Annotated in this window: 43 protein-coding genes and 1 tRNA gene (1 of these 44 cut by a window edge); 17 read left to right on the forward strand and 27 right to left on the reverse strand. The window is 38.3% G+C overall.

What is annotated here, in order from left to right; genetic code table 11:
* The 6 genes from ACRD69_RS11850 to ACRD69_RS11875 all read right to left on the reverse strand — a co-directional run.
* Positions 1–1,069 carry the start of a beta-galactosidase gene (locus ACRD69_RS11850; RefSeq protein ID WP_430815303.1) on the reverse strand. It extends 1,205 nt beyond the left edge of the window, so only the first 1,069 of its 2,274 coding nucleotides appear in the window; its start codon is at positions 1,067–1,069; its stop codon lies beyond the left edge, outside the window.
* A gap of 73 nt (positions 1,070–1,142) precedes the next feature.
* Positions 1,143–2,444, reverse strand: coding sequence for a DUF3472 domain-containing protein (locus ACRD69_RS11855; RefSeq protein WP_430815304.1), 1,302 nt, complete (start codon positions 2,442–2,444; stop codon positions 1,143–1,145).
* 128 nt (positions 2,445–2,572) lie between these two features.
* On the reverse strand, positions 2,573–4,405 hold the full coding sequence (locus ACRD69_RS11860; RefSeq protein WP_430815305.1) for a RagB/SusD family nutrient uptake outer membrane protein: 1,833 nt from the start codon (positions 4,403–4,405) through the stop codon (positions 2,573–2,575).
* Positions 4,406–4,430: 25 nt separating this feature from the next.
* Entirely contained in the window at positions 4,431–7,832 is a 3,402-nt protein-coding gene (locus ACRD69_RS11865) for a TonB-dependent receptor (RefSeq protein ID WP_430815306.1), read from the reverse strand.
* Positions 7,833–7,925: 93 nt separating this feature from the next.
* Positions 7,926–8,960 carry a FecR family protein gene (locus ACRD69_RS11870; RefSeq protein ID WP_430815307.1) on the reverse strand — a complete coding sequence of 345 codons (1,035 nt, stop codon included), beginning with the start codon at positions 8,958–8,960 and terminating at the stop codon, positions 7,926–7,928.
* 85 nt (positions 8,961–9,045) lie between these two features.
* Entirely contained in the window at positions 9,046–9,627 is a 582-nt protein-coding gene (locus ACRD69_RS11875; RefSeq protein ID WP_430815308.1) for an RNA polymerase sigma factor, read from the reverse strand.
* A gap of 885 nt (positions 9,628–10,512) precedes the next feature.
* Here ACRD69_RS11875 and ACRD69_RS11880 point away from each other — a divergent pair.
* Positions 10,513–12,261 carry a BspA family leucine-rich repeat surface protein gene (locus tag ACRD69_RS11880; protein ID WP_430815309.1) on the forward strand — a complete coding sequence of 583 codons (1,749 nt, stop codon included), beginning with the start codon at positions 10,513–10,515 and terminating at the stop codon, positions 12,259–12,261.
* A 234-nt stretch (positions 12,262–12,495) separates the two neighbouring features.
* Here the strand turns inward: ACRD69_RS11880 and ACRD69_RS11885 are convergent, their stop codons facing one another.
* The 3 genes from ACRD69_RS11885 to ACRD69_RS11895 all read right to left on the reverse strand — a co-directional run bounded on the left by ACRD69_RS11885 (position 12,496) and on the right by ACRD69_RS11895 (position 15,185).
* Entirely contained in the window at positions 12,496–13,113 is a 618-nt protein-coding gene (locus tag ACRD69_RS11885) for a T9SS type A sorting domain-containing protein (RefSeq protein WP_430815310.1), read from the reverse strand.
* Between the two features lie 578 nt (positions 13,114–13,691).
* Positions 13,692–14,405 carry an XRE family transcriptional regulator gene (locus tag ACRD69_RS11890; RefSeq protein WP_430815311.1) on the reverse strand — a complete coding sequence of 238 codons (714 nt, stop codon included), beginning with the start codon at positions 14,403–14,405 and terminating at the stop codon, positions 13,692–13,694.
* 336 nt (positions 14,406–14,741) lie between these two features.
* The gene (locus ACRD69_RS11895; RefSeq protein ID WP_430815312.1) at positions 14,742–15,185 is read right to left on the reverse strand and encodes a transposase; all 444 of its coding nucleotides are present in this window, start codon (positions 15,183–15,185) and stop codon (positions 14,742–14,744) included.
* 436 nt (positions 15,186–15,621) lie between these two features.
* Between ACRD69_RS11895 and dinB the strand changes: the two genes are divergently transcribed.
* The gene (dinB, locus tag ACRD69_RS11900) at positions 15,622–16,854 is read left to right on the forward strand and encodes a DNA polymerase IV (RefSeq protein ID WP_430815313.1); all 1,233 of its coding nucleotides are present in this window, start codon (positions 15,622–15,624) and stop codon (positions 16,852–16,854) included.
* A gap of 148 nt (positions 16,855–17,002) precedes the next feature.
* Positions 17,003–19,969 (forward strand): DNA polymerase III subunit alpha, encoded by a 2,967-nt coding sequence (locus ACRD69_RS11905; RefSeq protein ID WP_430815314.1) that lies wholly within the window; start codon positions 17,003–17,005, stop codon positions 19,967–19,969.
* A 945-nt stretch (positions 19,970–20,914) separates the two neighbouring features.
* Here ACRD69_RS11905 and ACRD69_RS11910 read toward each other — a convergent pair.
* The 5 genes from ACRD69_RS11910 to ACRD69_RS11930 all read right to left on the reverse strand — a co-directional run bounded on the left by ACRD69_RS11910 (position 20,915) and on the right by ACRD69_RS11930 (position 25,887).
* The gene (locus ACRD69_RS11910) at positions 20,915–23,074 is read right to left on the reverse strand and encodes a S46 family peptidase (protein ID WP_430815315.1); all 2,160 of its coding nucleotides are present in this window, start codon (positions 23,072–23,074) and stop codon (positions 20,915–20,917) included.
* A 21-nt stretch (positions 23,075–23,095) separates the two neighbouring features.
* The gene (locus ACRD69_RS11915) at positions 23,096–23,668 is read right to left on the reverse strand and encodes a Maf family nucleotide pyrophosphatase (RefSeq protein WP_430815316.1); all 573 of its coding nucleotides are present in this window, start codon (positions 23,666–23,668) and stop codon (positions 23,096–23,098) included.
* A gap of 181 nt (positions 23,669–23,849) precedes the next feature.
* Entirely contained in the window at positions 23,850–24,791 is a 942-nt protein-coding gene (locus ACRD69_RS11920) for a geranylgeranylglycerol-phosphate geranylgeranyltransferase (protein ID WP_430815317.1), read from the reverse strand.
* A 28-nt stretch (positions 24,792–24,819) separates the two neighbouring features.
* Positions 24,820–25,335, reverse strand: a complete 516-nt coding sequence (locus tag ACRD69_RS11925; protein WP_430815318.1) for a KdsC family phosphatase — start codon at positions 25,333–25,335, stop codon at positions 24,820–24,822.
* A 99-nt stretch (positions 25,336–25,434) separates the two neighbouring features.
* Positions 25,435–25,887: a YybH family protein gene (locus tag ACRD69_RS11930; RefSeq protein WP_430815319.1), complete on the reverse strand. Its 453-nt coding sequence runs from the start codon at positions 25,885–25,887 to the stop codon at positions 25,435–25,437.
* A gap of 244 nt (positions 25,888–26,131) precedes the next feature.
* On the opposite strand from ACRD69_RS11930, the gene ACRD69_RS11935 reads away from it, so the two are divergent.
* From ACRD69_RS11935 to ACRD69_RS11960, 6 genes are all read left to right on the forward strand, one after another.
* Positions 26,132–26,746 carry an IMPACT family protein gene (locus ACRD69_RS11935; protein WP_430815320.1) on the forward strand — a complete coding sequence of 205 codons (615 nt, stop codon included), beginning with the start codon at positions 26,132–26,134 and terminating at the stop codon, positions 26,744–26,746.
* 11 nt (positions 26,747–26,757) lie between these two features.
* Positions 26,758–27,687: a carbohydrate kinase family protein gene (locus ACRD69_RS11940; protein WP_430815321.1), complete on the forward strand. Its 930-nt coding sequence runs from the start codon at positions 26,758–26,760 to the stop codon at positions 27,685–27,687.
* Positions 27,688–28,098: 411 nt separating this feature from the next.
* On the forward strand, positions 28,099–29,244 hold the full coding sequence (locus ACRD69_RS11945) for a porin (protein WP_430815322.1): 1,146 nt from the start codon (positions 28,099–28,101) through the stop codon (positions 29,242–29,244).
* A 313-nt stretch (positions 29,245–29,557) separates the two neighbouring features.
* On the forward strand, positions 29,558–30,244 hold the full coding sequence (gene phoB, locus ACRD69_RS11950; protein ID WP_430815323.1) for a two-component system response regulator PhoB: 687 nt from the start codon (positions 29,558–29,560) through the stop codon (positions 30,242–30,244).
* A gap of 17 nt (positions 30,245–30,261) precedes the next feature.
* Positions 30,262–32,046 carry a sensor histidine kinase gene (gene phoR / locus ACRD69_RS11955; RefSeq protein ID WP_430815324.1) on the forward strand — a complete coding sequence of 595 codons (1,785 nt, stop codon included), beginning with the start codon at positions 30,262–30,264 and terminating at the stop codon, positions 32,044–32,046.
* A 131-nt stretch (positions 32,047–32,177) separates the two neighbouring features.
* Positions 32,178–33,527: a 4Fe-4S dicluster domain-containing protein gene (locus tag ACRD69_RS11960; RefSeq protein WP_430815325.1), complete on the forward strand. Its 1,350-nt coding sequence runs from the start codon at positions 32,178–32,180 to the stop codon at positions 33,525–33,527.
* Here ACRD69_RS11960 and ACRD69_RS11965 read toward each other — a convergent pair.
* The gene (locus ACRD69_RS11965; protein WP_430815326.1) at positions 33,524–34,081 is read right to left on the reverse strand and encodes a WcaF family extracellular polysaccharide biosynthesis acetyltransferase; all 558 of its coding nucleotides are present in this window, start codon (positions 34,079–34,081) and stop codon (positions 33,524–33,526) included. The two genes, ACRD69_RS11960 and ACRD69_RS11965, sit on opposite strands and share 4 nt — an antisense overlap.
* A gap of 183 nt (positions 34,082–34,264) precedes the next feature.
* Between ACRD69_RS11965 and ACRD69_RS11970 the strand changes: the two genes are divergently transcribed.
* The 5 genes from ACRD69_RS11970 to ACRD69_RS11990 all read left to right on the forward strand — a co-directional run bounded on the left by ACRD69_RS11970 (position 34,265) and on the right by ACRD69_RS11990 (position 37,427).
* A complete protein-coding gene (locus tag ACRD69_RS11970; RefSeq protein WP_430815327.1) occupies positions 34,265–34,468 on the forward strand; it encodes a hypothetical protein in 204 nt (67 codons plus the stop codon).
* Positions 34,469–34,837: 369 nt separating this feature from the next.
* Positions 34,838–35,134, forward strand: a complete 297-nt coding sequence (locus tag ACRD69_RS11975) for a hypothetical protein (RefSeq protein ID WP_430815328.1) — start codon at positions 34,838–34,840, stop codon at positions 35,132–35,134.
* An 11-nt stretch (positions 35,135–35,145) separates the two neighbouring features.
* A complete protein-coding gene (locus ACRD69_RS11980) occupies positions 35,146–35,817 on the forward strand; it encodes a hypothetical protein (protein WP_430815329.1) in 672 nt (223 codons plus the stop codon).
* A 241-nt stretch (positions 35,818–36,058) separates the two neighbouring features.
* Complete coding sequence (locus tag ACRD69_RS11985; protein ID WP_430815330.1) at positions 36,059–36,403, forward strand: hypothetical protein; 345 nt, start codon at positions 36,059–36,061, stop codon at positions 36,401–36,403.
* A gap of 94 nt (positions 36,404–36,497) precedes the next feature.
* Complete coding sequence (locus tag ACRD69_RS11990; RefSeq protein WP_430815331.1) at positions 36,498–37,427, forward strand: hypothetical protein; 930 nt, start codon at positions 36,498–36,500, stop codon at positions 37,425–37,427.
* Positions 37,428–37,499: 72 nt separating this feature from the next.
* On the opposite strand, the gene ACRD69_RS11995 is transcribed toward ACRD69_RS11990, so the two are convergent.
* From ACRD69_RS11995 to ACRD69_RS12030, 8 genes are all read right to left on the reverse strand, one after another.
* Positions 37,500–38,879 carry a hypothetical protein gene (locus ACRD69_RS11995; protein ID WP_430815332.1) on the reverse strand — a complete coding sequence of 460 codons (1,380 nt, stop codon included), beginning with the start codon at positions 38,877–38,879 and terminating at the stop codon, positions 37,500–37,502.
* Between the two features lie 120 nt (positions 38,880–38,999).
* On the reverse strand, positions 39,000–40,526 hold the full coding sequence (locus ACRD69_RS12000; protein WP_430815333.1) for an alpha/beta fold hydrolase: 1,527 nt from the start codon (positions 40,524–40,526) through the stop codon (positions 39,000–39,002).
* A gap of 339 nt (positions 40,527–40,865) precedes the next feature.
* On the reverse strand, positions 40,866–41,498 hold the full coding sequence (locus tag ACRD69_RS12005) for a hypothetical protein (protein ID WP_430815334.1): 633 nt from the start codon (positions 41,496–41,498) through the stop codon (positions 40,866–40,868).
* A gap of 168 nt (positions 41,499–41,666) precedes the next feature.
* Positions 41,667–42,182 carry a hypothetical protein gene (locus ACRD69_RS12010; RefSeq protein WP_430815335.1) on the reverse strand — a complete coding sequence of 172 codons (516 nt, stop codon included), beginning with the start codon at positions 42,180–42,182 and terminating at the stop codon, positions 41,667–41,669.
* Between the two features lie 279 nt (positions 42,183–42,461).
* Complete coding sequence (locus tag ACRD69_RS12015; protein ID WP_430815336.1) at positions 42,462–43,595, reverse strand: redoxin domain-containing protein; 1,134 nt, start codon at positions 43,593–43,595, stop codon at positions 42,462–42,464.
* A 192-nt stretch (positions 43,596–43,787) separates the two neighbouring features.
* Positions 43,788–44,342 carry a hypothetical protein gene (locus ACRD69_RS12020; protein ID WP_430815337.1) on the reverse strand — a complete coding sequence of 185 codons (555 nt, stop codon included), beginning with the start codon at positions 44,340–44,342 and terminating at the stop codon, positions 43,788–43,790.
* 204 nt (positions 44,343–44,546) lie between these two features.
* On the reverse strand, positions 44,547–45,587 hold the full coding sequence (locus ACRD69_RS12025) for a hypothetical protein (RefSeq protein WP_430815338.1): 1,041 nt from the start codon (positions 45,585–45,587) through the stop codon (positions 44,547–44,549).
* A gap of 1,023 nt (positions 45,588–46,610) precedes the next feature.
* Positions 46,611–46,695, reverse strand: a tRNA-Ser gene (locus ACRD69_RS12030).
* 249 nt (positions 46,696–46,944) lie between these two features.
* On the opposite strand from ACRD69_RS12030, the gene ACRD69_RS12035 reads away from it, so the two are divergent.
* The 3 genes from ACRD69_RS12035 to ACRD69_RS12045 all read left to right on the forward strand — a co-directional run bounded on the left by ACRD69_RS12035 (position 46,945) and on the right by ACRD69_RS12045 (position 48,793).
* A complete protein-coding gene (locus ACRD69_RS12035; RefSeq protein ID WP_430815339.1) occupies positions 46,945–47,217 on the forward strand; it encodes an HU family DNA-binding protein in 273 nt (90 codons plus the stop codon).
* Between the two features lie 111 nt (positions 47,218–47,328).
* A complete protein-coding gene (locus ACRD69_RS12040; protein ID WP_430815340.1) occupies positions 47,329–48,009 on the forward strand; it encodes a TrmH family RNA methyltransferase in 681 nt (226 codons plus the stop codon).
* Positions 48,010–48,079: 70 nt separating this feature from the next.
* The gene (locus ACRD69_RS12045) at positions 48,080–48,793 is read left to right on the forward strand and encodes a LytR/AlgR family response regulator transcription factor (protein WP_430815341.1); all 714 of its coding nucleotides are present in this window, start codon (positions 48,080–48,082) and stop codon (positions 48,791–48,793) included.
* 42 nt (positions 48,794–48,835) lie between these two features.
* On the opposite strand, the gene ACRD69_RS12050 is transcribed toward ACRD69_RS12045, so the two are convergent.
* The 4 genes from ACRD69_RS12050 to ACRD69_RS12065 form a co-directional block, all read right to left on the reverse strand.
* Positions 48,836–49,489 carry a DUF4956 domain-containing protein gene (locus ACRD69_RS12050; protein WP_430815342.1) on the reverse strand — a complete coding sequence of 218 codons (654 nt, stop codon included), beginning with the start codon at positions 49,487–49,489 and terminating at the stop codon, positions 48,836–48,838.
* Positions 49,490–49,596: 107 nt separating this feature from the next.
* A complete protein-coding gene (locus ACRD69_RS12055) occupies positions 49,597–50,847 on the reverse strand; it encodes a bile acid:sodium symporter family protein (RefSeq protein WP_430815343.1) in 1,251 nt (416 codons plus the stop codon).
* 222 nt (positions 50,848–51,069) lie between these two features.
* Positions 51,070–51,462: a hypothetical protein gene (locus ACRD69_RS12060; RefSeq protein WP_430815344.1), complete on the reverse strand. Its 393-nt coding sequence runs from the start codon at positions 51,460–51,462 to the stop codon at positions 51,070–51,072.
* A gap of 274 nt (positions 51,463–51,736) precedes the next feature.
* Positions 51,737–52,639 (reverse strand): oxidoreductase, encoded by a 903-nt coding sequence (locus ACRD69_RS12065; RefSeq protein ID WP_430815345.1) that lies wholly within the window; start codon positions 52,637–52,639, stop codon positions 51,737–51,739.
* Positions 52,640–53,521 lie beyond the last annotated feature (882 nt).

Genomic DNA, 53,521 nt, shown 5'->3' on the forward strand with positions numbered 1-53,521 from the left:
GCAAAGCAATAACAGAATTGGGTGCCGGAACCTCAGGTAATAATTCATCTTTATATAAATATTTCTGAAGCACTTCGCGGAAAGCAAAAAATTTAGGATAGGCATTGCCGTATTCGCCCAAAGGCGCATCGTAATCGTAGCTTGTTGGCTGAGGTGCGTAACCATAAGCTGCATTTGCTCCATTGGTATAATTAAAATTCGTACCTCCGTGAAACATGTAAATGCTAACAGACACTCCGTTCTCTAGCATCCATTGTAGTTGCTTTGCTGGTTTCTTATAATCGCGATACGAATGCTTATGCCCCCAAACATCGAACCAGGCCGGGTAAAACTCAGCTACAAAATAAGGTCCTCCAGGTGTAAAGCGGTCGACTGCTTTAAACACATCATCGCCCACGGCTCCATTCACAGTTGCCAAGGCACCGTCGACATAACCAGCCTCCATCTGTCCTGCTCCGTCGCATGTCATCAGCGGCACGTTAAAACCGGCATTTATGATCATGTCACGGAGTTTACCCAAGTATACCTTATCATTGCCATAGGAGCCATATTCATTCTCTACCTGCACCATCACAATAGGCCCACCATTTTCAGCTGTTAAATCAGATAATTCTTCACCTAATCGTGTTATATACCGCTCACACGCCTGAAGAAATCGTTCATCGTTACTACGATATACCATGCCTTCTTCCTTGAGTAGCCATGAAGGATAGCCTCCGAAATCCCATTCGGCACATACGTATGGTCCTGGACGAAGTATCACATATAATCCTTCCTGGTGGGCCAACTTAATAAAATGCCGGATATCTGCCTGCCCGTCGAAGTCAAATTCACCTGATTGTCGTTCGTGAAAATTCCAAAACACATAAGCCGAAATGGTATTCAAGCCCATTGCTTTTGCTCGCTTCATCCGATCTTGCCAATATTCTTTTGGAATACGCGGATAATGCATCTCTCCGCATATAAGTTGTACTGGCTTGTTATTGATATGAAACTGACCACTTTGTATCTCAAAATGATTTGCCTTCTTTGATTGACACGAAACAAATACCAACAGTATTGCCCACATAATGAGCAATCTATAGGTGAATTGTTTTAAGAATAGCCTTTCAGTAATGCTTTGAATAAACATCCTTTTCATTCTATTTTAATTGACTAAAGTTAATCTTCACTTTCCGGCCTTGCTTTTCACGCTCAAAAAACTGGTCAAAAGCCACACGCTCACTAAAGAAACCGCAGTTCTTCATAAAAAATTTGCCGTCCTGTACGCCTCCTGCATAATCCAGTCGTGAATCTTTGCGGGCGGTTGCATCGGCAGTAAATTTAGCCCTTGTTAACTCATACCACTTTCCTTCCTTATTACAAACCCATTGATTGGTATAATAGGCCATTCGGCTGGTATTACCCATCTGTGTGTAAAAATTCTCTAAAAAAGAGTGCGGACGTTTGATGTAAGTAGTCGTTTGCGGACGACGAAAACTCGCAATGAGTTGCCATTCGTTTTTATCAGGATCCATAAACCAAGCTGTATAATCCGTGGTGTTATTCACCGATGGGCATGCCTTTAGCAAGAATCCATAGGTGGTTTCTGCTTTCCAATTATACTTAAGATAACTTTGTCCTCCTGAACCTTCGTTCCCAAACTTACCTGTATAAACATCATTCCCCTTTTTAAGGAGTTTAATACGTTGTTCTTCGGGTATCTCATTCGGGTTATCAGTATGATAAGGACTCCACACTGAGAATAATATCCGTCGCTCTGTTGGAGAGTTGACCTGTATCCCAAAGTAACCCTCGCCAAAGCCGTTGGCCATAAAATAAGAACCTAAAACATCCTGACCTTCTGGAACTGTAATCTCATTATAGAAATACTCGATATCACCAGCCTCTTCAGGCACCTGGTAGCCCAGGTGAACAGACGGACCTCGACGCCCCCAATAAAAATCATCTTTCACAAAATAAACAGAATCCTTTGTGGCTTCGCCTCCAATTAGCAAGTCTTTAAAATAGCCATAAGATTCACCTTTCTTTTTCAACCCTTCAAGCTCAACAACTTGATAACCCGGCTTTTCAACACAAAAGACACCAGCGCTAATATTTTGCCAAACAGTATCAGTTATAGAAATACTTTGCTCTTTACCACCGAACGAAAGTTTAATCTTTGAGTTGTCATCTGTTGCTTTGACACGTAGGCCAAGGTTAATTTTGCCGGTTAACTCAGTTCGAAAATAGATGTGTAACTTGTTATCCGCCTCTGTCCAGTTAAGAATGCCTTCCTTATTGAACTTGGTTCTTTCGGCAGGTAATTTATCTCCATTCATCCATGCATTGCCACTAAAAGGAATAGAAACATTTAAAATTTCAGCATCATTATTACTTTGTTCTACAGTACAGGCTATTAAAACCAGAAGAATAGCTAACAAACTGATGTGTAAAGTTTTCATGATTTATGTTTTGTAATTAAATATCACCCTGGTTTCGATATCAAGAACCATTATCCAGCAGATTTCTATTGTTCATAATATTGACAAGGATGGTAAAAAAATGCCCCGAGGGGCATTTTTTATAATCATTAATTATAGCCTGTATTTTGATCCAATAAAGGATTTTTATCTCTTGAAGCCGTAGGAATTGGCATCAATAATAAGCGAGGATCCCATACCTTCAAGGCACTTGGGTTACCCTGCGGATCATATGATTGTCCTTGCATCACCACACTGGCCGCTTGTTGACCTTTATAACCACCATTACGGGCATCATCTTCATACAAACGGATATCAAAATATCGGAAGCCTTCACCAGCTAGCTCAATACGTCTTTCCTTACGAATAAAATCAAGCGCTTGCTCTTTTCCTAAACCTGTTGGCACATCTGGCATACCACATCGCATGCGTAGTTTGTTTAACTCTGTCACAACCGTTCCATCATAACCATCAGTTTGAGTATGTGCCTCCGCATAGATTAATAACATCTCTGCCAAACGAATCACATGAAAATCCGAACCACTCATGTGGTACCAATCACCCCATACTGAAACTAAATCATCACCACCACTCATTTTGCGCCATACAAAACCTGTTTGTCCATAGTTATTAATACTATAGTTGTACTCCTGATAATTACCATCGAAATAGGTATTAACAGATGAGAAAGGGAAAATAATTGAAGCGTATAAACGACTATCACGATTTAAGAATTCAGCCATATACGGGCGTGATGCTAATTGATCAGCGATAGTAGCAACGGCCTCGCTAAAAGTCAAATTGTCATTTGGATCGTTCGGATCTGCACCTTCCTGAATACTTGACACCTCATCTCTTAAACTATTATAGTTTGCAGCACGTGTATCTTTATCCGGTACAATAGCTTCGGTTTGACCATCAGCCAACCAATAATCATCAACCAGATCCTGCAATGGAGCAATCGTATTCCAGGCTTGTTTCTCTGACAAATTAGGAGATAAGAAAGAAGTCACCCTGTTAAAGTCTCCATGATCTTCCGTTGATAAATATTCTTTCGAAATAATCGCTTCAGAGTTATAATCTGTGTGCCACACATTGCGGTAGTTAAAGATTCCAGATATAAAGGCTTCTTCATCAATGCCTAAAGCATCAAAGTCAACTAAACCTCTAAAGTAATCAGCATCTTTTTGCTCAGTATCAGATAATTCTCCTGCATAAAACAGAGAGTAACCACCTCTATCAATTACATAACGAGCTGCCTCTGCTGCTGCCGCATAATCGCCAAAATAATAGGCTGCACGTGCTTTAAGCGCATAAGCCATGGCTTTGTTGAACTTACCTTTATCATTTGATTCAGGTAAAATTTCAGCAGCGTCATCTAACTCTTGTAAAATCCAGGTGCGAACTTCACTTTCAGAATTACGTGCTAATCCATCAGGATATTCTGCGTTTATATCTGTTACAATGGCAACATCTCCATAATATAAAGTCAACTCCATATACAACCAAGCTCTTAACATACGAGACTCAGCGATCAGTTTTTCTGCTAACTCTTCATCAATATCAAATTCTGCCAACTTTTCAACCAACATGTTACAGGTACGAATTCTGGCATAAGTATTCCCTTTATCACCATAGTGGTTCCAATCACCATATCCAAAGTTCTCAGAACCTGAAACGGCATTGGTCTGAACTAAAGCACCATTACTATCCCACCAGTTACGTGAATAACCATTATCTGCATATCCTTCCTGAAAAACTAAATCAGTACCAGATATTTCACGATAAATCGCATTACGCAATTCTTCCACTTTTGTGGCATCAATTTTTGTTGGATCCAAGGCATCGTTTGGCGCTTTTTCCAGGAAATCGTCGGAACAAGCCATCAATGCCACCAATGGCAATAGCCATATTAGCTTATGTATATATGATTTTATTTTCATTGCTTATCTGATTTAAAACGTTTAATTAAAATGTAACTGAAACACCACCGGTATAAGTCTTCATTCCTAATTGTGCACCACGACCTGATGAACGTTCCGGATCAAAGTCTTCCATGCGTTTATCACCTCTAATGGTAAACATGTTATCTCCTGATACAAAAACTCTAACTTTCTCAAGACCAATTGAAGAAACCAGGCTCTTAGGTAAGTCGTAGCCTAAGGTAATGTTCTTGATTCTGAAGTAATCAGCATTAAACAACCAATACGATGATTGTATTGAGTTATATTGATATCTTAAATCATTTTCTTTAAATAGTTTTGGATAACGAGCTTCCTGATTATCCGGAGTCCAATTGTCCAATTGCCATTCGCGAGGTACAGAGCTGTTAAAGAAAGCCTGTGAGGCTTCATTGTCCATATAAACCTTCACACCTGAAATTCCCTGACCAAGAGCTGATAAAGTAAACCCTTTATATGACAGGTCGATATTGATACCATAGGTAAAATCAGGCACATCACTACCAACAATCGTACGGTCATCAGCTGTAATTTCACCATCGCCGTCCTGGTCAACTAACTTAACCATACCCGCTTCAATATCATAACCTCCAAATTCCACTACATCGCCATTGGCAATATCATCAGTTGAGTACAAGCCATCGGCTTCATACATATAGAAGCTACCAATAGCATGACCAACCTGGTTAATCCAATATCCGCTAGGAGGTAATTTATCAATGCCGTCACCAAGATCAGTAATCTCATTTTTAATATAAGCCATGTTAAAGCCAACGTTGTATGAAAAATCACCAAAACTCTTCTGGTGCGTTAAGGCTAACTCAATACCACTGTTATTTACTTTACCTACGTTTTTATACGGAAGGTTAGAAATACCCGTTTCTGGTAGAATATCTGTTTGCTCAACTAAGATATCATCAGTTATACGTGCATAATAATCGAATGTAAGACCGATTAGACCTTTATTGATTGACATATCGAAACCAATATCTGTAGTAGTTGTTTTTTCCCACGTTAATGTAGGGTTAGCAATACGTCCTTCTACGAGAATTGGCAATACTGCTCCTCCATTATACACAGTACCTGCTCCGCTAAAAGTATCATAGGTATCGTAAAGACCTACATTACGAATGTTACCATTCTTACCCCATGAGGCTCTTACCTTCAGGTTATCTAACCAGGTAAAACCACTCATAAAGCTTTCTTCACTCAAGCGCCATCCTGCGGAGAATGAAGGGAAATAACCCCATTTGCCCACATTGGCAAAACGTGAAGAGGCATCTGCTCTAAAGTTGGCCTCAACTAAATAGCGACCTTTGTAGTCATATGTGGCACGACCAAAGTATGACAAACTGGTTTCTTCGTTAAATGAACCATAAGTAGTTAATTGATTATCCGGATCTGTTGAACCCCCATCAATGGCATTCATTTCATTACTCGGGAACATTTTACGTCCAACATCCAGGTGCTTAGAGTGCCATGAATCAGCATGCATACCAGCCATAATACCGATATTATGCACTGAATTGATTACTTTATCGTAATTAATCCATCCATCATAGATCAATTTTTCACTATAGCTCCAGTAGTTTTTCATCTCGTTCACATCAGAACCTGCAATTGGCGTATCATTCGGATTTATATAACTTGGAACACCCTCTAAAGTATTCTGGAAAGAAAACGAACGATAATCGTAATAATTATACGCTAACTGGTTTGTAAACTTAAACCCATCAAACGGTTTTAGAATTGCATTTACATTACCCAAAAAGTGTCTGGTATCATTGTTATTTCTTCCACGTGTATGCAAACGACGTAATGGATTGTATCCAATCTCCTCAGCTGTAGCCTGACGAAAATCTCTAACAGATCCCCAGTTACCATTGGTATGGCGACCAACTTGAGTTGGCGGTACACGTAAAAATTCAGTTAATGATACTCCACCCATGCTATTGTCATACTTTTTATAAATAAAGTTGACATTGGTTGAAACTGTTAACCAATCTTTTAAATCGGCTGATGTTTTAGATAAAAAGTTATAGCGATCCGTTGCTGAACCAGGGGTTAAAGACTCATCGCGCTGATAACCCAAACCAAAAATATATTGCACTTTTTCAGAACCACCTGATAAGTTTAGACTATGCTTTGTGAACATAGCAGAAGGTTCAAGAACCATATCGAACCAATTTGAATTAGGATACAAATCAGGATCAGAACCATCTCTGTACTTCTGAATATCATCCAGGCTATAACGTAAGTTCGCTTCCTCAATACCACTATTCAATTCAGATGTACGGTACATTTCGGCATATTGTGCTGAGTTCAATACCGCAGGAATATAAGTAGCTTTTTGGGCACCATATGAACCATTATATGATACATTTAAAGCTTCACTTACTCCCTGTTTAGTGGTAACTAAAACAACACCATAAGCTGCTTTTGCTCCATAGATAGAAGCTGAAGCGGCATCTTTCAAAAAGGAAATATTCTCTACAATTGTAGGGTCAAGATTATTAAAGAAATCACTACTCACCTCAATTCCATCAACAATGTAGAGCGGAGATGAAGCACCTGCAAATGTTCCACGACCACGAATACTGATTTGAGCACCATCCGGACGGTCAATAATTGTCACACCAGGAACGGTTCCCTGCAATGATTTCAGGATGTTTTCTGTCGGACGGCTTTCTAATGCTTCTCCGTCAATTGTCGCAACCGCACCAGTCAGATTGACCTTTTTCTTGGTTCCATAACCAACTACAACTACCTCGTTAAGATCGGTAAACTCTTCAACCAAAGTAATATTGATACTAGTGCGTCCGGCTGCTTGAATTTCTTGCTTTTCGAATCCAATAAATGAAAATACCAATACCGTTCCTTCTTCAACATTAGGTAGAGAATAAGTCCCGTCAATACCTGTAATTGTACCAGTTGTCGTTCCTTTTATGGCTACAGTTACACCTGGCAAAGGCTCTCCACTTTGATCTGTCACAATACCTGTAACAGTAATAGTTTGCTGAGTATTAGCACTTACCTTGGCATTATTAGGAGCTGTTAAAATCACCTGGTTATCAATAATGCGATAAACCACTCCGCTATTGCCAAAAATCTCTTCCAGAACTGCATTCATATTCTTTTCCTGAATATCAATACTTATTGTTTTTTCAACATCGATACTCTTAGGACTGAAGAAAAATGTGTAATCAGATTGTTTCTCAATCTCAGCAATAACCTCTAATAGGCTCGCTTGTCTGAGTTTCAGGTTTACATGCTTTTCTTGTGAATACGTTGTTGCCGAATAGGCTTGAACGAACGTCATCATTAATAAGACAATCATTGCTTTCATAATACGCAATTCCCTCTTTAGGGTATAGTTATCCCATACCCATGGTTTTTGTTTTTTTTTCATAAATTTGTAATGTTAGTAGAGTTCTAAAAATTAATCACTTTGAACGCTCTGCAATATCAACAGGATAGTGTTCCAGCACTGTCCTGTTTTGCTTTATTTAGTTTTTCGTATCACCACCTTCCTCTTTGTAAAAGTCCCATCTGTCAACTTTTTAGGTTTTTCAATTGTATAAGAAATTGGTAAGATCAGTCTGGCCATCTCTAATACTTCATCCAGCTGTTCATGTTGAATCTTTGCATAAACAAGCATCTCCTCCAGCTCCTTATCTGCAATTTCAATGTCAATGTTATAGAATCGTTCGAGAGCTATTTCCGATTCTTTCAAAGACTTGTTTTTCAACAATAAGATCCCATGTGTCCAGGCCAGGGCTTCTTCTTCCACTCCCTTGCTCACATTAAACCGATCGTTCTCACGGTTATACATATATTCCTCTCCGGGTACCAGTAATGTATGATGCGTGTCATCAACACCAAGCATCTCAACACTTCCCTCTTCCAGGTATACTTTTGATACTGGTAATGATTTATCGGCTAAAACGTTAAAACGGGTTCCGAGCACTTTGACTTTAAAGTCATTGGTACATACAATAAATGGCTGCTCCTCAATTCTTGTAACATCAAAAAAAGCTTCTCCATCCAGCTCAACGGTCCGTTCTCCACCTTTAACCAGGGAATACTGAATAGAGGAATTCGCCTGAAGCCATCCTTTCGTACCGTCGGGTAAGAAAAAGCGGGTTTTTTCATCCTCAGGTGAATGCACAAACACCCCCTCATCATCAACTAATTGAGAATCATTTGGTGCAAAGTAGTTCCAGGCTGTCAATAATAACAAAGGCAAAAACAATACAGCGGCAATGCGTTGAATCCATCCTGTCAAATCGATGCGCTTCGCAGGTATTTGTTTTTCTGACTCCAGCGCACTATGATATATTTTATAATACAGATCATCAGGTGCTTGTAATTCCAGATCACTATTATCACATACCTCATCCCAATGCTTACTTAAAACTTCCTTAAATTCTCTATCATTACCCTCTTCCTCCAGATAATGTAAAAGAATATGGTAATCCTTATCGAGCAATGGTTGATGCCGTTTTAACTTGTCAATTATATCATTTATTTCTTTCATAAACGTCTATATTCATACATACTATCCCTAAGAGAATAATGGGTCCTACTTAGGGGAATAATTTTTTTAAAAAAAATGAATATACTTAATAGAATAAGGTTAAGGCTAGTAACAAAGGCAGGTTGATCTTTAACTGCTCACGAATGGTCTGGTAGGCAGCAGTCATCTGATTTTTAACGGTTTTCTCAGATATATCGAGGTAGCTGGCAACTTCAGAAACAGACAAGCCTTCTTTTTTGCACAGGGTAAAAACCTGTCTGCGTTTGTCCGGCATCTGTTCTACAATCTTATCGATCTGGGAAATAACAGTGGCGTACACATCCTCAGACACCGACTCATCCGTATCATCCAGATACTCTAATGCATAATTTTGTTGTAATACCTGTTCACGCTTTATGGATATAAATCGCTTTTTGATGGCATTGTAGGCAATTGTAAACAGATAGCCTTTTAGAGAATCCAGCGCCTTCAAGTCATTGCGCTTCTTCCATATTTTAACGAAGACTTCCTGTACAATCTCTTCTGCATCATCCTGCGAATTAAAGTAGCGGCTGACAAATACGAGTAACTTACGCCCGTATAAAAGGTAAAGTGATTCAAAGGCCTTCGTTTCACCATTTACCAATGCCTCAATCAGTTCCCTTTCTGTTTCCCCCTTACTTCCCACAATTGCTTTCTTTTTTAGCTCGTTAAAATAAGTTAAAATTAAAGAATTAGCCAAATCATTCGAAACCTACCTGATCAATATTTATCTTTTTCGTAAGGTTTCAAAGCATCTCATAACAACATAGAGTTTCGATTACTTACTATAATAAAATACAACTCACTTAGTTTTCACAGCTCGTTAGTAGAAAGAATTACAATTGCATAAGGAACCAACAATAAAACTTAAGAGGATTTGTTACCAGCGAGTGCTTAGGTCATTAGGTTGTCAGACAGTTAGGTTATTTGGTAATTAATCAATTCGACAGTTTATCCCCTCTGCTCCTTACGATAGAATGGTTTAAATCGAGCCTCCCTTATTTAACATAGGTTAAAATTACTAATTTTCCCCATACAATATGGGAAAAACTACTACCTCACGACTCGCTTCCAGCATCTAACTTTGTTTCTGTGAGTTATTAATAACACCCTTTGTAAAACAGGTACTATTGAAAACAAGTGCCCAACATATAAATAATTTAGTCCTTCAACTTATCGATCGTGTGATAGATTATTTAAACGCACAAGCTGAACATGTGGAACCACATCTAACTAAGTATACAAACAGTCCTAAGTTTAGGTTTATAGTCAGGACACCGCTAATTGAATTCACCGTGAGGCCTTTTTTGTGCAAGTATAACCGGTTAATTACCACAACATGGTATACAGGCATACCACGACATGGTATACGGGCTTATCAAGACATGGTATGCAGGCTTACCACGACATGGTATACAGGCATACCAAGTCGTGGTAATATACTTACCGGGGGGCTCATGCTTATCTGCTGAGTAAAAATCTACCCTGTCATTAACTATTTTCTTACATGACCATTTAGTTCATAATTAATATGCCACGACTTTTCTTTAGTATAACACTCACATTATTTTTAAGCATAAGCGCTTTTGCTCAAAGAGCATTTATTACCACATGGAAAACTACCAAATCCAACGAAACCATAACCATACCAACCTTAGGTACAGGTTACAATTTTGGCATTGATTGGGGCGATGGTTCCATTCAGGCCTTTAGCGACGGTGATGACTTTGAGCACACCTACAGTAATGCAGGTATTTACACCATAAAAATTACTGGTGATTTCCCACGCATTTTCTTTTACGATAGTCCCGACAAAGAGAAAATACTAAGCATTGAACAATGGGGTGATATAGAGTGGGCTAACATGTCACAGGCATTTTATGGCTGTTATAACCTAACAAGTAATGCTACTGATGTGCCTATTCTAAGCAATGTAACTGTTATGCATGGTATGTTTCAGGGAGCCAGAAAATACAACGGATCGTCACACCCCGACGGGCAAATTGGTAACTGGGGTGTAGACAGCGTACAAAATATGAGTCACATGTTTCATGATGCCTATACTTTCAATCAGGATATTAGTAACTGGAATGTAAGCAATGTGCAAAGTATGAGTAATATGTTTTTTTCGGCAAACTCCTTTAACAATGGAGGTCAGCCCCTTAACTGGGATGCCAAAACCGCCAATGTACGAACTATGGAACAAATGTTTAGATCAAATGATGCATTTAATCAAGACATTAGTAACTGGGATGTTCGTTCGGTTAAAAATATGAGCTATATGTTTATGCTGTCTGATGGTTTTAATAATAACAATCAGCCCTTAAACTGGGGAGACAAAACAGCAAAAGTTGAAACAATGCGAAACATGTTTTATAAAGCCAGTATTTTTAACCAGGATATTAGTGAATGGTCCATCAGATCTTTAAAAGATGCTACTAAAATGCTCGATTACTGTGGTATGAGCAGTTCCAACTACGATAAGCTGCTAATAGCCTGGAACAACCAGGTACAAGCAAGTCTTGGCGGTGCTGATGAAATTGTGGAAATCGTTTTTGGTGCAGAAGAAATCACATATTGTGTGGGAGACAATGCCCGCAAACAATTAATTGATGCAGGCTGGGGAAATGGAAAAGCAGGTGACCAAAGTGGTGATTATAAAGATATTACAGATGGTGGCAAAAATCGTCCCGACCATTTATACATTAATGATAGCCGCATAACGGCTTGCCGTAATACTGAGCTTAATTTAACCCACATAATTGATGAAGAAAACTTAACAGCCAGCTGGCAGGCGAAAATTACAGGTGGCTGGCAGGTAAATGGCGAGACCTCTCCCATAAGTGATCCGACCGCTTATAAATTGAGTAATTACAAGAATAACGACTTAATTGTAATAAGCTATAACATAGAGGAAGAGCATTGCGGAGAAACGATTCGCGGGACTGCTGCGCTGTATCTAAGCATTACAGATGAGTTGCACTTAAAGAACAGGAATATAAACATATGCGGTGCCAACCATGCCATTATTAACCTGTATCATCTAATGGGTTTTTACGGCTCAGGCACCTGGGAATATGTAAATGGCAACAATGCCGATGGAGATCCTCTTACCTTAACAACTGATGTTTTTAACTCTGGCAATTACTCACTTGAAATAAGCCAGCTGGCAGCACTTGATGCCATAGGTGGCAGCTCGTTTTTGGTATTTAAATATACCCCGGATAACGATTGCCTTCTCAATACCGGCGACATTACCTTAACCATATATATTCTGTAAACACGAGGCGCAAAGGCACAATTCACCTGCCCCAAGGCATCGCCCGGGGAAATTAAAAAAGAAACGCGTGAGCTATGATACACGCGCATCTGCGAAATGCTGATGACATGATTGACTCTTAACGCAATGGGATAATATTTATAATAGAGCCTAAAGAATTAACATCAGAGAATTAATTGGTAAGGAAGTATTTTCAGGATTATAGAGAACTACTTTTTGAATATGATCAACTTATCATTTTTTCAATATCTTACCTGTGGCAATTGATCCGTTAGTATTCAGCAATCTATAAAAGTAGATAGAAGGGTGCAGATGCCCTATATTGATCTTAAGATCATCATTACCCTCAATCTGTTGTGAATGTACAATTTGTCCATTGATATTAACAAGTTGAATACTGGAGTAGGCTCCAGCCTTATTATCACCAAATTCAATAAACAGATACTCTGTGACTGGTGTTGGATATATTTTAATCTCATCTTTATCTTGACCAATAATTGAAGTGGCTGCATTCACCGTTATCGTACCCTGCATACTTCCTGAATGTGGGTCACATTGATATCTGTATTCACCTGCTATATTAAAAGTAAAACTAAATTCCCAAGGTGAACTCTGAACATCATTTCCAAACGAAGCAGGATTATTAGGAAAAGTAGCCGTCGTTCCATTAACATTATGAGTACCAAGGGTATTATTCCAGATAACGACATCACCTTGGTTAATTGTAAGACTTGCAGGGGCAAAAGAGAAGTTACTGACTGTAACATTCCAATTTGTTTGAGACCTGGCATTTAACAGGAACAACACTGTGATAATTGCGACTGACCAAATTTTATTCGTAGTAGTATTCATGGCTTTTCGTTTCTATTATTCTGAAATGCAAATATCCTTAAGTATCAATCTTTTGTCAATATTCAACGTTAAGCAGTTTCATAGAAGGCAATTGAATTATAATCGAAGCCTCCCTTCAATCCCACCCAATGTCTGAATGGACTATTAATATTATACCCTTTCATAACTACCTCTTTCAAAATTCCTTTAAATACAATTAACAGCTTAGCTCAACTATCTGTGCTTGCATAGACAAACAATCTATCGTGGTGTAGATAGACTGTCTATGCCTGTATGAACAGATCATCTATACAGGCATAGAATAGAAACAACAGGTAACCCACCAGATAAACCAACTCTATGCGATAAGTGAAATGAGATGAGTAACAGAAGTCCGGGGACGGTTGACGGAAGTAGTCAGGCAACCAGACCATTAGATAGTTTTAGAAGTCAGTTTAGTAGTTGAATAGTTTAACAAAACCATCTTGTAAACTATTAAACTTGTCAACTCATCAACTCTCTTATCAGTTCGACAGTTTATCAGTCATCAACCAGACACCTGTATTTAACACTCTTCCACACAATTCATTCTCTACCACTTAGGTAGAGATTTCAAACCCGTTAAAGGTCTCAAACTTCCATATCTCGGCAATATTCTTCACTGCCAGCTCATAGGGCTTATAAATACGATTGGTGGAAACAAGCAATAAAGTCTCATTCTTAACAATCTGGTTATACACCACTTTAAAAACAATACCTTCGTCGCGGGTCACAATCACGCAAGGACTACCATCTTTAATATTTTCCCAGTTTTGAATATACGAACCGGTAACCCAGGCTCCTTCGGGTACAGGCAGCATTGAATCCCCCTGTATTTGAAAAGTACGATAGGTTTTGTCTTGTGGTAAAAATGGTAATGAAAACTTTGGCAAGGATGCGATAAAGCCCGTATCACCATAGTCAGTGGTGTAACCTGCCTGGGCTTTTACCGGAACCATCTCAATATTTTCCTTCCCTTCTTTATCAACCGAAACAGTCAGTAACCTGAGCTTTTGGCCGGTTACATCAATATCAAAGCCTCCCTCAATTTGTGAAAGCTGAAACTCCGATAAAGCATCCAGCTTATAACGCACCAGGGCATCAATGGACACATTAAAATACTCAGCAAACCTGATAAGCGTTTTAAACGGTGGCTGAACACTCTTTTCATAGCCTGCCAGGGTTGTCCGGGTCAACTCCAATACCACAGCCAGATCATTCTGCGACAAGCCTTTTCTTTTTCTTAAAAACTTAATATTCTCTGCAAAATACATGGTTCTAAAATTTCAGTATTACACTATCTTAATGATAATAACCTGAGTTCGATTTAAATTTCACACCTCAGATTGAGCTAAAAAATTGATTAACAAGTTATAATTTTGAAGTAATAGTGTACTATTGCGACAAAATTTAATGAAGTTAATCGGCTTTTTAGACAAAGCGAAGAGCAATACCACTTATAAACAGTAATTTACTTCAAATAAACGATTCGAAATAATCCATTATTACTTCATCCTTAATTTTCGTAAATTACTATCTATAAGCGGTCTGAGGTCGAAATTTAATGTCAAACTCAGGTTAATAATAACTCGTCGATGATTTAAGCTCTATCAAAACAAGTACTTTTCATCAAATTGGACTCCATGCTCACTCAACAATTTAATATACTCATCTCTAAAACTGACTTTTGTATGGTGCTCTTCTTGACTTTTTACATATTCAATTAGAGTACCTTTCATATCTATATGATAAGTGAAAGCTCCATAACCATTTTGCCACCCATTAAATTGAGTAAATACCTTCTCCTCTTTTACAAATTTTGAAGAAGAGAGCTTTATATCCTTTACCAATTGAGCTAAACTTTGCATAGGATGGATACCTGCAATAATATGGATATGGTCATCTACTCCTCCAATCCGATACAAATGACACTTTTTATTATTCAAAACACCCCATATAAACCGATACAAGCGCGCTCTGTCTCCAGATAAGCTCCTCTCTCTTCCATTTGTTGAGAAAATAATTTGATACAATATTTGAGTATAAGTGCTCATAACCTTATTCTGTATGTTTTTTTATCATTAGCTCTGTTTTTCTGTTCAACCCTTTTAGGGTTGCTGTATAACCGTACAAGGCACTCCGGATTCCATCCGAAGCTATTCACATTGAACCCTTAATAGGGTTCAACATCACATGTCAATCACTTAAAACACATCATCATTTGACTTCATAGATTTTATCCCAAAGGGATAATACATGAATAACCATGTATGAAATGCATGGTTAGTGATTAAATAAAAATACAACCCTGAAAAGGGTTGAACACTCCCCTCTTTTAATAAGGAAATCTATATTTTTTAAACCTATTTTTTTCACGCTCTCTTCCAGCAACTTCTGTTTTCCACTTAAAAATAGTCCGTCATTAGACTGTACAAATATACAAACAATGACTATATTATTAACAGATAAATGACGATATAATCGACAATAATGGACAAATCAATATTACATCTGGATTTAGATACATTTTTTGTATCGTGCGAGCGACTGATAAATAAAGAGTTGATAGGTGTACCGGTGCTCATTGGTGGCACTTCAGACAGAGGAGTCGTAGCTGCCTGCAGTTACGAAGCCCGTACTTACGGCATACACTCGGCTATGCCCATGCGCATGGCCCGGCAACTGTGCCCCCATGCCAAGGTTATAAGAGGAAACAGTCAGGCATACAGTGAATTTTCAAATCAAATAACAGACATCATTCGTGAACGTTCTCCTTTGTTCGAAAAATCATCCATTGATGAATTTTATATTGATGTAACCGGTATGGATCGCTATATTCAGTCTACCTATTTATGGGCTAAGGAACTACGCGAAAAAATCATACACGACACCAAACTACCCATATCTTTTGGTCTATCTACCAGCAAAACAGTGGCTAAAGTAGGTACGGGCGAGGCCAAGCCCAACAACCACATTCAAATAGAAACCGGCTACGAAAAGCCTTTTCTGGCTCCCTTGTCAATTAAAAAAATACCAATGGTGGGCAATAAAACCTACCACCTGCTCCGACGCATGGGTATCGAACGTGTGCATACCGTTCAGGAGATGCCTGTTGAACTGATGGAACGCCTGCTGGGTAAGAATGGCATTGTTATCTGGAAAAAGGCACAGGGCATTGATAACACACCGGTGGTAGGTTGGAGCGAACGTAAATCCATTTCGACCGAACGTACTTTTGAGCAAGACACCACTGATGTATATAAGCTCAAAAGCATATTGCTGAGTATGGCCGAAAGCCTGGCTTACCAACTGCGAAACAGCAATAAGCTAACTTCGTGCGTGTCGGTTAAAGTACGTTACTCCGACTTTCAGACTCACACAAAACAAAAGCGCATCCCATATACCTCGCTGGATCATACATTGATTGAAACGGTGAAAGACTTATTTGAAAAAGTCTACGACCGCCGTGTATTGGTGCGACTAATTGGCGTGCGCTTCAGTAACCTGGTGGGCGGCAGCTATCAAATTCGCCTATTCGAAGATTCCTTTAAAATGATAAAACTATACCAGGCCATGGATAACCTGCGGGGACGATATGGTGAAGATGCGGTTAAGCGTGCCCAGGGAATGAGAGCACGGCACGTTAGACAGATGAATCCTTTTAACGGGCAAATGGAGGGTGAAATAATCAGTCCGACGCCCAAACAGCTGCTTAGCCCTTAGTAGCGTTAAAGAGAGATGAGGCCCTGATGGCTATCGGGGGAGAAAGGAGTTGTGAGGGGAAACTAAGCAGCCAGCAATCCGACTCCCGATTATTATCGGGATCATCAACTCCTCAACTTTTAAACTTTTAAACTGATAAACAAAAGAAATGCTAACAAACTGTCATTCATATTATAGCTTTAAATACGGCACCATATCTACTGAAGATTTGATCAAAGTACTGGTTTACCACGACTATAATACTTTTGCCTTAACCGACATCAACAATACCGCAGCCAGCATTGATTTTGCCAGGTTGGCTGCTCAACACAATATCAAACCTGTTGTTGGAGTTGATTTTCGTAATGGGGTACAGCAACAATACGTGGCCATTGCTAAAAACAATAAAGGATTCAGGGAAATCAACGAATACCTGACTCCGCACCTGCACGAAAAGCTTGATTTTGATGCACAGGCTCCTAAGTTCAATAATGTTTATGTGGTTTACCCCTTTTCTCATGCCGATGATGAGCTACGCGACAATGAGTTCATTGGTATTTCTCCTGAAGATCTGAAACAGTTGCCCTTTTCAAAATGGAAAAACCAACAAAACAAGTTGGTGATCAAACATACCTGCACCTTCAGAAATAAACATGACTACAATGCCCATCGTCTGCTACGTGCCATTGATAAAAACACGCTATTAAGCAAACTGCCACAGGAAGAACAGGCCACACTGGCCGATATGATCATGCCGAAGGCTGATCTGCTCGGGCTTTACAAACTATACCCGCAAATAATTGAAAACACAGAACGCATGCTGACATCGTGCAGCATTGATTTTGACTTTGGTACCAATAAAAACAAACAGGTTTTTAAAGGCTCTGAAGAAGCCGATTTTCAACGCTTGAAAAAACGCTGCGAAGAAGGGCTGACCTACCGGTTCCCGGGTAAAGACGAGGCAGTGGTTAAACGCATGAACAAAGAGCTGAAGGTTATTCGTGAACTTGGTTTCTGCGCCTACTTCCTGGTTACCCTTGACATTGTTGATTACGCACGTAGTCAAAACTATTATTACATTGGCCGTGGTAGCGGCGCCAATAGCCTTGTTGCATACCTGTTGCGCATTACCAATGTTGATCCCATTGACCTGGATCTGTATTTCGAACGCTTTATTAATCCTTTCCGCCAGTCGCCACCCGACTTTGACATTGACTTCTCGTGGACCGACCGCGATGACGTGACACGCTACATCTTTGAAACCTATGGATACGATCGTGTGGCCCTGCTGGGTAATTACATTACGTTCAAATACAAATCGGCCATTCGCGAAATTGCCAAGGTATTTGGTGTTCCCGATGATGAGATTGTAGCTTTGCAAAAAAATCCTTCATCGGCCAGTGGTAATAAGTATGGAGAATGGGTAATCAAATACAGTCGGTTTATCGATGGCTTTCCCAGCCATAGCAGCATTCATTCAAGCGGTATTCTTATTTCAGAAGAACCCATTGCCTGCTACTCGTCAACAGAGTTACTCCCCAAAGGCTTTCCTTCAACACAGTTTGATATGTACATAGCCGAAGATGTGGGTTTGCACAAGTTTGATATACTGAGCCAGCGCGGACTCAGCAAGATCAAAGACACACTGGATATCATCAGTAAAAACACCGGCGAAGAAATTGATATTGACAACATTGACATGTTAAAAAAAGACGAGCGCATAAAGGATCTGTTAAAGGTAGGAAAAGCCATTGGCTGCTTTTATGTGGAATCGCCAGCCATGCGCATGCTTCTTACCAAGCTTAAAGCCGACGATTACCTGCGTCTGGTGGCTGCCAGCTCCATTATTCGTCCCGGCGTGGCTAAAAGTGGCATGATGCGTGAATACATCGTTCGCTTTCAAAACCTCCAAAGACGGGAACAGGCCCGTGAGGATTTACCCGAACTGTATAACATACTGAAAGAGACCTACGGCGTAATGGTGTACCAGGAAGATGTAATTAAAGTGGCTCATTACTTTGCCGGTTTATCGCTTGATGAAGCCGATATACTGCGCCGCGGTATGTCGTGGAAGTTCAGGCAGCGTAATGAGTTTTGGAAAGTGCGCGAAAAATTCTTTAGCAACTGCCGTAATAAAGGCTACCGCGAACAAACCATTGCCGATATATGGCGACAGATCGAAAGTTTTGCCAACTATGCTTTTGCCAAAGGACACTCGGCCAGTTATGCAGTAGAAAGCTTCCAGGCACTCTACCTTAAAGCCTACTACCCCCGTGAATACATGGTGGCAACATTAAATAACGGCGGTGGGTTTTACCGGGCCGAACTATACCTGCACGAGGCACGCATGAACGGTGCTATTGTTGAAGCCCCCTGTGTCAATCGCAGCGACTGGCCATGTGTGATATATGGCAAGCACCTGTTTTTAGGTCTGTTTATGCTGTATGGTTTAGAAAAAAAATCAGTAGAGATGCTTCTCAATGAACGTGGTCTATTTGGTGAATTTACCAGCCTGTCCGACTTCGTGAATCGTGTACCCATCTCACTTGAACAACTATTAATATTAATTCGCATTGATGCCTTCCGCTTTACAGGCAAAACAAAAAAGGAACTATTGTGGGATGCTCATCATCTGCTTGGGCACAGCAAAGTAACCAAACCTGAACCAACACTTTTTCAGCCCGAAGTACGTGAGTTTGAGCTCCCCGATCTGTGGGAGCACGAGCTCGAAAATGCTTTTGACGAACTGGAGTTACTGGGTTTCCCGCTCAGCTCACCCTTTCAGCTATTGGCTAAGCAGTTGCCCAGCATGTTAAAGGCTGCCGATCTGCCCAACCTCATCAATAAAACAGTGGCTATTGTGGGCTATTTAATAACCCGTAAGCCCACACGCACCAGCAAGGGTGAAAGCATGTCATTTGGCACCTTTCTCGACCTTGATGGCTTTTGGCTCGACACCGTTCACTTTGCCCATTCATTTAAGCGCTTCCCCTTCAGGGGGCCCGGCTGTTATTTAATACGTGGCAAGGTGGTTGAAGAGTATGGATTTGTCTCTGTTGAAGTCAACCAGATGTATCGCTTAAGTAATATGTCTTTACAGGAAAGTACAAGGCATAGCCTGAATACGGCTATATAAGTTGCGGTTGGAGAAGGATTGTTATTGGCTATTTGTTGATTTGTTTATCAGTTTAAAAGTTGATGAATCGTTTAACTGTCGTACTGTCGAATTGATAGGCTAGCTGTCAATAGCTAGTAATTCCAAGTATACAGTAACCCTTCCCCACTCAAAACGATAGTTTTGACAGCGTGTTGGCCGGTCCAATTGGCGCGAGCCTGCGTTGGTGTGACGCAGATGAATGCGGGGGAAAATGGCTTGTGCGATGGAAAAATTCATCAAGGATGTGGGATGAAGCATTAATTGGACTAGACTTTTTGTTTCTTTTTCGGCAATGGAAAAAGAAAACCCGCCTGGTAAGGCAACTAAAATACACATTCCGTTCCAGGTAAATTCCTGTACAAGGAAATATACAATTGCAGCGGGTTGATGAGGATCATGTAACCCGGGGTGTCGCGAAGCTTTACCCTTGGCTGGAATAAGCTGGGTATTCAGCCCGCTATTGGTAACTTAGCTAGTAATTCCAAGTATACAGTAGCCCTTCCCCACTCAAAACGATAGTTTTGACAGTGTGTTGGCCGGTCCAATTGGCGCGAGCCTGCGTTGGTGTGACGCAGATGAATGCGGGGGAAAATGGCTTGTGCGATGGAAAAATTCATCAAGGATGTGGGATGAAGCATTAATTGGACTAGACTTTTTGTTTCTTTTTCGGCAATGGAAAAAGAAAACCCGCCTGGTAAGGCAACTAAAATACACATTCCGTTCCAGGTAAATTCCTGTACAAGTTAATATTCAATTGCAGCGGGATGGTGAGGATCATGTAACCCAGGGCGTCACTAAGCTTTCCCCTGCGCTACGATGACATCAGGCCTACAGCCCTTGGTTGACAACTTAGTTATCAACGAAAACAAAAAGGGTCATCGCTCAAGCGATGACCCTTCCTATATAGAAGAACTTCCTCTTATTCTACTCAATAATCGTCATTTCATCTAACAAATAGCTTGCACCCGCCATCTTATCGACGATAAACAACACGTAGCGCATATCTAAAGAAATGTTTCGGCACTGCTCTGGGTTGAACATCAGGTCACTCATTACACCTTCCCAGGCACGGTCAAAGTTAATACCGATCAAATGACCTTCAGCGTTAAGAACCGGGCTGCCCGAGTTACCACCTGTTGTATGGTTGGTAGCTACAAAACACACTGGTACTGTACCATCTACTTCATAACGTCCGTAGTCTTTGTTTTCATACAATTCTTTCAGCTTTGCAGGCACGCGGTAATCATAAATATCAGGATTATCTTTTTCCATAATACCTTCAAGAGTAGTGAAGTGCTTGTAATAAACCGCATCTCTGGCTGTGTAGCCTTTCACCTGTCCGTATGAAACACGCAATGTGAAATTGGCATCCGGATAGAATACTTTGTCTGACTCAAATTTCATTTGTGCCGCCATGTAAGCCTTGTTTAAGTCGGCCAGCTCATTGCGGTATTTCTTCATTTTAGGATATACCTTATCGTTGTAAACCGCCTTAAAGCTGTTGTTCAATATATATGCAGGATCCTTCTCCAGTTTCTTGATTGATTTAGCCGAGAAATTGTTAATAAATGCCAGCACTGCTTCCTTTTCATCAAATATGGATTTACCATACAAATAATCAACATACTTGCTGACATCTCCTTTGTACTTCCCTTTGATAACAGCGTATACATCAGGCTGGAAAGCAGCATCAATATTTTCGGCATACATGCCCAATAGTTTGGCCGATATCTCTTTATCCAATGGCTGGTAGTAATCTTTAAAGAACAGTTCAACCCTCTCAAGCAGTTTCTCTTTTACTCCATTAACAGCCTCTTCATTAACTTCCTCAGCTTCATACATGGCTTTTAAGGCCGACATTTGCCCTGCCAGGTTAGCTATTTCAATACCGTTTGAAGGAATCATCTCACGATAGTAACCATAGGTCAGGTTATAGTTGGTGTAATCCTTATAAACTGCTTCATACTTGCTCAACAACTCTGCATATTCAGGTGCTTCTGCCTTAGCCCACTTATTAAAACCGGCCTCGTATTGCTGCTTTTTAGTAATAGCATCCAAAATTTCCAATCCACGGTTTTCACCGATCCAACGCTTCCAGCTATTTGAGATACGTGCATTTTTAGCCGCATACTTAATACGAACTGCAGGATCAGCCTCCTGAAAACGATTCATGATATCCAATTTTGCAGTACGCACATCAATCAGTTTAGGATTCACTGTTTCAGTCAACATCTCTAAGTGATACGATGGCACATACTGATAAGTGCTTCCCGGATATCCAAATACCATGGTAAAATCACCCTCATTCACTCCCTTTAATGATACAGGGAAGTGCTTGGCCGGTTTGTAAGGTACGTTGTCCTTTGAGTATTCTGCTGGTTTATTATCCTTATCGGCATAAATACGGAACATGCTGAAGTCACCCGTATGACGTGGCCACATCCAGTTATCTGTGTCACCACCAAATTTTCCGATGGCTGAAGGAGGTGCACCTACTAAACGCACATCTTTAAAAATCTCGTTGACGAATAAAAAGTACTGGTTACCATGGAAAAACGGTTTTAATACTGCTTTGTAATGTGTATCCTTAACTGCCTCGTCTTTAATGGCCTTGATGTTAGTACCAATAATTTTATTACGCTCATCGGTGCTCATATCATCATTAACACCTTCTAACACACGCGCCGTTACATCTTCCATGCGCTTAAGGAAGGTAACTGTCAAACCAGGATTCACCAACTCCTCTTCGGGCGACATAGCCCAGAAACCATTGGTCAGGTAATCGTGCTCAACCGAGCTATGGTACTGGATCTGACCGTAACCACAATGGTGGTTAGTAACTATAAGGCCTTTATCGGAAATTAACTCACCCGTACATCCACGGCCAAAAATAACCACTGCATCTTTAAGGCAAGCTTCATTAACACTGTAAACATCTTCGGCAGTAAGCTTAAAGCCCATTTCCTGCATTTGCTCAATGTTGTATTTTTTCAACAACATCGGTATCCACATACCTTCATCAGCCTTTGCATATGTTTGCAACAACAATGCAGCAACCAATGTCAATAATAGTCTCTTTATCATTTTTGTTGATTTATGTAATGTTTAAAACTTATTCAATTCAGTATACAGGCGTTGTACCGGAAGCCCGACCACATTAAAATAGGAGCCTTCAATTCGCTCGATGCCAATCATTCCAATCCACTCCTGTATGCCGTAGGCCCCTGCTTTATCAAAAGGCTTGTAATGATCAATGTAGAAATCAATTTCATCCAGGGTCAATTGTTTAAAAAACACTTTGGTGGATACAGTAAAAGTTTCTTGTTTCGTAGCAGAGCTTAAGGCCACACCCGTTATTACTTCATGCTCCCGCCCTGAAAGCATTTGCAGCATTTTAACGGCCTCGTTTTTGTCCGCGGGTTTTCCAAGAATATGATGATCGCAACAAACAATGGTATCAGCAGTAATAACAATTACGTTATCAGCTTCTAAATCGTTCTTGTATGGCTGTGCTTTTTGAATAGCCAGGTAAACAGGCACTTCTTCTGCAGGCATATCATCCGGAAAAATTTCATCTCCGCTGTCCTTAACAAGTACCTCAAAAGGAATCTGCAATTGCGACAGTAAATCCTTACGGCGAGGCGATTGCGATGCTAATATGATTTTTTGTTGCTCCACTCTGTTCGTTTATCTTTCTAATCCGGTATTTCATATCATCTGCTTTGTGAACAGTGCAACCCCTGATAAATACGATGTCCATTGGACAGTTTACAGATCGACAATCCAGCAAAGCAACGCAAATATATAATATTTAGCCGCTCTCCCTGCCCATTTAAGCCGGTAAGATAAACGATGTGTTTTAAAACATCTGCCCAACCAGGAGGATGAAGATGATGCCCATCAGGATAACAAGCTTACTGTAATTACTAACCTGATGATAATCTGAGCTATTATCAGCTTTTATCCATTTGTAGATCAACAGCACATGCGGCACTGTTAAACCAATAATATAATAAGGGAGCGCCAGTGGAACAGAGCTAAACTCATCGACATAAAAATAGATGGCCCACATGGCCAGTAATGAAATACCCTCAAGAACCAGTACAAATACCTTTGTCAGCTTGATGCCAAGGGCAATGGGCAATGTTTTACATCCCACTGCTTTATCGCCTTTTATATCTTCAGCGTCTTTAATGATCTCTCGAATAAAATTAGACAGAAAGGCAAAAATGGCAAATCCTGTGGTATAGAACCAGGCTGTTGAACAGGCCTCTGTTCTGATAATTTGCTCACCATATACCTTGGTTAGCATGGCAAATTCAACAGACACTACCAACAGTACAACAATGCCGGTTAAAAATGAGATAACCAGGTTACCAATGACAATGTGCCTTTTAAAGGTAGTGCTGTAATACCACAGCAGTACGGGAACAGCAATATACATCAGTGCATATATTTCCTTGCGGGCCACATAGGCTATAAACAAGCCTGTTAAAATGCCTGTCATCGTTAGTAATACGTGCAAAAACAAAGCTGTTCTTCGGGCAATATGACGCCCGATCAATACTTTTCCCGGTTTATTAATCCGGTCAATGCGAATATCGAAGTAATCATTAATAATATAGCCGGCAGCAGCCAGCAATACCGTAGACATAACTACTAAAGCAAAGCGCAAATGCGATAATACCGGACTCACCTCATAATGACTGAGAATGGGTAATATTAAACCATAACGCAAGGCATATTGCATGCCCCCTATCATTAGTATATTTTTATACCGGATGAGTTTTAAATATTTCATTTGCGATTTGCTTTAGCTTGTATATATCTTACCAAATATAATCTAAAGCCCATTTACCATGAGCGCGTAATACCTGCTCCATCACATCGCGCACAGCTCCTTCTCCTCCTTTTCGATCTGATATGTATTTACAGAGCGACTTAATTTCCTCAACAGCGTCGGCAGGACAAACCGGGATACCAACACGTTTCATAACCGGATAGTCGGGTATGTCATCCCCCATGTACATCACCTCTTCGGCCTTTATACCAGTCTCTTCCATCCACTTCTCAAAACATGGCCATTTGTCCGAAATTCCCAAATACACATGCTTTAGTCCCAGGCCTTCATAGCGTTTTTTAACAGCCTGCGTATTGCCACCCGAGATAATAGCTACCGGATAACCTAATTTAACCGCCAATTGCAGTGCAAATCCGTCTTTAATATTGGCTGTTCGCATGGGCTCACCAGACGGATGCAAGGGAATCATTTGTGATGATAAAACACCATCCACATCGAAGACAAAAGCCTTCACCTTCATTAAATCTTCTTTGAAATTGCTCATCTCAAGATATTGGTTTTAATGCGAAGATAACAAAAAGGCTCTTTTCGGTAATAATGAAGAGCCTTTCTTTGTATTAATATGTGCTTCCACATCATGCCATCAGGTATGATCCACAATGATCTTCCAATGACCGTCAATACGTTTCCAGATCAATGAAAAGTTACCTTCTGCGTTACCAATACTACGTTCCAGGTGAAAACTCCCTATCACCAGCACACAATCGTCTGATAATTGATTAAAGTGTTTAAACCGGTACTCTAAAACACCACGGTGATCGGCGGTAGGATACCCTCTTTTGTAGTTATCAAGGGTTGATTGCCAGCCTTTGGTCAAACTGTTTAAGCCCATAAACCGTAGCGAATCTGATTGCCAGTACACTTGCATATACCCTTCAAAATCTCCTTTATTCCAACATTGCCTTGATGCTTCCATTTGTTCCAGAATGGTTTGTTTTACATCCTCATGAACACTTGTGATTACACTGTTTTCATTTGTTTGATGAAGGCAGGCACTCAGTAGAATACTGACCACCAACAGATAAATTACTTTCATAGTTAACTGGTTTCAATTATTGTCGCAATAAAAGTAAGCAAATTATGTCACCTTAGTTATAGCTGACATGAGCAATCCTGTTGCCCGGAATTAACAGGGGCTTACCACCATCAATACTCCATTCATATGGATAAAAATCCGATACTCTTGTAATAATAGTCTTGTCAGGAGGCGTTCAAAAAGCATTATTAGCCACTGTGCACGGTTTTTTTTTTAATTTCGTTGGCAAATACTCGTATGAATAATGACTGCACCCGATAATTACAATACCTTACAAAGCGCCTCTGAAGGCATATACAAAGAAAAAGGCAGCAAGTTTATTACCTATGCCTACCCGGTATACAGTGAAGAGGAGATCAAAGAGCATGTCAGTGACCTGAAAAAACAGTATTATGATGCGCGTCACCACTGTTACGCATGGCAGCTGGGCACCGATGGAAAGAGATATAGGGCCAATGATGACGGAGAACCCTCGGGCACTGCCGGAAAACCCATATTAGGTCAGATTCGCTCTTATGAATTAACCAATATACTGGTGGTCGTGATCAGGTATTTTGGAGGTACCAAACTGGGTACCAGCGGTCTTATACATGCCTATAAGGAAGCAACGATCGACGCTTTTGAAAACGGAAGCATCATTGAGAAAACAATCAATGACTTTTACAGGGTCAACTTTGATTACGGCGTGATGAACGACATTATGAAAATAATGAAAGAAGAGGCTCCGGAAATTAGTAAACAAGATTTTAACCTGCGCTGTTCTATTGACTGGAATTGTCGCCAATCTGATGTTGATAAAATAATTAAAAGGCTTGAAAAGGTTGAATCTGTAGACATAGAATACCTGAGAACGATTTGATAGATCTTAACATGAAGAAATTTGATATTGTTATTACCGGTGATTGTAACCTTGACTTAATTTTTAACCAGTTTAACCGACTACCAGGGTTTGGAGAAGAAATAATTGCCAATCAGTTTGAACTGGCCTTGGGCAGCTCAGCGGGTATTGTTGCAGCTCACATGGCATCACTGGGAGCTAAAGTGGCATATGTTGGCGCTATTGGTAATGATCATTTCGGAAATCAATTCAAAGCCTTTATTCAATCTTACGGAGTATGTACCGATTACATGGTTGAAAAAACCGGCTTCAAAACAGGTTGCACGGTTGTTATGTCTAAAGATGAAGACCGGGCCAATTTAACTCATGCAGGCGCCATGGCTGAGCTAAGTCCGTCCGATTTGCCCTGGCAGCTCATTGAGAAAACACCATTCTTTCACCTGTCAAATCCATATGTACTGCCTCACTTCAGAAACAACCTTCCTGACCTGTATAAAAAATTAAAGGAGGCTAATACAGTCACTTCACTCGATCCGCAATGGGATGTGGAGGAAACATGGAATACTAACCTAAAGGCTCTTTTCCCCTTTCTGGATTACTTTCTACCCAATGAAAAGGAATTTGAATTGTTATTAGCCGGTAACAGTGTCACCCCTGAAGCCTTAAGCACTATCAGCACCACAACCATTATTAAAACATGTGGCAGTGCTGGAATAGAAATGCTTCAGTCTGATAAAACAAAGCAATACACCAGCTACCTGAATGAACAACCTGTAGATTGCATTGGTGCTGGCGATGCATTTACAGCAGGCTTTCTAACAGCTACAGTAGAAGGGAAAACACTTGATGACGCCATTGACCTGGGAAGTAAAGCCGGTGCGCTATCCACAACCACTGCAGGAGGAAAAGTACCTTATAACTCCAGGCAAGACTTTGCAGACAGCTTTAACAAGCTATTCTGATTGCTAGGGCTTACAGCAGATATTAATCCTTTCAAAAAAGCAACTGATTAAAACATCACAAAGGAATGTAATCATTCAATACATGATGTACACAATTTCTTTAGCCATTGTGGCAAAGAAAATTCATATTTCACCACTGTTACGCCTTCATGTTATAATTTTTCTTCCATCTACACCCCCATACCATCACTACATTATTTACTCACTGTAAAGTCTTTAACAAAAATTGTTTTTGTCAAGACTATCCACTTATCTTTAAAACTTTATTAATATTGTAACAGCATTGTAACATGATCTTAACCATTCCGTAATAATACAACTTTAGGTTTGCACCCGGAAAATATGATAACACATCCAGAAAAAAGAGGGAATGATTTTTCTGGTAAAATAGGAATACTACACAGGAATAAAATGAGACGTTTTTTACTATTAATCGCCTTAATGGTATCGGTATGCTACGGCAGCGCTGAAGCACAAACAATTAATGACTTGTCTGCACAAGTCGGAAAAGGCATTCGATTCAAGACTGATGATGACCTTTTTTATCTGAAGTTCACTACTCGTATTCAAACCAGATGGGACTTCATTCACACCATGAGCAACTCAACTACCGACTCTGAATTTGAGAATAAAGCATGGGTTAAACGTGCACGTTTGAAATTTGACGGATACTTTCTTAACAAACACCTTGTGTATAAGATTGAGTATGATCTTGCCGGCGGATATGTAAGAGATGCATTGTTTAAATACAAAAAGAATAACATTGAACTTTGGTTTGGACAAGGTAAATTACCTAGTAACCGTGAGCGGGTTGTTTCTTCAGGAAATATGCAGTTGGTTGATCGTTCGGTTTTCAACAAATATTACACGCTTGACCGTGACGCCGGTATTCAGTTACACCACAAATTTAAGATTGGCAATGCCCTTGTTTACGATCGCTGGGCTGTAACTTCAGGTAGTGGTATCAGAGACAATAATTATTCACCTGGCATCAGCTTAACAGGAAAATTAGAGGTTCTTCCTTTGGGTGAATTCTCAAAGAAAGGACTATACAAATCAGCAGATTTGGCCCGTGAAGAAAAACCTAAAATTGCTTTTGCAGCATTTACCAACTACAATGTTGATGCCTACAAAGACAGAGGCCAGCTTGGTACTGTAATTAATGGAGAGGCAGATCTGTTAAACATTGGTGGTGACTTCCTGCTTAAATACCGTGGGTATTCATTAATGATTGAAGCTGCCAACCGTTCGGTAACTGATGATAACGAGTTTGTGTATGATCAGGACGGTGAAATAGCCGATGCTTATTACACTGGTTACGGTGCCAACGTTCAAACCGGTTATTTATTCAAAAATAACTGGGAGTTATCCGGACGTTACTCATTTACAAAACCTAATGAAACAGAATTTCACGATGAAATAACAGATTATACATTGGGTGTAAGTAAATACATCATTGGCCACAACTTTAAGTTCCAGGGTGATGTCACTTTCCGTGATAATGTTATGGGTCAGGATCAGATTATAACCAGGTTCCAAATGGAATTCCAATTCTAAAACCAGGGATAAAGAGATAATAAATAACCTAAGTCTTGTTATGAGGCTTAGGTTTTTTTTATGAATCTGTTGCGAGCACTTCGTTTAAACAAGATCGTGTATACGCTGACTAAGCAAACCCTCCATATAAAACACTGAGATACAACAATACTCCGGTATGATTCATCATTCATTACCGTATTTTCATTACCCGTATCCAATTCGTTTATCATGTGGATCTATTTATGAGATATGTCAATAATCAGGACCTAAGCACAAAAAACAATTAATTTATGCTTAAAAATATCTTACTTTAGTGCAAACTATAATTTGCATGAGTGAGGATATTAAACGGATTTTAATTGTTGACGACGAGGAGGATCTTTGTGAAATATTACAGTTTAACCTTGAAAGCGAAGGCTATAACACGGAAATAGCCTATTCGGCCGAAGAAGCTTTACAAAAGGACTTGAGCAAATTTAATTTGCTGTTGTTAGATGTAATGATGGGCAAAATGTCGGGTTTTAAACTGATAGACATTATTCGTAAAGAAAAAAAATTAGATGTACCCGTTATTTTTCTGACAGCTAAAAGTGGAGAGAACGACATGCTTACCGGTTTTAACCTGGGAGCAGATGATTATATCACGAAACCCTATTCTCTTAAAGAACTCATTGCCCGGGTAAAAGTCGCACTCAGACGCTCATCTTCTGTTTCTAAAGCGAAAAAAAACATACTCCAATTTAATGAAATGATCCTTGATCTCGAAGCAAAAACGCTTGTAATTGATGATGAAAAGGTGGAACTCACACTAAAAGAATTTCAAATACTAAGACTGCTTTTTGAGAATAAAAATAAGATTTATTCACGTGATGAGATGCTGGAGACAATCTGGGGTGATAACGTTGTTGTTACAAACCGTACTGTCGATGTCAATATTACAAGGCTGAGAAAAAAACTAAAACAGTATGGCGAGTATATTAAAAATCGTCCGGGATTAGGCTACTACTTTGCAACCTGACTTTAACAGATAATTTTATGGGGTTTGATATCAATTTTAAAAGAAAGCTGTTTTTTTACTACTTCTCAATCTTTTTTATTGTTACTCTAACGTTTGTTGCCTTTCAATACAACAGGGAAAAACATTTTAAGATAGTTCAACTTGAGACCTCATTAAATTCCATCACTGAACTAAGCAATAACTTTATAAGTAAAAACAAGCTGATAACTGATGATGAGATCCAACTGATGGATTCATTACTGCAAATAATTCCGGCACATGATACAAGACTAACGATAATTGACAATAAGGGCAATGTTCTGTTTGACAGCTTTGTTGAAGATTACAAGAACATGGAAAACCATTTGAACCGGCCCGAAATAGAAAAAGCCAAAACCTCTAAATCCAAAACCGGATCCAATATTCGTAAATCAGAAACAACAGGACAAGACTTTTATTATTACGCCCATTATTACGACGAATACTATGTACGTGTAGCTGCAGTTTATAACCTTGAAGTTCAAAACTTCTTAAAAGCGGAAAAACTGTTTCTCTTTTTCATTGCCACCCTCTTTCTGGTGACCTGGCTTATTCTTTCATACATCACAGGAAAAATGAGTGAGAGTATTACGAAGCTAAAAGACTTTGCCATTCAGGCGCGCCAGAACAAACCATTTATTGAAGATTATCAGTTCCCGCAGAATGAACTGGGGGTGATAGGCAAGCAAATAGTATCAATGTACAAGAAGCTGGCAGAAGCAAAAGATGCTTTAAGTGCAGAAAAAGAAAAGCTAATTAAGCATTTGTATGTACTCAATGAAGGCATTGGCTTTTTTTCTAATGAAAAAGCCACGATACTAACCAACACTCACTTTGTTCAGTACCTGAACCTGATAGGAGAACAATCTTCAATTAATCCCGAGCAAATCTTTGAAATAAAGGAGTTTCAGCAACTACAGGAGTTTCTTGATATACACCTGAATGAAAGCACTGTTAACGATAATAATTCCGACTTACCTCAAATAGAGTTTACCCTTAAAAAGAGTGGTTATTACTTTGAGATTAAATGCATTGTATTCCAGGATAAGAGCTTTGAAATTTTCATAAACGATACAACCAAACTGGAAAAAAGAAAGTTACTAAAGCAACAAATGACCTCCAACATCGCCCACGAACTAAAAACACCTGTAACATCGGTCAGTGGTTATCTGGAAACAATACTTAACAACAAAGATATCGAAGAGGATAAAAAAGACTACTTTATAAAAAAAGCTACTAAACAGTGCTACCGTTTAAGTTCCCTGATTGAAGACATCGTTTTACTAAACCGTATTGAAGAGGAAGGCGATCATTACGAGCGCAGTGAGTTAGCCGTTGCACAGATGGTTCAGGAAGTCATTGAAGATCGCGAAAAACTCATTACGCAACAACAAGCCACCATTATTCTGAAAATCGATAATACGGTTAAGGTTAAAGGAAACAAATCACTGGTTGGATCCATCTTTCAAAACCTGATCGATAATGCCTTAGCTTATGCAGGAGAAAAGGTAACGATAATAGTAGACATGTATCACGAAGATGATGAATACTATTACTTCTCTGTGATTGATGATGGCGTAGGAATTTCAAAGAAACACCTGGCAAGAATTTTTGAACGCTTTTACCGCGCTGATTCAGGTCGTTCAAGAAAAATGGGTGGCACCGGCCTGGGCTTAGCCATCGTTAAACACGCCGTTAATACACATAAAGGTGAGGTATCTGTAAAAAACGGTGCCAACGGAGGAGCAGAATTTTATTTCAACTTACCTAAGTTCAATGGCTGATAGCCTATATTCCTCAAGGGTATCGGATCAACTAAACACAAGACTTCCAAATAAATAAAAAAATAAAACTGACTTCGGTCACTTGCTAAATCCTTTCACTTTCTTATTTTCATGCCCAAAATGAGTTAGGTATGATTTACTTTCAGCTTCTGTTTATTGGTTTTATTGTAGCTACAGTGCTAATCTTAGCTATTATGTCTATAACTTCCTTGCTTGAAAGAAGAAGAAACGCGGCAACAAAAGCACTCCTGCTCATCCCGGTCATTTCATCATTCCTGCTGCTTTTGTACTTACCTCCTAACTTTTATTGGCTCATCGCATCAATCGATATTGTTTTTCTGCTGGCCGGAAGCTATTTATTTATACCACGTATATTTTTCCGAAAACTTAAAGAGGAAAAAGCCAAAGGAAACATTGACGAGCGCACTATTATGTTTTCCAGATGTGAATTAAAGCCCGGTTCAGAACGATTTGAAAAGTATTATAAAGAATTCCCCCAACACAAAGACAGTGATGAACAATTCAGAAAGCTCCCCGGCTTACTTCATAAGAAATCAACTTTTTACAAACCCTTGCCCTATAATGCATCCGATGCTATTTTTAAAATAGTCGACAGTCTGCACCAAAACGTGGAAGGTAAGGTTGAAAATCCACCTTTAGAAGCATCACCCGGGCAATTTAGTCGCTTTGTGAAAAAATGGGTAAAAAAAGCAGGCGCTACATCCGTAGGCATAACAGAAACAAAAGATTACCATTGGTATTCCATTGGAGGACGCGGTGATCGTTACGGAAAAACCATTCAACCATGTCATAAATACGCCATTGTTTTTACTGTTGAAATGGATCATGAAATGGTAATGCCTGCTCCCAAAAGCTCCATTATCATGGAATCGGCCAGTCAGTATTTAAACTCTGGGATTATTGCAACCCAAATTGCTCAGTTTATTATCAATTGTGGTTATGAAGCAAGAGCACATATCGATGGTAACTACCAGGTTGTAGCGCCATTGGTAGCAAGAGACGCCAATCTTGGTGAAATTGGCCGCATGGGATTGCTGATGACGCCTGAACTTGGACCAAGAAACAGAATAGGCGTCATTACTACTAATATGCCTTTACCAGCAGCAGAAAGACGATATGACGACAGTGTGGAAGACTTTTGCTCTAAATGCCTCAAATGTGCAGTAAACTGTCCTGCCTCGGCTATTTCAAAAGAAGATAAAAGCTTGATTAACGGTGTTAATCGCTGGCAGATTAATTCGGATAGTTGCTTTAGCTATTGGCGAAGTGCCGGTACCGACTGCGGTCGATGCATGAGTACATGCCCCTACTCACACCCATCTAACCTTATGCACAATGTGGTGCGTTGGAGCATTCGCAACTTCCCTAATTTCAGATATTGGGCTGTTAAAATGGATGATTTCTTCTATGGCAGAAAATCAATACCATCCAAATTACCCGACTGGATGCAGAATAACTAAACGTCCTCAATAACGCGCTCTTTGACCTTTACGGCAGGGTTACCCCTGTAAATACAGTTCGCATCAATTGATTGAGATGCTACACTATTAACAGCTAAAACCGAATGACTCTTACAGGTGATACCGCCTGTAACAATACTTCGGGCACCTAACCACACTCCGTCTTCTATAATTACCGGCGCGACCATCAGGTCAAAAGTTTCTTTCGTAAAATTATGGTTACCTATTAAAACAAAGGACTCCTGCGATAAGCAACAGTTTTTGCCAACGGTAACCTGATCCAGGTTATCAATCCATACACGCTCACCTATCCAGGTATAATCACCTACAACCAGTTTCCAGGGATATTTTATATTAACACCGGGCTTAATCACAACCCCCTTACCTATCTTGGCACCAAACAGCCGAAGAAAGAAAATCTTAATTCCTGAAAGAGGATTTAAAGGATTTATTAATACCAGGGCATTGGTGATAAACCATAAAGTGCGCTTAACAACACCTGCTCCCTCATCAAACCAATCGTTGTTATATTTGGATAGATCTGTTTTTACCATTATGAAGTGTATTCATTACAATACTCAAAGCTAACTACTAAAAATTAGAGGACAAATAATCGCTATTAAAGTTTGGTATTCGACCGTTAATCAAAAAAAGTCCAATAATCTTCATTATCTGCAACAAAACTATTCAAAGTCCTGTAAATTCACAACATCTAATTATAACTCAAGACTACTGAAATGGAAGCATGTGACATGATTGAAAAATGTGGCTTTTTGGTACGCTACAGCCCAACTAACGAACTGGCCTGCCGTGGCTTTGTTAACAGGTACTGCAAAGGAGAATTGAAAGAACAGTGTAAGCGAAAAGCCTATAAAATGGCAAACGGCACACCTCCGCCTGATAATATGTTACCCACCGGCGTTTTTTTATCGGGCAATTAAAATATTATAAGGAGCTTAAGAAATTAAGCTCCTTTTTATTTGCATCGACAAACGGGTAATGCCTAATATGCTGCAATACTCCTTTACCGTTAGTTATACTAATTCCTCAAATCAATTTAAGCTTACTAAATGCTGTTACCGCAACTTGGATGTCTAAAAAATAATAGCTTTTTTTATGATGAGTAAAGGGAGGGCATCTGGCTTTTATTAAAGGCCTTGTTTATGCTGCCATGATATTTCAAAACGTTGATAGAGTATGTGCTGATAGAAGTAAATCAGAAATACAAACTGACATAATGTGATTCAGGTGTATTTAACAACAAAAATTACTCACAAAATAATTAACTCAATAAACTTTAACACCCTCAAATGAAGTATTATAAAGTATGGGTTTTCAGACTCTTTATTTATGTTTTAACTCTGAATATTGTATGTTTTCTTCTTACAATAGCTTATGTTGAACCCTTTCATAATGGAGCTCAGTATGCCTTGAACATGTTAATATTAGGAACCTTATCCACCCTTTGCCTGCTGGCAGGTATGGTAATGGTAATCTTGTGCATAAAGAATAAAGCTGTTGATGACATAAAAACCTGGATTGCAACAATAGGATTAACACTTTTTCTCATTGCCAGTATTTTGATTCCTTTTATCGAAAACCAATAAATCCGGAAGGCATGAACCATAGACTAAGAAATACAATAATTGGCTTTTTTCTTTTTATAGCATTATCTGCAATACTAAAGTTCTACTTTAAAACACCCAATGCCTATATTCTATTCTTAGCTGCAATGAGTGCCACAGGAGGATTTGCAAAAATTTTGGCATTTGGCCTTATTAATCCTCCATCCTGGTTGTATCAGATTCGTTTTTCTGTAATTGGGATCTTTTACGGGGCTTTCATTGGCATTCTGCTTTTCGGCATGGACACGATCGGAGAAAACACGCTTATAATCCCAAACCTGCTTAAATATCTGCTAATCGGTGCACTGGTAGGAGGAGTTTTTAATAGGTCCCCCAGGCTAAAAAGGCGAAAAGGACTATTTACACTTGAAAGGCTGTTAGTAAAGGATTTTGCTCAGTTGTCAAAACTAAATGGAGAAAGCATTAAAGGAACATTAGTTTTGACCAATGAGCAGTTGATTTTTATTGGAAATAAAGACGAAGAAAAGCTATTTGAAAAGGATATCAGAGAGATCAATCCAAGTATTAATAAGATAAAATGGCTTAGAATACCAGACGGATTCAGAATTGGAAATGATGAAATTCTGCTGAGAGTGCCTTTTCCTCATTATTGGTTAAAAAGAATTGACAAAAGACAAAGGCAACGATTAAATAATAATGATTGATAAGCCATCACCGGACTAACTGCAATTTCTTATGATGATGCAAAACGTTGTTGACTCCTGGAATAATATGTATAGTCAACCAATAAAATTCATAACATTACAAACACCTTGCAATATTTTATTTCAGTTAATCTCCTGCCAAATATTCAAAAACTCAACTTTGCTTGAAATATACCATGAGCATACACTATGTTAAACTTAAAGTCAGTATATTTATGTAATAATATACCAAACTCCCCGTATGATGAAAAAAAATGTATGTACCATACTAATTTTAATAATTGCTTTAGCCTCTTGTACTGAAGAAACAATACTACCGGAAACAGGCAATGTTATGCTTATAGACGAGCAACTTGAATTTGAAAATCAAGAGTATTATATCGTTTCAGAGATTCATTATCTATTATCAGATGACCCTTATTGGTTTCGCTCAGACGATTACGCGTTGGTAACCGGCACCATAAAAGATACAGAAACAGAAATAACTGACTTAAATGCTGGCAATTATTATATCATATTTCCAATAGAAAGAAAGTCAAAGATATTCCAGGTAAAAGCAGGTCACACAATTGAATGCACACTATAATAAACCATAGATTCATAACGAAAATTAACATGCCTAACTGTTTATTTCCAGACAGACAGTTATCAACACCAATTAAATAAGACAATATTAAAACATGAGGACAATCAAATTCGTAATTGCAGCATTATTAACTATCTCCGTTTTTTCTTGTGAAAAGAATAATGATGAAGAAACAGTTCCTAAATTGGAATTAACCGCCTTTGAAACCTTGTTGGATGACTACGATTTACTAACCAATGACGTAAAATACGAATATTCAACATTAGGAACAGATACAAACCTTATATATTTCAATGGCCGAATAAAAGATAAACTCGTTATCAAGGGGTTCAATAAATTAAATAAGGAGCTGGTTTATTCAAATGAAGGAATTAAACTTGATACTATAATAAATATTGATGAAGGTTACGGTGTAATAACTAAGCATTACATTTCTGATTTTACCATTCAACATATTTATAAGTATAGCGATGAATGTACCTTTATTTTATGGGGATGGGCTTATGGCAGTCAATATACCCAAACCGGGAAACAAGCCGTTTCTGCTGATTTATATATGATTTCAGGACAAAATATTATAAGAAAAGAGAGTGCTACAATACCAACTACAAATTACTATTTCAACACGATCACTCCCTGGTTTGAAAACAGTTTCATTGCTGAAACATACAATTACAATGATAAGGCAAGTAAAAATTATTACTATTCAATGAATAGTGATAAGCCATATGAGCTAACAAAAAGCTTTTGGGGCAATGACTACATTCCAATTAATTTTCAAGAATGCATATGTTTTGACAACGGGTTTGAAAGAAGAAACATTAAAACATACGAAACACTTTGGAATACCGATAATCCAGTTTCTGACTTACCCGAAAACACAAGAATAGATAAGATCACGTATCATATAAATAGTACCAATTCTGTTATTTGCAAATTCGAATACACACATTATGATGGTATTACAGGCGAACGAAAATTCAACATTAATCCCACAACTGGCGTGTTCACAGAAATAGAATAAGATAAGTCTACAAACATCACATAATAAAGGGGTGGGATCATAGCTGGCAAAGCTTTGTTACCCTCCTTTTTTTTAATGATTGTGTCGTTTGTTTTTTGCACTAGCAGCCCTTTGTTTATTATTATAGTTGGGCATACCTATTAATTCCTTTGGTTTCAAAGTTCTACAAATACACCCCTGATTTTTTGTAAAATCATCAGGCAGGTTCATTAAAAAATCTCCCCGTAGTTGCCACAAAACCATAGTTCCATCATTGAGAAAAATCCATCGGGAGAAACTTCTTGAAGAACTTCTTTGCTCCGTAAGTTCAAAGAAGATTGCATTTCTAAATTTCATTCTAAATTCGCCTTTATTTCTGCCGTTGTCTTTTATATCTCTTAAAAAGTTTCGTTTTGCTTGTCGGCTTAAAGATTTGGATTTAACCCAATGAATTTTCCCTATGCATTTTTCACATTCAAGAGCATAAATATAGACTGGATTATCCGATAAACGCTTAATCAACTTGTCTTTGTTTCTAACAATTGATTTTGGTGAATGCATCAAATTATACCTGCTAAAAACTGTCGAGAATTGAATTTGGTTTGAAATAGTAGAATCTGAAAGTAATATTTCAAAAGCAGGTCGACCAAAAGTATGCCCCCACTCAATAGATGCCATGTTTGACATTTCAGCATGTATAATTTGAAAATCTTTCTCTATGTATTTAAAGTGCTTTTTGTACCTTTTCTTCGCTTCTGTAAATTTTATAGTATCTGACAGACAACTATCATAAATCCGATCAATAAGAGCATAGTTGAATCTTTCACCTTGCAGTCGGGACTTATTACTTTCTATATTGACAGGAATTAGCTGTGAAATCAATTTCGAAATTTGTGAGTTATAAATTGCTTTTCCGTTTACATTCCAGGGGAGCATAAATGGATACTGTCCAGATGATGAAATTGATAATGTATCAACGCCCTTAATAATTAATACTGAAACTAAAGGATAATCACCTGACCATTGTGAGCCTTGCAAACTCCAAATTGACCTCTTTATTTTTGAATAGTCTTTTATCGTGTTTATTGCGATTGAATTAATCTCAGGTGATTCATAAAGCTCGTTTGAATAATCAGTCCATAGTTTCTCTGCGTTATTCATCAACCAAATTGAATCAAGGTCGAACATAACTAAAGGATCATACCTTAATTGTCTGCTATTTTTTAATGAATTGAACAAAGAATCAATTAGATCAGGATTAACTTGTTTAATAATCGAATCAGGTCTATTATGAGTAGTCAATGACAAGTTTTCACTTAGTATTTGAAAGTCATTATTAAAATTAGAACATCCTGAATAAGAATCAGATATCAGAATCTTCTGCCAATTATTAATCCATGCTGAATCACCTTGTCCGTAAACAATTGTGATATTAAAAATCATTACTACAACATATGCAGTGTGTTTCTTCATAATTAACCTAAACTTTGGCTGCATGACCCGGTGGAGCCAAACACTGCTGTGCACTATGTTCGGTGTGTTAAGCTCACCTATTATCTTCAAGCTTCTATATTTCCTTTGACTTTAAAAATTTCAATTACCCTTTATTTCCAGGTTGAGATGATATTCATCAAGGCATGCGCTTTCCGGTGCTTTTGATGGATCATCGATGAATTCAAAAAACATAGCGATAGCACATTCTTCTGCAAAATCAACCGGAGAGTGAGCTACTCCATCGAAGCGATAGAGGTAACAGTTCTTAAATCTGTTTTTAAATATTTCATCTAAATATTCTGGAACAACGGGATCATACACACCATTTAAAACAAGCAACGGAACATCACTTGATCCTTGAGGTTCAATAATCTTAGGATCTAATTTTGGAATGTTAAAAATAGTATCAACACTCAAAAGGTAATGACCTCCTAATCCTATGGCAGTTACTCCATTTGCAAATGTTGTATAAGCCGGATCAATGATTATATCAGATTGGTTAAAAACAGGATACTCACTTAAAAAAACTGAATAGCCTAAAATGTCGGCAAAGGTACTCATGAAGGACTGGAAACCGACATATTGGTTTACAAAACTATAATCCCCTGACATTATTTGTTCTATTAAAAGGGGTACCTGAGGACTAAAGTACGAGTACAACATGATCATGCCCGCAAATCGATGTCCATTTAGCACATAATTAAGTTGTTCATCCTTTCCCGGAACATCAACAGGGATGGTTATAGGATGTGTATTAATTGAATCCAGGAAATGTAAAAACCGATGTTCCAAATCAGGAAAGGCTTCTGAACAATCCAGATCTTCCTCACACTTATCAAATATTCTTTTTAAGGAGCTAACAGCATCAGGAACCATTTGAGAAATATGTGTACCGATTGGCACCCCGGCATTTAAAACAGCACAACTTACCATCTCAGGATAATCACGGATAACATGTTGTGCAAGAACAGTTCCGGCAGAAGACCCAAACATGCTAAATTTTTCATAACCAAGATTGGTCATAATCATCGCAATATCTGCAGCTGTTTCAACATTATTGAATGCAGACAGATTAATTCCTTCCTTTTCAAACCGATCGCGGGTTTCCTCCAGCGCTTTTGCCTGGATGGCAAGCATTTCATCATAGTTAAGGTTTTGATCCAGCATATCATACCTGGCCTTAATCAACTCCTCCGAAATTAAGTTTGGCCTTGCATACCGTAATCCTCGCAACTCAATTATTACAGCATCCCTATGCGGCAGGACCAGTTCTCCCAATCGGCCGCTATGCTTTATAGCAAGAGGTGGAATAAAATTGTCCATGTTTGACTCACCGGGACCACCCGTGTTTAGTACCAGCGGGGGGCCAGGGTTATCGCTCGTACTTGGGAATATGGCAACTGCTACTTCAATGGTTTTTCCATTAGGCTGCTTATGAAATTCTGGTACGGTAACATAACCGAATTTGAAGTTTTCACCTAATACCAATCCTTCTGGTAGATCAAACGGACAAGGGGCTTCCCTGAATACCCCAATTCCCTCATTTACAGCCTGATCACCACAAGATAATACAAAGGTCAATATCAATAAAATACTGATTCCGGATAAAACGCTTTTGTGTTTCATAAATACCTCCTGACTTTGTTAATATAAGTACTTCAAAAGTTGTAGTATTTTCAGTTGCAGCTTAAAGGTTATGAATCATAAATAAGATTAGCCCAACACTCCTCCAAACTTCATGGACCAAACCTTGTATTTATTTTTATCTTTTTCATTATAAAACTCAAACATTAGTTCATTAGTCCCATTTTATGTCAACACTTTCGAAGTAATTGAAAAACATGAACACCACAAATTAACAAACACTTTGTTTATAAATCAATGATTTACCGTTTGTTGCCTCAGTATGGACCTTTGCAAGATTATAAAAACCACGTGATGCGTTTTACAGCGCGTTGTGCCTGGCTATTTATTGATTGTTGTATATTGTTTTGATTCCAGAATTAATCTTTCGTACTCTTTAGCAACATTTTCAAGGCTTTTAATACTTGGTTTTTCGTTTCTTCGAAAGTTCTCAATCATTGGAACAGTGACAAAAAGCTGCATTAGAAGATGTTGGTCGTTCAAAGAAATTCGTTTTTCACGGATTATATTCTTTTGCTTCTCAAAATCTGATACAGACTGACTGTAACTTGACTTTAAATCATCAACAAGTTCTTTTGTTGCGTCATGTAATACTGAGTCTTTCATCTGTCGAAGCAGGTTGTCTACTGCTGACCAATATTGATTATTAATTCTCGCATAATCTTCGTATGCAAATAAGCTATCAGTTTCCATGCTTCTAATAGCTTTCATCTGACTGTCCAGTTCATTAAGTTCTACATTATTATCTAAAGCTTCGGAATATAGCTTTGTAACAACATTGGTATTGTATCTACTGGAATATTTGCCAATTTCATCTATGATTTTTGTTTCCTGTAATGCTACTGGAGTCTCATTCACTGTTTCAGTTTGGTTAGTCAATTCATTTGTTTGTCGCTGATTACAGCCGGTGATAATTATCAAGCTTAATAATGCAATGTGAATGTTCTTGTTCATATTTTGTGCGGTTTGTATTTTTTATACCCGTAAAACTGAATGGCAGCATCTGACTTTCGCTGAATCGCGGTGATTATTCGCAGGACGAAAAGACAACCTACTGGAGTCTGCTCAATCCAAATGAGCTAAACCCATGCAATGTGTTGTGTGGCGTATTGGGCGTAATACTTATACCGTGGTTTCCTGAGCCCAATCAAAAAAAAGTCCAAATAAACTTAAAACAGCAATTATTAGAAGAAGTAATATTAGAAATACGAGAGAATTTTTATACTTATTTTCTTCATTAACTATTTCATAAAGCTCTTTGCCCTTTCCTTCTTCAAATAGAATCCATCTTACAAATCCTCCAATCAAGGAAAATAAATAAAAACTATTAGCTGGATTAGATTGTGATATATTATTCTCTCCAATTACCCTGGTCTTGTAGTTTGCTTGTTTTCTTTCCTTAGTCTCAGAGGTTTTCTTTTCTTCTGTCACTAATTCCCGGGCATTTGAAACTTTGACTTTTCTCCGTCTTTCCACTTCACCCAGAGCCGCCTTGAATTCTTTTTCACTATAGTCAAATCTGTTTTCAAGTATTTCGATTAACTCTTGGTCCGTTCTAACACTAACATCTTCTGTCGAATGATTGTCCATAGGGTTAAATATGGTATTTATTAATTCAAATTTTACTTTAGGCGCCATCCAGTATTACGCAACAGACAATCTCACCTGATAATGTGGTCGGTTGCATGTTGTATATTCGCTTTCTTGGTTTTAGTTCAGTTAGTGCGGAAGCTGAACTCTACAATACCTCTATATTGATGCAAATTGCAAGCTAAAAAGTGTAAAGGATGTTTATATAACTTTGTAAAGGATATTTGTATAACGTACCTAATTGTGGCCAACGTTTAGTGCATGATGCGAGGCTTGAGTTGTGCCTGCGGCAAGATATGCATTATGCATATTGTTGCAGCCCGTTGTTTAATTATCCTGTTGCAAAATTTTGTTTAAAGTTAACTCTAATTCTTCCATAGAAATATTTTTTGCAATTATTATCCCTTTACTATCAATTAAAAAGTTTGTTGGAAACGCATTTATAGAAAGTTGCTTGGTTTCTCTTCCATTAATATCCCAATATTGTTTCCAAACAAGTTTATCTTTTTTAATTACATCTATCAAGTCCTCTCTTTTAGAATCTTTGTCTATTGATATACCAACTATCTCAAACCCGCGTGTACTATATTGGTGATACAAAGTCCTTAATTTGTTAAACTGTGCTCTACAGGGATAACAGCTGCTAAACCAAAAATCAACTAATGTCAGCGAGTTCTTATTAAAAACATCTAGATTAAATGGTTCATTATATAAACCTTTACATTTCAGCAACGGAAATTCCTCTCCAACTTTAAGTTGTTTACCATCGTTTAGCTTTTTGCAAACAACAGTTCCTGCATATCCTCCTTTTATTTCTTCAGATAAAGCGTTATAAATTGAGTCATATATTGGTTCATACCCCCATTTTAAGAGGTGTACAAGTCGCCAAAATGCAAAAAAGGAATTAGGATGACTTTCGCAATACTTCAGTAACATTTCGTTATCTTCAATACATAGAGAGTCATACTCTTTTTTTAGATTCAGGCTGATTGTATTTGGTATGTTATAGTTATAATGAGCTTGCAAGCTATCGTCCTTCCCATAAAATTCGTCCCACTTCTTTCTTAATTCTCCAAAGTATTCTTTGTATTTGGGATAGTCATTAGTCATTATCCGATTATCAACATTGGGTACTTTTCTTGAAGAATCAGTAACCAGCGTAATCGATTGTGTGCCTTTATCAAGGATGAAATTTGAAGACCTAAATCGATTGTCGAGTATTACAAATACTCCCTGTGGTTCAGTTATATATCCAGAGAATGAGAATTTATTATTTTCTATTTGAGCTTCCAATTCATTTAAATCATTGGATACAAATTCCGAAAAGAAGATAAGTATGATTTTTCCTGTATCTGCGTTTATTGTTCCATTCAATTCAAAGTAATATTGCTTTTCGTTCTGTCCGATGACATTGGTAAAATTCAGAAGCGATAACATTAATAGTATAAATACATTTCTCATTTTATTTGATTTTATTGAACTAAACTGAATGCGGTTTGAAACGGGCTACAATGGTTGGCCGCATGACGCTGTAGCAGATTCTGCGTTGAGATTGTCCGTCCGAGGGGACGAGACTATCGAGGCGGGAATCTGCACTACCAAAGCCTCACAGACACTGCTATGCACTATGTCCGGCGTGTTGGTCAGCTGTGGTTATTTCTTAATCTTAGATTCGTTTTCGGTTAAAGTGGAATCTGATAATACTTTTTCTTTAACAGGTTCTTTCCTGTTGTATTGCTTTTCGTAAATATCAATTAAAATTGATAAAATGATAATTGCTAATACGTTAACCTTGATGAAGTAATCAGGGTCTGATGCTTGAATGTGAAAATTAAATGTTGAAAGCGCCCCATTCAAGTCAAAACCAATTCCATTTGTAAATTCAATTCCAATTGTAGCTTTTGCGCCTGAAAAGAATTCATAAGTATAGCCGCCAATTCCAATTGCTATGATTTGTAACCCTTGTAATATTGACGAAAATATAAGTCCGCTTTTTAGACTGTCTTTTTTTAATAATAGGTTGCCTGAACGTATTGATAGTCCAAAAAGAAAGAATGCAAGCGAGAATATAAAGAACAATGGCCCATTTATTTGCCCTGTTCGTAACAGTAACCAACAAATTAATCCTATTCCATGTATTCCACCTATTATTTGATAAATCGCAATAATTCGTATTGTTGTCTTTGTGTTTTTAATTCTATACTTCATTCTTAATTAATAGTTAGTTTGTTTCGGGTTGCATGCTGCAGAAACGGTTTGGCCATATGAAGTGGCCCGAAGTGCGGGTGGTATATTCGCTTTCTCAATTTTACTGCTGCTCGCGCGGGAGCTGAACTCCCAAATCACGCCAAAGCCAGGGCTGCTTTATGATGGCTTGTTAGGCAAAGTTATTCTTATCTTTTCAATTTATACTCAATCAAAAAATGTATATTCATAATATATTTCTTCTCTAAGTCTATTTTTCACTGTTTTATTACTGAAGAATTCCTCACTTTTTGAAATTAATCCATTTTTGTATTCAAATATTGTCACAATTTCCGTGAAACTATCTGATGTTCCAGAATACATAGTTTCAATAATTTGAGTCAAATTACCATCTGAGTATATTAATTCTTTGACTTTCCATTCTTTGCCACTTGGATGATATTTTGTCGTTTTTGTCAAACGGTTTAAATCATCATATTCAAAATCTATCCTATAATTTTTGAAACTTATACTATCGTAATGTTTGATTTCAATATGGTCTAATTCATTATGAGCATTATAAACATACACTTTGAATTGTCTATTGGCATATCGTGCCTTATCTATTTGTTTTCTATTTATTTTGGAATATTTCTCCCCATAAATATTTATTTCCTTCTCCAACCGAAGTTTACCCATTTCATTGTATGCTAACTCCTTAATCCCATTTATTCTTAACAAATCGCCACTGGAATTGTACTTGTAATTAATTTCTCGCTTGAATCGCTTTTTCAAAAAACCATATTTCTCTAATCGACTGAACTTTATCAAATTTCTCCTAGAATTGTATTTGAATAGTTCCTGATAGTTTAATGTATTTAAGTCTGTTGGAGATTTTGAAATAAATAAAAATCTATTGAATTTATAATTTGGTTCATACGAACGTTCAAAAGCATTATTTATATAAAAGTCTTTATTCGATAAATGACCGTTTTTGTCAAAGAATTCATTTGTATTTGAAGTTGACTTTATATGCTTTATTGATTTTATTTCATACTTAGATAAAATTGAAGCTCTAAATTCTGGATTATTTATTAAGTCTTTGGGTTTAGCTAAATAAAAACAATATTCATTTTTTGCGTTATAGTTCAGGCTTAAGAAATTGTCTTTTATAATCAGAAATGGCTCATATAATGATTGTCCATAAATACTCTGCTTAATTAATATTAAGAGAATAATTAACAGGATATTTAGTGTAGAATGTTTCATTTTAATTTTGCCTAACTAGCAGATAGACGGAGTACTCTCTCCATCCTCATATGGTCAACCTTATTTTTTAGTCTTACCTTTTTTGATATATAGTATATTTTTTTGTGACTTTATAGCTTCGCCTCCTCAGTCACAAAGGTAATTGTGTAAGCATCCTTTTGAATTTCATTCATATGTATCGATGCTCCACAAATCATGTCATATATGGTATGAATTAGTATCTTTTCAATCGGTCTATACTTATTACTTCACCAATTGTAATAATTCTTGACATGAATCCTTTACTCATCATAAAAAAAGCTATTAATTATTATACTTCCAAGTTCTCAAGCGTACTTTTCAATTTACAAATATCCCTTTTTGGTGTGTATGTATAAATGTCAATTGTATTATAAGGCTAAGCAGGAGATCGATGATTGGTATTATTAATGTATAAAGCATACAAATACTGACTGATCTATGAAAAAGGGATTGCAGATCCCTGTATGGAGTTCCTGGACAAGCATAGGAAAACGCCCGCTTATCAGCGTGCTGTTTTGTTCTTTTCAGGAGCAAAGCTCAAAATAAGTTTTGGTAATAGGTGAATATAAGGTTAAGCTGGAGTTCGATGATTGGTATTATTAATGTATAAAGTATACAAATACTGACTGATCTATGAAAAAGGGATTACAGATCCCTGTATGGAGCTCCTGGACAAGCATAGGAAAACGCCCGCTTATCAGCGTGCTGTTTTGTTCTTTACATGAGCAAAGCTCAAAATAAGTTTTGGTAATAGGTGAATATAAGGTTAAGCTGGAGTTCGATGGTTGGTATTATTAATGTATAAAGTATACAAATACCGACTGATCTATGAAAAAGGGATTGCAGATCCCCGTATGGAGCTCCTGGACAAGCATAGGAAAACGCCCGCTTATCAGCGTGCTGTTTTGTTCTTTACATGAGCAAAGCTCAAAATTCATTTTGGCTTTGCTCATGTAAAGAACAAAACCCCGAACGATAAATCGTTCGGGGTTTTCCCTTTTGCGGAGAGAGAGGGATTCGAACCCCCGGTACCTCGCGGTACAACGGTTTTCAAGACCGCCGCATTCGACCACTCTGCCATCTCTCCAGTAATTGTGTTGTGCATTTCCTTAAATGCGGGTGCAAATATAGATAATTAAAATAACGAAACAATAGTTTTTACTTAAAAAATCAATCTTTTTTACAATTTCATTTCAAGTGAAGATAATATGTCTTTTAAAGCCTGACATTTATTAGACTTTTTACCCTGAACATTTGGTAAACAGCGGAAATACTATATATTTGTAGAGGAAAGTTTAAGAATTAATTTAGTTTAACCCTGAAATTAAAGAGTATTATGAACAAGGCTCAATTAATTGATGCAATTGCTGGCGAAGCAGAATTAACAAAAGCTGATGCAAAAAAAGCTTTAGACGCATTTATTAAAGTAACAGGTAGTGCATTAAAAGACGGTGGTCGTGTTGCATTAGTAGGTTTTGGTTCTTTTGGTGTTTCTGAAAGAAGCGCTCGTACTGGTAGAAATCCACAAACTGGTAAAGAGATTGAAATTCCTGCTAAGAAAGTTGTGAAATTCAAAGCAGGTAGCGAATTAAGTGACGCTATCAACTAAGAACTTACAACAGTAAAATACAAAGAGAGTGCAACCGCACTCTCTTTTTTTTTGCTATTTTCGGCAACGGTTTGATTAATACCAGTGTGTATAATGTAAGGTATAAGCAGTATGATCGATAAACTTATCAGCTTTCTTGAACAATTTTCAACAGAAGAACGACGTGAACAGTTCTGGCAGGTTGCCAATGACCGAACTAAATATGTTACAGTTGTTTTAGAAGACATCTACCAAACGCAAAATGCAAGCGCCGTACTGCGTTCATGCGATTGTTTTGGCATACAGGATGTGCATATTATTGAGAACGAAAATACATTTAACATCAATCCACAAGTGGTTATTGGTGCTACTAAATGGCTTAACCTGTACCAGTATAATGAAGAGGCCAATAACACACGTTCATGCCTTCGCCAATTAAAAGCCGACGGTTACCGCATTGTTGCCACTACACCCCATAGCGATGATGTGGACCTTGACGACTTTGACTTAAGCAAGGGGAAAACAGCAGTTGTATTTGGCAACGAAAGAGAGGGTATCTCCGATATTGTGATGGAAGAAGCTGATGAATTTATGAAAATACCTATGTATGGTTTTTCTGAAAGCTTAAATATTTCGGTTTGTGCCGCCATAACCCTGCAACACTTCTCAAGCCAGTTAAAACACTCTGACATTGAGGCAAAGCTACCTGAAGATCAACTTAAAGAGCTATACCTTGAATGGCTTAAAAAGTCAATCAAAAAAAGCGATCTGCTAATTGATGAATTCAATAAAAGAAACAATACGAGTTTTTAAGTGTTATTTTTTCGATAGTATACAGCTAATAATGGCGATATTTTTTTATTTTTGAAGAAAATCAGATTCTATGAATTGCATTATTATTGATGATGACAAACTCTCAACAAAGATTATTCAGGAATTTGTTGAGAAAACGGATGACTTGAATCTGGCGGGGAATTTTGATAGTGCGGTGAGTGCCATTAATTACCTGTCTAAACAAGACATTGAAACGATCGACCTCATCTTTCTGGATATCGAAATGCCCGAAATGAGTGGTATCGATTTTTTAAAGTCACTTGATGAATTACCACAGGTTATCGTATACTCTTCTCAAGAAAAATATGCAATAGATTCTTACGAATATAACGTAACAGACTATTTGCTGAAGCCTGTTCAGTATGGCCGCTTTATTAAGGCTGTGAAAAGAGCACGTGAACGCTTTGAGGAGAAAGAATCAATAACTCGTGAAACCAACGAAATATTTGTTAAAAATAACAGTTCACTTGTTAGAGTAAAATATGACGATATACTTTGGATTGAAGCCCTGGAAAACTACGTCGTTCTAAATACCTTTAAAGATAAGTTTACCATTCACTTCACAATGAAAGCTATATCTGAAAAAATGCCACCGGAACGCTATGTCAGAGTACACCGATCATTTATTGTTAATATCAATAAAATTAAGGTAATTGAAGACAATTCTGTTATTATCAATTACGAAGGTGGCTCAAAAATAATTCCGATCGGAAAGTCTTATAAAGACAAACTAATGGATGATATCAACCTTATTACCAGATAAAAAAAAAGACCGTTTTTAACGGTCTTTTTTTTGCGCTTATCTTTAATCATCATCGTCATCATGTTCGAAATGCGTTACATTACTTACTTCGCTGTTGTAGTAGTAAATAATGACATCAGCCGTGTCCCTTAAAAAATTGATTTTCCCTACCTCTGCCCTGTGGATTTGCAGGCCGGTACGCTGCTTAAGGTCTTCAAGCATTTCATTATAATTCTCAGGGGTTATCAGCTCAATCTTTTCATATACAACAAGCTTACTCGACTCATGCTTAAGCAACCATACTCTTTCCAAACCAAAGGTAACCCCTACAACCAGAGCATTGGTTACAACCAGTTCAGCCACACTCACATCACTACCACTTAAGGCATTAATAACTGATACCCCGATTGTGATAAACAAGTATGTCATTTCTTTAATCGGAATCTGCGTGGTCCGGTACCTGATAATTCCAAATATGGCGAACAAGCCTAAGGCAAATCCCAATTCCAGTGTGACATTTTCCAGCAGTATACACAGCAGGAATACAATTGTACTTATCAGTAAAAATGTAAACAGGTAATCTTTTCGTCGTGCCTTCTGATAGTATAAAACACGGACTAATATCAGGGTCACCAGCAAATTAAAAGAAAAACGAATAATCAAAAGCATCAGGCCATCAAAATTTATTAGGCCATCGTTAAGAACATTAAAATCCATAAAAGGGCAGATTTATTAAGAATTCGACTTCGATAATGCTAATCTAGTGAATATTCGTGTTACTAACACAAAAGATCTGCCTCAAAAATTAAGCAAAACACATATGTCTATTCCTTTACTGCTTTCCCTTTCCACCACGATGCCAATGAAGAACCGCTTATATTCATTAATGGACCAAAAACAGCCGGAGCCAATCCTACAGTGGCCACCTTCCCCATCTGCAATGCCAGGCCCGATGCCAATCCGCCGTTTTGCATGCCCACTTCCAGGGCAATAGTGCGGCAATCCTGCTCTTTTAAACCCAGCAACTTACTTACGGTATAACCAAGTGTGTAACCCATCACATTGTGCAGTAAACAGGCCAATACCAAAAGAAAACCAACATCTAGCAGGCTATCACGACCGGCAGCTGTTATAACCACAATAATAACAGCAATCCCAAACATGGATATAAAGGACAATATACGGTTAATAAAGTCTTTATCTTTTCTAACCAGGTATTTAAACACAACTGCCAGTATTATGGGTAAGGCGACGAACATAATGCTGTCTGCTATAAATATCTCGTACAAAGAACCAGGGCCTCCCCATGCATTTAATACACTTTTAATACCCACAATCAGCAAGTAGGCTCCAACCTGAATCAGCCTGCTTCCTGCTTTTTTAGTATCAAAGGCAAACAAGTTAAAGATCAATCCTGCGCAAATGGGCAGTATCACCATATTAAAAATACCGGTCATCATATCCAGCACATTAATACTTACCATTTCCGAGGCCAATAGCTTCATTAACAATGGTGTCATAAGAGGTGATAATAGTGTGGCAAAGGCAGTAAGTGTAACCGATAGTGCCAGGTTGGCCTTTGCTATAAACGACATAACGTTAGATGCCAGTCCGCTAGGTGATGAACCAACAAGAATGATACCTGCAGCAATCTCCGGTGGAAAGCCAAAGAAATAGGCTATTGAGAAACCAATAACAGGCATAATGGTAAACTGGCAAATAACACCAATAATAACTCCTTTGGGCATCTTAACCACTCCGGCAAAGTCGTTTAAACTCATTTGCGAGCCCATGCCAAACATGATAATCTGTAAGAGCGGGACGATTAAACCCTTGGTATTAAAATTGCCAATATTTAAAAAATAGTGGGGATAAGACAAAGAAGCTATCACAGCTGCCAGAATCCACAGCGAGAATGAAAAACCGCTCAAAACCTTTATGTTTCGAACTAAAAAAGCCAGCGTACCTACTCCTCCAATTAATAAAACAGGCGCCAGGTCTGCATGGTCAGTTTGAAATAAAACGATAGAAACGAGCACAGCCAATAAAGCGCTAACAACAAAAATAATCCTCATAATGACTAATTAAAATGTGTAACGTTTATCTTGAAGGAGCTCTAAAATACAGGTTTTTATTTACAATCAATGTAATAAAACTGTTGTTTGTAAAAATTCTGTTTGTTCAGCCTGCCCGCACTTCAGCATAGAAACGAACAACATCGGCGAGATATACCCTAACCCATCTCTGACCGACGTGCTCGTTTATACGTTTGATTCTTATGATAGTGCTTCTGTGACTTATCTCTTTTGTCGCTGTGCTCGTTTCTTTTTCTGAGTTTTCTTCCAGGCTTCATACTGCTCTATCTGCTCCTTATCCAGCTCTGCTTTTACAGCCGTTTCTAATTCCGATTTTAGCTTTTCCATTTCGTCACGCGGCGGACGGCTATTACCCTTTAGCTTCTCCTCCACTTCTTCAAAGTGTTTTGTATACAATTCATAAATAGCTTCCTCCTGATCGTCTGATAATGATGCCTGTTCGCTTAAATCGGACACCATCTTCTGTATTTGTTTAGCATTGGGGATTGGTGGTGGTCCCTGCTGCCTTCCTCCTTGTCCACCCTGCGGCTGGGCAACAATAACACCTCCAATTAAAAATAAGGCGATCACTAATAATGATTTCACTGCTTTCATAACTACATGTTTTAATACTGTTTCTATTTTCTGATCCTGATAAATGATCGAATGATACCTCAAATGTATGTATGATGCATCTACATATAAAAATCAATCAACAGACGGCTTAATTTTATCGACGAATCAGTATTATATACTAACAGTGCCACATTCCATTCTTGTTTAATCAGATTAAGCAAGAAGCAAATATGACACTGTTAAATAAAGATGTGGATAAGTAGTTATTGCTGTATTTCTGACCTGAGGTGAGCAGTATAATGCCAAACTGAGCTTAATACCTTACGCCCGTCAGTTGTTCTGACAGATCCCACAGTTTCTTAGCCGGCTCTTCCAGTTGAGCCACTTTACTTGTTTTAACCTTAACCGGATAACCTTTGAATTCAAGGGTACCTTTGGGCCCGAAAAAATCCTTGTTCAATGCCGCATCATCGAAAGCAGCACGTAAAGTTGGTAATACGCCCATATCAGCTTGTTGAGAGAAGATTGGATTCAACAGGCTGGCAAAGCTCGAATGACGTTGCAGATCCGTACTGGTCCACCCCGGGTGAGCAAGCGTAACACGCGGCGCTCTATGATCGTTCTTATATCTGTTAACCATCTCGTAAGCAAAATACACGTTGGCCAGCTTACTATCACTATAGGCACGATTCGTCTTATATTTTCGCTTTTCCCAATTGATATCGTTCAGCTCAATACCATTGGTCATTTTATGGGCAATACTCGAAGTAACAACAATGCGTGATTGAGCTGTACTTTTAAGGACATCCATCAGATGACCGACCAATGCAAAATGCCCCAGGTGATTGGTTCCCATTTGTATTTCAAATCCATCTTCAGTTGTAGCAAAAGGGCAAGCCATAATACCGGCGTTGTTAATCAACACATCCAGGCGATCGTACCTTTCCTTAAACGTTTGGGCAAACCTCTCAACCGATTGAAGACTGCTCAAATCCATCTTCATCACTACAGTCTTGTTAGTGGGATAAGCTTTCGTTATCTCTTGCAAGACATTATGCCCCTTTTCCATATTTCGAACAGCCATAATAACCGTTGCATTTTTAGCACTTAGCACTTTAGCAGCCTGCTTGCCCAGTCCACTGGTTGCCCCGGTGATAATTACCACTTTTCCCGATTGGTCAGGAATATTGTTTTCGTTCCATTGTGTTGTAGCCATAATTACTGGTTTTTAATTACGAATACAAAATTGCAGCCTGAGACTCAATAATTTGTATATAAATTACGGTTGCTTGTATCGATATTACTGATTTGGTGTTTTGCTGTTTTTTCATTGATTTGATTTTCAACAAACATACAATCTGAAACAGGTGAAATCAATTACTGTAATTGCATTGTAATTTGAAATAAAACATAAACACCTCACCCAGTGTATCATAACTACTTTTTAACAAGGAAAAAGTGTAGAACACTAACCAATAGACGTTAGTAAAAAGGGTGTTTTTGTCGGAAAACTCAAAAAAACAAGCGAAAAAAGGTCAATTTCATGCCATTTTGAGCATTTTCGGCCCTTTTTTGACTCTCCTACCACCCTTTTTCGAGTCTGCTTCGGTATTTGTTCGGTAATTGTTCGGCTACGCGCGTAGCCGAACAATTACCGAAGGATTACCGAACAAGTGCCGAACAGTTACCGAAGGTGGAACGAACCTGCCCCGAAGGTGGCAGCATTAAATACCATAGAAGTTAGCTTGAAAACTTAAGTGCATACACATTTCTTCTTAATATATAATTTTATTTCAGCCCTCATAAGGATGAAACACACGTCTTGGTTATCCCACAGGCTTCACCGATGGATAATCACATTGTGCTCCTTCAGGGACAATGTCATTAATTTAAGGCTGAAAGTCTGAAACAGTGACTTTGTTTCAGACTTTCAGCCTGAGATTTACATTATTACCAATTTCAAGGGGCGATGCCCACGAGTGTTCGAAAAGATTCAAACATTCACATATATAGTGTTTTGCAAGCTGTAAATCAGCTCTCCTCCTGGCAAGGAGGAGTACCTCGACGAAGGAGAGGGGAGGTGGTTTTAAGTCTTTTT

The sequence above is a fragment of the Carboxylicivirga agarovorans genome (assembly GCF_050589845.1).
In the GTDB taxonomy this organism is placed as follows: Bacteria; Bacteroidota; Bacteroidia; order Bacteroidales; family Marinilabiliaceae; genus Carboxylicivirga; species Carboxylicivirga agarovorans.

Coding starts and splice junctions, on each gene's coding strand:
- ACRD69_RS12050 (WP_430815342.1), bottom strand. CDS start 49,489: ATGGATTTTAATGTTCTTAACGATGGCCTAATAAATTTTGATGGCCTG.
- ACRD69_RS11975 (WP_430815328.1), top strand. CDS start 34,838: ATGAAGTATTATAAAGTATGGGTTTTCAGACTCTTTATTTATGTTTTA.
- ACRD69_RS12015 (WP_430815336.1), bottom strand. CDS start 43,595: ATGAGAAATGTATTTATACTATTAATGTTATCGCTTCTGAATTTTACC.
- ACRD69_RS12035 (WP_430815339.1), top strand. CDS start 46,945: ATGAACAAGGCTCAATTAATTGATGCAATTGCTGGCGAAGCAGAATTA.
- ACRD69_RS11970 (WP_430815327.1), top strand. CDS start 34,265: ATGGAAGCATGTGACATGATTGAAAAATGTGGCTTTTTGGTACGCTAC.
- ACRD69_RS11995 (WP_430815332.1), bottom strand. CDS start 38,879: ATGAAGAAACACACTGCATATGTTGTAGTAATGATTTTTAATATCACA.
- ACRD69_RS12045 (WP_430815341.1), top strand. CDS start 48,080: ATGAATTGCATTATTATTGATGATGACAAACTCTCAACAAAGATTATT.
- phoR (WP_430815324.1), top strand. CDS start 30,262: ATGGGGTTTGATATCAATTTTAAAAGAAAGCTGTTTTTTTACTACTTC.
- ACRD69_RS11935 (WP_430815320.1), top strand. CDS start 26,132: ATGACTGCACCCGATAATTACAATACCTTACAAAGCGCCTCTGAAGGC.
- ACRD69_RS11965 (WP_430815326.1), bottom strand. CDS start 34,081: ATGGTAAAAACAGATCTATCCAAATATAACAACGATTGGTTTGATGAG.
- ACRD69_RS12065 (WP_430815345.1), bottom strand. CDS start 52,639: ATGGCTACAACACAATGGAACGAAAACAATATTCCTGACCAATCGGGA.
- ACRD69_RS11980 (WP_430815329.1), top strand. CDS start 35,146: ATGAACCATAGACTAAGAAATACAATAATTGGCTTTTTTCTTTTTATA.
- ACRD69_RS12005 (WP_430815334.1), bottom strand. CDS start 41,498: ATGAACAAGAACATTCACATTGCATTATTAAGCTTGATAATTATCACC.
- ACRD69_RS11880 (WP_430815309.1), top strand. CDS start 10,513: ATGCCACGACTTTTCTTTAGTATAACACTCACATTATTTTTAAGCATA.
- ACRD69_RS11890 (WP_430815311.1), bottom strand. CDS start 14,405: ATGTATTTTGCAGAGAATATTAAGTTTTTAAGAAAAAGAAAAGGCTTG.
- phoB (WP_430815323.1), top strand. CDS start 29,558: ATGAGTGAGGATATTAAACGGATTTTAATTGTTGACGACGAGGAGGAT.
- ACRD69_RS12060 (WP_430815344.1), bottom strand. CDS start 51,462: ATGAAAGCAGTGAAATCATTATTAGTGATCGCCTTATTTTTAATTGGA.
- ACRD69_RS12000 (WP_430815333.1), bottom strand. CDS start 40,526: ATGAAACACAAAAGCGTTTTATCCGGAATCAGTATTTTATTGATATTG.
- ACRD69_RS11990 (WP_430815331.1), top strand. CDS start 36,498: ATGAGGACAATCAAATTCGTAATTGCAGCATTATTAACTATCTCCGTT.
- ACRD69_RS12010 (WP_430815335.1), bottom strand. CDS start 42,182: ATGGCGCCTAAAGTAAAATTTGAATTAATAAATACCATATTTAACCCT.
- ACRD69_RS11905 (WP_430815314.1), top strand. CDS start 17,003: ATGCTAACAAACTGTCATTCATATTATAGCTTTAAATACGGCACCATA.
- ACRD69_RS11985 (WP_430815330.1), top strand. CDS start 36,059: ATGATGAAAAAAAATGTATGTACCATACTAATTTTAATAATTGCTTTA.
- ACRD69_RS12025 (WP_430815338.1), bottom strand. CDS start 45,587: ATGAAACATTCTACACTAAATATCCTGTTAATTATTCTCTTAATATTA.
- ACRD69_RS11960 (WP_430815325.1), top strand. CDS start 32,178: ATGATTTACTTTCAGCTTCTGTTTATTGGTTTTATTGTAGCTACAGTG.
- ACRD69_RS11925 (WP_430815318.1), bottom strand. CDS start 25,335: ATGAGCAATTTCAAAGAAGATTTAATGAAGGTGAAGGCTTTTGTCTTC.
- ACRD69_RS11860 (WP_430815305.1), bottom strand. CDS start 4,405: ATGAAAATAAAATCATATATACATAAGCTAATATGGCTATTGCCATTG.
- dinB (WP_430815313.1), top strand. CDS start 15,622: ATGGACAAATCAATATTACATCTGGATTTAGATACATTTTTTGTATCG.
- ACRD69_RS11855 (WP_430815304.1), bottom strand. CDS start 2,444: ATGAAAACTTTACACATCAGTTTGTTAGCTATTCTTCTGGTTTTAATA.
- ACRD69_RS12040 (WP_430815340.1), top strand. CDS start 47,329: ATGATCGATAAACTTATCAGCTTTCTTGAACAATTTTCAACAGAAGAA.
- ACRD69_RS11910 (WP_430815315.1), bottom strand. CDS start 23,074: ATGATAAAGAGACTATTATTGACATTGGTTGCTGCATTGTTGTTGCAA.
- ACRD69_RS11920 (WP_430815317.1), bottom strand. CDS start 24,791: ATGAAATATTTAAAACTCATCCGGTATAAAAATATACTAATGATAGGG.
- ACRD69_RS11870 (WP_430815307.1), bottom strand. CDS start 8,960: ATGAAAGAAATAAATGATATAATTGACAAGTTAAAACGGCATCAACCA.
- ACRD69_RS11940 (WP_430815321.1), top strand. CDS start 26,758: ATGAAGAAATTTGATATTGTTATTACCGGTGATTGTAACCTTGACTTA.
- ACRD69_RS11865 (WP_430815306.1), bottom strand. CDS start 7,832: ATGAAAAAAAAACAAAAACCATGGGTATGGGATAACTATACCCTAAAG.
- ACRD69_RS11945 (WP_430815322.1), top strand. CDS start 28,099: ATGAGACGTTTTTTACTATTAATCGCCTTAATGGTATCGGTATGCTAC.
- ACRD69_RS12055 (WP_430815343.1), bottom strand. CDS start 50,847: ATGAGGATTATTTTTGTTGTTAGCGCTTTATTGGCTGTGCTCGTTTCT.
- ACRD69_RS11895 (WP_430815312.1), bottom strand. CDS start 15,185: ATGAGCACTTATACTCAAATATTGTATCAAATTATTTTCTCAACAAAT.
- ACRD69_RS11930 (WP_430815319.1), bottom strand. CDS start 25,887: ATGAAAGTAATTTATCTGTTGGTGGTCAGTATTCTACTGAGTGCCTGC.
- ACRD69_RS11885 (WP_430815310.1), bottom strand. CDS start 13,113: ATGAATACTACTACGAATAAAATTTGGTCAGTCGCAATTATCACAGTG.
- ACRD69_RS12020 (WP_430815337.1), bottom strand. CDS start 44,342: ATGAAGTATAGAATTAAAAACACAAAGACAACAATACGAATTATTGCG.